At 71.3% G+C, this 55,469-nt stretch carries 58 protein-coding genes and 2 riboswitches (2 of these 60 cut by a window edge); of the genes, 32 read left to right on the plus strand and 26 right to left on the minus strand.

Going from position 1 to position 55,469, the window contains the following annotated elements:
• Together OG494_RS41095 and OG494_RS41100 are read left to right on the plus strand one after the other, a co-directional pair.
• Window positions 1–496, plus strand: the 3' portion of a protein-coding gene (locus tag OG494_RS41095) for a benzoate-CoA ligase family protein (RefSeq protein WP_328448087.1). 1,049 nt of this gene lie to the left of the window's left edge; only the last 496 of its 1,545 coding nucleotides appear in the window; its start codon lies beyond the left edge, outside the window; its stop codon occupies window positions 494–496.
• Window positions 493–1,347, plus strand: a complete 855-nt coding sequence (locus tag OG494_RS41100; RefSeq protein WP_328448089.1) for an amidohydrolase family protein — start codon at window positions 493–495, stop codon at window positions 1,345–1,347. Before OG494_RS41095 ends, OG494_RS41100 begins: the two co-directional genes overlap by 4 nt.
• Before the next feature lie 71 nt (window positions 1,348–1,418).
• On the opposite strand, the gene OG494_RS41105 is transcribed toward OG494_RS41100, so the two are convergent.
• From OG494_RS41105 to OG494_RS41115, 3 genes are all read right to left on the minus strand, one after another.
• Window positions 1,419–1,799, minus strand: a complete 381-nt coding sequence (locus tag OG494_RS41105) for a VOC family protein (protein ID WP_328448091.1) — start codon at window positions 1,797–1,799, stop codon at window positions 1,419–1,421.
• 179 nt (window positions 1,800–1,978) lie between these two features.
• A complete protein-coding gene (locus OG494_RS41110; RefSeq protein ID WP_328448093.1) occupies window positions 1,979–2,155 on the minus strand; it encodes a hypothetical protein in 177 nt (58 codons plus the stop codon).
• A gap of 118 nt (window positions 2,156–2,273) precedes the next feature.
• Entirely contained in the window at window positions 2,274–2,729 is a 456-nt protein-coding gene (locus OG494_RS41115) for a MarR family winged helix-turn-helix transcriptional regulator (RefSeq protein ID WP_328448095.1), read from the minus strand.
• An 84-nt stretch (window positions 2,730–2,813) separates the two neighbouring features.
• Between OG494_RS41115 and OG494_RS41120 the strand changes: the two genes are divergently transcribed.
• From OG494_RS41120 to OG494_RS41135, 4 genes are read left to right on the plus strand one after another with little or no spacing between them, the layout of a single operon-like run.
• On the plus strand, window positions 2,814–3,779 hold the full coding sequence (locus OG494_RS41120; RefSeq protein WP_328448096.1) for a ring-cleaving dioxygenase: 966 nt from the start codon (window positions 2,814–2,816) through the stop codon (window positions 3,777–3,779).
• Window positions 3,776–4,378, plus strand: a complete 603-nt coding sequence (locus OG494_RS41125; protein ID WP_328448098.1) for an alpha/beta hydrolase — start codon at window positions 3,776–3,778, stop codon at window positions 4,376–4,378. The genes OG494_RS41120 and OG494_RS41125 overlap by 4 nt, the downstream gene beginning before the upstream one ends.
• A 42-nt stretch (window positions 4,379–4,420) precedes the next feature.
• Window positions 4,421–5,560 (plus strand): dipeptidase, encoded by a 1,140-nt coding sequence (locus OG494_RS41130; protein ID WP_328448100.1) that lies wholly within the window; start codon window positions 4,421–4,423, stop codon window positions 5,558–5,560.
• A gap of 46 nt (window positions 5,561–5,606) precedes the next feature.
• Window positions 5,607–6,074 carry a LapA family protein gene (locus OG494_RS41135; protein ID WP_328448102.1) on the plus strand — a complete coding sequence of 156 codons (468 nt, stop codon included), beginning with the start codon at window positions 5,607–5,609 and terminating at the stop codon, window positions 6,072–6,074.
• 71 nt (window positions 6,075–6,145) lie between these two features.
• Here the strand turns inward: OG494_RS41135 and OG494_RS41140 are convergent, their stop codons facing one another.
• Window positions 6,146–6,967 carry a maleylpyruvate isomerase family mycothiol-dependent enzyme gene (locus OG494_RS41140; RefSeq protein WP_328448104.1) on the minus strand — a complete coding sequence of 274 codons (822 nt, stop codon included), beginning with the start codon at window positions 6,965–6,967 and terminating at the stop codon, window positions 6,146–6,148.
• A 143-nt stretch (window positions 6,968–7,110) separates the two neighbouring features.
• On the opposite strand from OG494_RS41140, the gene OG494_RS41145 reads away from it, so the two are divergent.
• From OG494_RS41145 to OG494_RS41185, 9 genes are all read left to right on the plus strand, one after another.
• Window positions 7,111–7,908, plus strand: a complete 798-nt coding sequence (locus OG494_RS41145; RefSeq protein WP_328448106.1) for an Abi-alpha family protein — start codon at window positions 7,111–7,113, stop codon at window positions 7,906–7,908.
• Between the two features lie 3 nt (window positions 7,909–7,911).
• Window positions 7,912–9,147, plus strand: coding sequence for a DUF445 domain-containing protein (locus OG494_RS41150; RefSeq protein WP_328448108.1), 1,236 nt, complete (start codon window positions 7,912–7,914; stop codon window positions 9,145–9,147).
• 90 nt (window positions 9,148–9,237) lie between these two features.
• Window positions 9,238–9,762, plus strand: a complete 525-nt coding sequence (locus OG494_RS41155) for a zinc-binding dehydrogenase (protein WP_328448110.1) — start codon at window positions 9,238–9,240, stop codon at window positions 9,760–9,762.
• Window positions 9,763–9,871: 109 nt separating this feature from the next.
• Window positions 9,872–12,907, plus strand: a complete 3,036-nt coding sequence (locus OG494_RS41160) for a patatin-like protein (RefSeq protein WP_328448112.1) — start codon at window positions 9,872–9,874, stop codon at window positions 12,905–12,907.
• A 233-nt stretch (window positions 12,908–13,140) separates the two neighbouring features.
• Window positions 13,141–13,650 carry a diaminobutyrate acetyltransferase gene (gene ectA, locus OG494_RS41165; protein ID WP_328448114.1) on the plus strand — a complete coding sequence of 170 codons (510 nt, stop codon included), beginning with the start codon at window positions 13,141–13,143 and terminating at the stop codon, window positions 13,648–13,650.
• 15 nt (window positions 13,651–13,665) lie between these two features.
• Window positions 13,666–14,919, plus strand: coding sequence for a diaminobutyrate--2-oxoglutarate transaminase (ectB, locus tag OG494_RS41170; protein ID WP_328448116.1), 1,254 nt, complete (start codon window positions 13,666–13,668; stop codon window positions 14,917–14,919).
• Window positions 14,920–14,930: 11 nt separating this feature from the next.
• Entirely contained in the window at window positions 14,931–15,323 is a 393-nt protein-coding gene (locus OG494_RS41175) for an ectoine synthase (protein ID WP_328448118.1), read from the plus strand.
• A 34-nt stretch (window positions 15,324–15,357) separates the two neighbouring features.
• Window positions 15,358–16,260, plus strand: a complete 903-nt coding sequence (thpD, locus tag OG494_RS41180; RefSeq protein WP_328448120.1) for an ectoine hydroxylase — start codon at window positions 15,358–15,360, stop codon at window positions 16,258–16,260.
• 509 nt (window positions 16,261–16,769) lie between these two features.
• Window positions 16,770–19,496, plus strand: coding sequence for an AfsR/SARP family transcriptional regulator (locus OG494_RS41185; RefSeq protein ID WP_328448122.1), 2,727 nt, complete (start codon window positions 16,770–16,772; stop codon window positions 19,494–19,496).
• A 315-nt stretch (window positions 19,497–19,811) separates the two neighbouring features.
• Here the strand turns inward: OG494_RS41185 and OG494_RS41190 are convergent, their stop codons facing one another.
• The 6 genes from OG494_RS41190 to OG494_RS41215 form a co-directional block, all read right to left on the minus strand.
• Window positions 19,812–20,480 carry a DUF4190 domain-containing protein gene (locus OG494_RS41190; RefSeq protein ID WP_328448123.1) on the minus strand — a complete coding sequence of 223 codons (669 nt, stop codon included), beginning with the start codon at window positions 20,478–20,480 and terminating at the stop codon, window positions 19,812–19,814.
• 369 nt (window positions 20,481–20,849) lie between these two features.
• Entirely contained in the window at window positions 20,850–21,734 is an 885-nt protein-coding gene (locus OG494_RS41195; protein ID WP_247058625.1) for a hypothetical protein, read from the minus strand.
• Window positions 21,731–22,207 carry a DUF6932 family protein gene (locus OG494_RS41200; protein ID WP_328448127.1) on the minus strand — a complete coding sequence of 159 codons (477 nt, stop codon included), beginning with the start codon at window positions 22,205–22,207 and terminating at the stop codon, window positions 21,731–21,733. The genes OG494_RS41195 and OG494_RS41200 overlap by 4 nt, the downstream gene beginning before the upstream one ends.
• Window positions 22,208–22,263: 56 nt before the next feature.
• On the minus strand, window positions 22,264–22,659 hold the full coding sequence (locus tag OG494_RS41205; RefSeq protein ID WP_328448129.1) for a hypothetical protein: 396 nt from the start codon (window positions 22,657–22,659) through the stop codon (window positions 22,264–22,266).
• 13 nt (window positions 22,660–22,672) lie between these two features.
• A complete protein-coding gene (locus OG494_RS41210; RefSeq protein WP_328448130.1) occupies window positions 22,673–23,410 on the minus strand; it encodes an OmpA family protein in 738 nt (245 codons plus the stop codon).
• 857 nt (window positions 23,411–24,267) lie between these two features.
• Window positions 24,268–25,083, minus strand: coding sequence for an SGNH/GDSL hydrolase family protein (locus tag OG494_RS41215; RefSeq protein WP_328448131.1), 816 nt, complete (start codon window positions 25,081–25,083; stop codon window positions 24,268–24,270).
• 279 nt (window positions 25,084–25,362) lie between these two features.
• Here OG494_RS41215 and OG494_RS41220 point away from each other — a divergent pair, with 279 nt between their 5' ends.
• Window positions 25,363–26,040, plus strand: a complete 678-nt coding sequence (locus OG494_RS41220) for a DUF3159 domain-containing protein (RefSeq protein ID WP_328448132.1) — start codon at window positions 25,363–25,365, stop codon at window positions 26,038–26,040.
• A 101-nt stretch (window positions 26,041–26,141) separates the two neighbouring features.
• Here the strand turns inward: OG494_RS41220 and OG494_RS41225 are convergent, their stop codons facing one another.
• Window positions 26,142–27,104: an N-acetylglucosamine kinase gene (locus tag OG494_RS41225; RefSeq protein ID WP_328448133.1), complete on the minus strand. Its 963-nt coding sequence runs from the start codon at window positions 27,102–27,104 to the stop codon at window positions 26,142–26,144.
• Window positions 27,101–28,147 carry an SIS domain-containing protein gene (locus OG494_RS41230; RefSeq protein ID WP_328448134.1) on the minus strand — a complete coding sequence of 349 codons (1,047 nt, stop codon included), beginning with the start codon at window positions 28,145–28,147 and terminating at the stop codon, window positions 27,101–27,103. The genes OG494_RS41225 and OG494_RS41230 overlap by 4 nt, the downstream gene beginning before the upstream one ends.
• Window positions 28,148–28,295: 148 nt before the next feature.
• Between OG494_RS41230 and OG494_RS41235 the strand changes: the two genes are divergently transcribed.
• Complete coding sequence (locus OG494_RS41235; RefSeq protein ID WP_247058618.1) at window positions 28,296–29,051, plus strand: GntR family transcriptional regulator; 756 nt, start codon at window positions 28,296–28,298, stop codon at window positions 29,049–29,051.
• Between the two features lie 42 nt (window positions 29,052–29,093).
• Window positions 29,094–30,608: an MFS transporter gene (locus tag OG494_RS41240; RefSeq protein WP_328448136.1), complete on the plus strand. Its 1,515-nt coding sequence runs from the start codon at window positions 29,094–29,096 to the stop codon at window positions 30,606–30,608.
• 10 nt (window positions 30,609–30,618) lie between these two features.
• Here the strand turns inward: OG494_RS41240 and OG494_RS41245 are convergent, their stop codons facing one another.
• Entirely contained in the window at window positions 30,619–31,566 is a 948-nt protein-coding gene (locus OG494_RS41245; protein ID WP_328448138.1) for a threonine ammonia-lyase, read from the minus strand.
• A gap of 146 nt (window positions 31,567–31,712) precedes the next feature.
• Between OG494_RS41245 and OG494_RS41250 the strand changes: the two genes are divergently transcribed.
• Complete coding sequence (locus OG494_RS41250) at window positions 31,713–32,444, plus strand: hypothetical protein (RefSeq protein WP_328448140.1); 732 nt, start codon at window positions 31,713–31,715, stop codon at window positions 32,442–32,444.
• Window positions 32,445–32,506: 62 nt separating this feature from the next.
• Here OG494_RS41250 and thiE read toward each other — a convergent pair whose 3' ends face one another.
• Window positions 32,507–33,166 carry a thiamine phosphate synthase gene (gene thiE, locus OG494_RS41255; protein WP_328448142.1) on the minus strand — a complete coding sequence of 220 codons (660 nt, stop codon included), beginning with the start codon at window positions 33,164–33,166 and terminating at the stop codon, window positions 32,507–32,509.
• A gap of 110 nt (window positions 33,167–33,276) precedes the next feature.
• Window positions 33,277–33,382, plus strand: a riboswitch (TPP riboswitch).
• Between thiE and thiO the strand changes: the two genes are divergently transcribed.
• The 4 genes from thiO (at window position 33,376) to OG494_RS41275 (ending at window position 35,949) form a co-directional block, all read left to right on the plus strand.
• Window positions 33,376–34,452, plus strand: a complete 1,077-nt coding sequence (gene thiO / locus OG494_RS41260; protein WP_328448143.1) for a glycine oxidase ThiO — start codon at window positions 33,376–33,378, stop codon at window positions 34,450–34,452. It overlaps the preceding riboswitch by 7 nt.
• A complete protein-coding gene (gene thiS / locus OG494_RS41265) occupies window positions 34,452–34,652 on the plus strand; it encodes a sulfur carrier protein ThiS (protein WP_328448145.1) in 201 nt (66 codons plus the stop codon). The genes thiO and thiS overlap by 1 nt, the downstream gene beginning before the upstream one ends.
• Before the next feature lie 10 nt (window positions 34,653–34,662).
• Window positions 34,663–35,421: a thiazole synthase gene (locus tag OG494_RS41270; protein ID WP_328459178.1), complete on the plus strand. Its 759-nt coding sequence runs from the start codon at window positions 34,663–34,665 to the stop codon at window positions 35,419–35,421.
• A gap of 96 nt (window positions 35,422–35,517) precedes the next feature.
• The gene (locus tag OG494_RS41275; protein WP_328448147.1) at window positions 35,518–35,949 is read left to right on the plus strand and encodes a MarR family winged helix-turn-helix transcriptional regulator; all 432 of its coding nucleotides are present in this window, start codon (window positions 35,518–35,520) and stop codon (window positions 35,947–35,949) included.
• Here OG494_RS41275 and OG494_RS41280 read toward each other — a convergent pair.
• On the minus strand, window positions 35,946–36,311 hold the full coding sequence (locus OG494_RS41280) for a winged helix-turn-helix transcriptional regulator (RefSeq protein ID WP_328448149.1): 366 nt from the start codon (window positions 36,309–36,311) through the stop codon (window positions 35,946–35,948). The genes OG494_RS41275 and OG494_RS41280 overlap by 4 nt on opposite strands.
• Before the next feature lie 92 nt (window positions 36,312–36,403).
• Here OG494_RS41280 and OG494_RS41285 point away from each other — a divergent pair, with 92 nt between their 5' ends.
• Window positions 36,404–37,243, plus strand: a complete 840-nt coding sequence (locus tag OG494_RS41285) for an NAD(P)H-binding protein (protein ID WP_328448150.1) — start codon at window positions 36,404–36,406, stop codon at window positions 37,241–37,243.
• Here OG494_RS41285 and OG494_RS41290 read toward each other — a convergent pair.
• A complete protein-coding gene (locus OG494_RS41290) occupies window positions 37,240–38,046 on the minus strand; it encodes an ion transporter (protein WP_328448152.1) in 807 nt (268 codons plus the stop codon). The genes OG494_RS41285 and OG494_RS41290 overlap by 4 nt on opposite strands.
• 59 nt (window positions 38,047–38,105) lie before the next feature.
• The gene (thiD, locus tag OG494_RS41295) at window positions 38,106–38,933 is read right to left on the minus strand and encodes a bifunctional hydroxymethylpyrimidine kinase/phosphomethylpyrimidine kinase (protein ID WP_328448154.1); all 828 of its coding nucleotides are present in this window, start codon (window positions 38,931–38,933) and stop codon (window positions 38,106–38,108) included.
• A gap of 211 nt (window positions 38,934–39,144) precedes the next feature.
• Between thiD (OG494_RS41295) and OG494_RS41300 the strand changes: the two genes are divergently transcribed.
• On the plus strand, window positions 39,145–40,155 hold the full coding sequence (locus tag OG494_RS41300; RefSeq protein ID WP_328448156.1) for a phosphatidylinositol-specific phospholipase C domain-containing protein: 1,011 nt from the start codon (window positions 39,145–39,147) through the stop codon (window positions 40,153–40,155).
• On the opposite strand, the gene OG494_RS41305 is transcribed toward OG494_RS41300, so the two are convergent.
• Entirely contained in the window at window positions 40,152–41,075 is a 924-nt protein-coding gene (locus OG494_RS41305) for an NADP-dependent oxidoreductase (protein ID WP_328448158.1), read from the minus strand. The genes OG494_RS41300 and OG494_RS41305 overlap by 4 nt on opposite strands.
• Window positions 41,076–41,166: 91 nt before the next feature.
• Between OG494_RS41305 and OG494_RS41310 the strand changes: the two genes are divergently transcribed.
• Window positions 41,167–41,562: a winged helix-turn-helix transcriptional regulator gene (locus OG494_RS41310; RefSeq protein WP_328448160.1), complete on the plus strand. Its 396-nt coding sequence runs from the start codon at window positions 41,167–41,169 to the stop codon at window positions 41,560–41,562.
• Window positions 41,563–41,616: 54 nt separating this feature from the next.
• Here OG494_RS41310 and thiD (OG494_RS41315) read toward each other — a convergent pair whose 3' ends face one another.
• The 3 genes from thiD (OG494_RS41315) to OG494_RS41325 form a co-directional block, all read right to left on the minus strand.
• On the minus strand, window positions 41,617–42,417 hold the full coding sequence (gene thiD / locus OG494_RS41315; protein ID WP_328448162.1) for a bifunctional hydroxymethylpyrimidine kinase/phosphomethylpyrimidine kinase: 801 nt from the start codon (window positions 42,415–42,417) through the stop codon (window positions 41,617–41,619).
• On the minus strand, window positions 42,414–44,048 hold the full coding sequence (gene thiC, locus OG494_RS41320; protein WP_328448163.1) for a phosphomethylpyrimidine synthase ThiC: 1,635 nt from the start codon (window positions 44,046–44,048) through the stop codon (window positions 42,414–42,416). Before thiC ends, thiD (OG494_RS41315) begins: the two co-directional genes overlap by 4 nt.
• Window positions 44,042–44,166, minus strand: a riboswitch (TPP riboswitch). It overlaps the preceding gene by 7 nt.
• 50 nt (window positions 44,167–44,216) lie before the next feature.
• Window positions 44,217–45,128 (minus strand): S1C family serine protease, encoded by a 912-nt coding sequence (locus OG494_RS41325; RefSeq protein WP_328448165.1) that lies wholly within the window; start codon window positions 45,126–45,128, stop codon window positions 44,217–44,219.
• A gap of 205 nt (window positions 45,129–45,333) precedes the next feature.
• Here OG494_RS41325 and OG494_RS41330 point away from each other — a divergent pair, with 205 nt between their 5' ends.
• On the plus strand, window positions 45,334–47,499 hold the full coding sequence (locus OG494_RS41330; protein ID WP_328448167.1) for a glycoside hydrolase family 15 protein: 2,166 nt from the start codon (window positions 45,334–45,336) through the stop codon (window positions 47,497–47,499).
• An 83-nt stretch (window positions 47,500–47,582) separates the two neighbouring features.
• Here the strand turns inward: OG494_RS41330 and OG494_RS41335 are convergent, their stop codons facing one another.
• Window positions 47,583–48,161, minus strand: coding sequence for a peptide deformylase (locus OG494_RS41335; protein ID WP_328448169.1), 579 nt, complete (start codon window positions 48,159–48,161; stop codon window positions 47,583–47,585).
• A gap of 155 nt (window positions 48,162–48,316) precedes the next feature.
• Between OG494_RS41335 and OG494_RS41340 the strand changes: the two genes are divergently transcribed.
• Entirely contained in the window at window positions 48,317–48,625 is a 309-nt protein-coding gene (locus OG494_RS41340) for a DUF3263 domain-containing protein (RefSeq protein ID WP_247058599.1), read from the plus strand.
• Window positions 48,622–49,248 (plus strand): LytR C-terminal domain-containing protein, encoded by a 627-nt coding sequence (locus OG494_RS41345; RefSeq protein ID WP_328448172.1) that lies wholly within the window; start codon window positions 48,622–48,624, stop codon window positions 49,246–49,248. The genes OG494_RS41340 and OG494_RS41345 overlap by 4 nt, the downstream gene beginning before the upstream one ends.
• Window positions 49,249–49,299: 51 nt before the next feature.
• Here OG494_RS41345 and OG494_RS41350 read toward each other — a convergent pair whose 3' ends face one another.
• From OG494_RS41350 to OG494_RS41360, 3 genes are all read right to left on the minus strand, one after another.
• Window positions 49,300–51,567 (minus strand): AAA family ATPase, encoded by a 2,268-nt coding sequence (locus OG494_RS41350; protein ID WP_328448174.1) that lies wholly within the window; start codon window positions 51,565–51,567, stop codon window positions 49,300–49,302.
• A gap of 207 nt (window positions 51,568–51,774) precedes the next feature.
• Window positions 51,775–52,743 (minus strand): CDP-diacylglycerol--serine O-phosphatidyltransferase, encoded by a 969-nt coding sequence (gene pssA / locus OG494_RS41355; protein ID WP_328448176.1) that lies wholly within the window; start codon window positions 52,741–52,743, stop codon window positions 51,775–51,777.
• Between the two features lie 4 nt (window positions 52,744–52,747).
• On the minus strand, window positions 52,748–53,473 hold the full coding sequence (locus OG494_RS41360; protein ID WP_328448178.1) for a phosphatidylserine decarboxylase: 726 nt from the start codon (window positions 53,471–53,473) through the stop codon (window positions 52,748–52,750).
• 229 nt (window positions 53,474–53,702) lie between these two features.
• Between OG494_RS41360 and OG494_RS41365 the strand changes: the two genes are divergently transcribed.
• Entirely contained in the window at window positions 53,703–53,927 is a 225-nt protein-coding gene (locus OG494_RS41365; protein ID WP_328448180.1) for a hypothetical protein, read from the plus strand.
• A gap of 39 nt (window positions 53,928–53,966) precedes the next feature.
• On the opposite strand, the gene OG494_RS41370 is transcribed toward OG494_RS41365, so the two are convergent.
• Window positions 53,967–54,251 (minus strand): GlsB/YeaQ/YmgE family stress response membrane protein, encoded by a 285-nt coding sequence (locus OG494_RS41370; RefSeq protein ID WP_328448182.1) that lies wholly within the window; start codon window positions 54,249–54,251, stop codon window positions 53,967–53,969.
• Window positions 54,252–54,333: 82 nt separating this feature from the next.
• On the opposite strand from OG494_RS41370, the gene OG494_RS41375 reads away from it, so the two are divergent.
• Together OG494_RS41375 and OG494_RS41380 are read left to right on the plus strand one after the other, a co-directional pair.
• A complete protein-coding gene (locus OG494_RS41375; RefSeq protein ID WP_328448184.1) occupies window positions 54,334–54,894 on the plus strand; it encodes an ArsR/SmtB family transcription factor in 561 nt (186 codons plus the stop codon).
• On the plus strand, window positions 54,891–55,469 hold the beginning of the coding sequence (locus tag OG494_RS41380) for an MFS transporter (RefSeq protein ID WP_328448186.1). It continues 675 nt past the right edge of the window; the window shows 579 of its 1,254 coding nt (coding positions 1–579); its start codon is at window positions 54,891–54,893; its stop codon lies off the right edge, out of view. Before OG494_RS41375 ends, OG494_RS41380 begins: the two co-directional genes overlap by 4 nt.

Here is a 55,469-nt window from a genome sequence, read left to right on the forward strand (position 1 = left end):
CGTCGGCAAGCCCGGTGAGCTGTTCGTGTCGGGGCCCTCGACGGCGACCGGGTACTGGGCGCGTTACGACGCGACGAAGCTCGTGTTCCAGGGCGAGTGGCTGCGCACCGGGGACAGTTACGTGCTCAACGAGGACGGCACCTACAGCTGTCTCGGCCGCTTCGGCGACATGCTCAAGGCGGGCGGGATCTGGGTGTCACCGTCCGAAGTGGAGGAACGGCTGCGCCAGCACCCGGCGGTGGCCGAGGTCGCGGTCGTCGCCGCGCCGGACGCCGACGGCCTCGACAAGCCCGTGGCGTGCGTGGTGGCCGCTCCCGGGGTTACGGTGGACGCGCAAGAGCTGATCGAGTTCTGCCGCGAAGGACTCGCGGCGTTCAAGCGTCCCCGAGGGGTGGTCGAGCTGGCCGAGCTGCCGAAGACGGCGACCGGGAAGATCCGCCGCAACGTGATCCGCGAGCAGGTCCGCGACGCGCTGCTGGTGGTGCCCAGCACGTGATCGACGGGCACTTCGTGGTCGACGCGCACGTGCACACCCCGCGTCTGCCGACACTCAAACCCGCGTGGCTGCAGTGGGCGCACGACTTCGCCGGTTCTTATCCGTGGCGTTCGGTGTACGCCGATGACGGCTCGGTCGTGCCGTCCGCGATGGACGAGCTGATGGAGGCGGAAGGTGTCGACCGGGTCCTGCTGTTCTGCGAGTACAGCCCGCGGGCGACCGGGATCCAGTCCATCGAGGACAACCTGCCGCTCGTCGAGTACAACCCGGAGCGGTTCCGGTTGGTGGCGAACGTCAACCCGTACCTGCACCACCCGGCGGCGGCCGAAGTCGAACGGCAGCTGGACCTGGGCGCGGTGGCGTTGAAGATCCACCCGGTGCACGGCGCGTTCTCGCCGGCGGACAAGGAGCTGTACCCGGTCTACCAGCTGTGCCTCGAGCGTGGCGTGCCGGTGATCCTCCATTCGGGAACGTCGAGTTTTCCCGGTTCCCGCACCAGTTTCGGGAATCCCGAGCTGCTGTCCGATGTGGTCGAAGACTTCCCGGCGCTGCAGTTCGTGTTCGCCCACGGCGGCCGCGGCTGGTGGTACGACGTCGCGGCGTTCCTGGCTTTGGCGCGGGACAACGTCTGGCTCGACCTGGCGGGCTTGCCGCCGAAGAAGCTGCCGGAGTACTACCAGCGGTTCGACCTGGCCCGGCTGGCGGGGAAGTTCGTGTTCGGCACGGACTGGCCGGGGGTGCCGTCGGTCGCGAAGAACGTCCGGTCGCTGGCGGGGCTGGGGTGGCCCGAAGACGTGCTGACCGGAGTGCTGTCGGGCAACGCCATCAAGCTGATGCCCTCGCTCGCCTGACCACGGGGAGTGCCGGTGCGGCCACTTCGGCCCCGACGTGGCCGCACCGGCGTCCCCATGGCCCCCAGAAGTCAGCCGAGCACTTGGTGCATGCAGAGCACGTTGCCCTCGGAATCGGTGAACCACGCGGCCCGCTCCGCGCCCAGGTCCGCGATGTGGCCGACCGTTTTCAGGCCGTCGACGTCGAAGTCCTGGAACCGCACGCCACGGCTTTCCAGCGCGGCGACCTCGGCGGGCAGGTCGGTGACCTCGAAGCTCAACGCCGTGCTCTCGCTCTGCGCGTCGGCCGGTGCCGGGCGCAGACCGATGATGCCCGCGCCCGCCGCGAAGTAGCGCGTTCCGTCTTCGCCCGCACCCGTCGGTTTCAGGCCGAGCGCGTCGGCGTAGAAGTGGCCGGCCCGCTCGCTGTCGGTCACCGGGAGCATCGTCGTGATGGTCGAATCGGTCAGCATCGCCCCATCGTCCGCTCGCCGAAGGGCCCTGACCAGCACCGATTTTTCAACGGTACCGCTCGATGAACACGAGCGTCCGGCTCCACGCGTCGGCGCAAGGGTTGCGTGGCGAGGCTCCGGTGAGCGTTCTGCCGCGGCTGGTCGTGAGTGTTTAGGGCGGTTCTAACCGCCCTAAACACTCACGACCGCTGGCGAAGCAGAAGCAGGGCGGCACCCGCCGTCGGGTCGCCGGGCTGCGGCGGGAGGAGGTCGCCGCACTCGCCGGGATCAGCGTCGAGTACTACGTCCGGCTCGAGCAGGGGAGCAAGTGCTTCCGGTACCCCGTCGTCGGCGAGCTGACCCTGCGGTTCGAGCACTTCGACCTGCCCGGCGAGACCAGGCAAGCGGCTGGTGGCGTTCAGCCCGGAACCGGCGAGCCCGGCGGCGCCGGAGCTGCTGGCGATGTGGACGGCGCCGGCGGCTTCCTGAACCGGCTCACCCGCCGTTGTACGTCCGCAGCGTCCGCATCGCCTCGGCGAGGCCCGCCGCGTCGTCGCCCAGGGGCGCCAGGACGATGCGGCGCAGGATCTCCGCGGCGGCCGTGCGGGCCTTGTTCGCCACCTCCAGACCGTGGTCGGTCAGCGACGCGAACGTGACGCGGCGATCGTCCGGGCTCGGGACGCGGCAGATCAGGTCGGCCGCCACCAGGCGGTCCGCGACCTTCGTGAAGCCGCCGCTGGAGAGCGCGGCCTCGGTCGCCAGGCGGGTCATCGGCATCCGGTGCTCGGGCGAGCGGACCAGCCGCATCAGGATGTCGAACGACGCGGGCGCGAGGCCGAAGCGCTCGGCGATCTCGCCCATCAGCTTGTCCTGGGTGGCCAGGTAACCCTCGATGACCAGGCCCCACCAGGTGACGATCTCGTCGTCGTCGGTCTTCGGATCGGGTGTCACGCGGTCAGCCTAGCGGAGAGTCTGCCCGGAATATATCTTGCGCGCGAGAGGTTCTGCGGTTACCTTGGCCTGAGGAGGCACTCCATGTCGATCAAGACGTCCGGCCTGCACCACGTCACCGCCATCGGCGGCGACCCGCAGCGCAACGCCGACTTCTACCTCCGGACCCTCGGACTGCGGCTGGTGAAGACCACCGTGAACTTCGACGATCCGGGCACCTACCACCTCTACTACGGCGACAGCTCCGGCCAGCCGGGCTCGCTGATGACGTTCTTCCCGTGGCCCGACGCGCCGAGCGGCCGCCACGGCACCGGCCAGGCGACGACCACGTCGTTCTCCGTGCCCGAGGCGTCAATCGGCTGGTGGAAGCAGCACCTGAACGCGCAGCGGATCGAGACCGGCGAGATCCGCAACGCCGACGACGAGGACACGCTGACCTTCCACGACCCGGACGGCCTGAAGCTCGCGCTCGTCGCGCACCCGCAGGGCGACCCGCGTGACCCGTGGGACACCGAGCTGGTGCCCGCCGAGCACGCCGTCCGCGGCCTGCACTCGGTGACGCTGTCGGTCAGCAAGGAGGACGCCACCGCGGGCATGCTCACCGACGGCCTCGGCCTCGGCTTCACCGGTCAGGACGGCAACCGCCTGCGGTTCGCCGCCGGGGACGGCGGTCCGGGCGCGCTGGTCGACGTCCTCGTGACGCCGGACGCGCCGCGCGGGCTGGTCGCCGCGGGCACCGTGCACCACGTGGCCTGGCGCGCGCCCGACGAGGCGACGCAGAAGACGTGGCGCGAGGAGCTCGTCGACAAGGGCGTGAACGTGACGTCCATTTTGGACCGGCAGTACTTCCGCTCGATCTACTTCCGCGAGCCGGGCGGCACGCTGCTGGAGGTCGCGACCGACGAGCCCGGCTTCGCCATCGACGAGCCGCTGCTGGAGCTGGGCCGCGCGCTCAAGCTGCCGCCGTGGCTGGAGCCGCGCCGCGACGAGATCCAGCACATGCTGCCCAAGCTGAACCTCCCGGCCGAGAACAACCCGGAGCTGTCATGACGCTGGTGCACAAGTACGTCGAGGGCGCGCCGGACGCGCCGGTGCTGCTCCTGCTGCACGGCACCGGCGGCAGCCCGGACGACCTGCTCGGCCTGGCGCGAGAGCTGGCTCCGGGCGCCGCGACCCTGGCACCCGCCGGGCCGGTGTCGGAGCACGGCGCCGCGCGCTGGTTCCGCCGGCTCGAAGAGGGCGTGTTCGACCACGAAGACGTCGTCAAGCGAGCCCATGAGCTGGCGGACTTCGTCGTCGAGGCTCGGACGAAGTACGGCTTCGGCGACCGCAGGCTGGTCGCCGTGGGCTTCTCGAACGGTGCCAACATCGCGGCCGCCGTCGCGCTGCTGCGGCCCGAGGTCGTGCGCGAAGCCGCGCTGTTCGCGGCAATGTCGCCGGTGCCGGACCCGCCGTCACACGACTTGAGCGCGTCGCGGATCTTCCTGGCCAACGGCGAACACGACCCGATGGCGCCGCTCGCGTCGACCGGGGAACTGATCCGGCTGCTGCGCGAGCGCGGTGCCGACGTCGTCACGGATCGTCACCCCGGCGGGCATCAGGTCACTGTGGACGGTGTTCGCGCGGCGGCGAAGTGGCTTGCGCCGTAGCGATTGTACGGAGCGTATACGGCGTCACCCTAGGATCGGGTGATGACTAACGAGGCACTACAGCGTGCTACCGAACTGCTGGACGGGGTCATCCTCGCCGACGGGCACAACGACCTGCCGTGGGAGCTGCGGCAGCACGGTGGCGCGAACCCGGTCGAGGCGGTCGCCTCGCTCGACCTGACCGTCCGGCAGCCCGCGTTGCACACCGACTTCCCGAAGCTCGCCGACGGGAAGCTGGGCATGCAGTTCTGGTCGGTGTACGTGCCGTGTGAGTTCGAAGGCCACAGCGCGGTAACCGCCGTGCTGGAGCAGATCGAGGTCGTCCACCAGCTCGCCGAGCGCTACCCCGACCGGCTCCGGCTGGTCGACACCGCCGACGAGGCCGAGGCCGCGTTCGCCGACGGCCGGATCGCGTCGCTGCTCGGCGCCGAAGGCGGGCACAGCATCGCCGAGTCGCTCGGGGTGCTGCGGATCCTGCGCCGCCTCGGCGTCCGGTACATGACGCTGACGCACAACTTCAACACCACCTGGGCCGACTCGGGCACCGACGAGCCGGTCCACGGCGGGCTCACCGAGTTCGGCCGCGACGTCGTGCGCGAGATGAACAAGATCGGGATGATGGTCGACCTCTCGCACGTCGCGCCGTCGACGATGCGGGCGGCGATCGAGGTCAGCACGGTGCCGGTGATCTTCAGCCACTCGTCGTGCGTCGCGGTCAACGACCACCCGCGCAACATCCCCGACGACGTCCTCGCGAAGCTGCCCGCCAACGGCGGCGTCGCGATGGTCACCTTCGTGCCCGCGTTCATCTCGCCGAAGGTCGCGGCCTGGGACGAGCGGCTCAAGGCGGCCATGGCCGAGGCCGGGCAGGACTACCGCAACCTCACCCAGCGCGGGAAGTTCGTCGCGGAGTGGGACGCGCCGGCCAAGCCGAAGGCGACCGTCGACGACGTTGTCGCGCACGTCGAGCACGCCCGCGAGGTGGCCGGGGTCGACCACATCGGCCTCGGCGGCGACTACGACGGCGTCGGCACGCTGCCGGAGGGGCTGGAGGACACGTCCAAGTACCCGGTGTTGTTCGCCGCGCTGCTCGACCGGGGGTGGAGTGACGACGACTGCGCGAAACTGGCCGGGAAGAACACGCTCCGCGTGCTCCGGGACGTCGACGCGTACACCCGTTAGAGGGTTTGACGCAGCGGTCCCCGCGTGCTGGACGGACACTGGACACATGACGCACGCGCGCGGGGACGCGGCCGGCCACCCCACCGGCTCCGCAGACCACGACCTGCCCGGGAATCTCCCCGGAACCGAGGTGCCGGAAGGCGCGCTGGAGCCCGCCGAGCTGCGCGCCGGCGACGTCCGGCCGGGCACGGAAGAGGTGACCCCGGTGCGGCCGGCGCCAGCCCGGGTCGGCACGGCGTCGACGACGAGCCGGGGCAAGGGCAAGGCCCGGCCGACGCGGATCAGCGGCACCTGGGTCGCGGTGATCGCCGGCTTGCTCGTGCTGACCGTGCTGCTGGTGTTCATCCTGCAGAACCTCGACCCGGCGACGGTCCACTTCTTCGGCGCCGAAGGCAGCCTGCCGCTGGCCATCGCGATGCTGTTCTCGGCCCTGGGCGGCGCGGCGCTGGTCGCCCTGATCGGCGGCGCCCGCATCCTGCAGCTGCGGAAGCAGGCTCGCCGCCCGCGCCGCTGACAGCTCACTTTCCCTAGGAAAGATGCGTCCGAAGGCCCCCTCGACGCATCTTTCCTAGGGAAAGTGACGTCTCAGACGATGATCGACGTCATCCCGAGGATCGTCGCGCAAACGTTTTCGTCGCCTGAGGTCTTCACTCGGCTCAGGTCGGGGGCGTTGTGGGTGCAGAGGCGCCAGAACGTGTCCAGGTCCGTCGTCACCGTGGCCAGTGGGGTGCGGGACGGCGGGGCGCCGCGGTCCAGGACCCAGCCGTCACGCTCGAGGCGCGCGTGCCACTTGCCGCCGCCCGGACCGGTCACCGTGTAGCCGACCTGCTTGCCGACGCGGGCCTCGACGTCGCGCAGGGTGTGCGGCAGCGCCCGGACGAACGTGTCGGCGATCGGCTCGGCGTGCTCGGCCTCCAGCGGCGTGTGCTCCAGGGCCTCGCGCAGCTGCACGTGGTGCACCCAGAACTCCGAATAGTCCCGGGCCGCGTCCAGCCAGCGTGGCGCCGGCGCGTCGCCCGCCCAGCTCACCGGCTCGCCCAGGACGTCGAGGTCGAGCTTCGCCCAGTACTCGGTGGTCTGGCCCATGAACTCGTACAGCATCGTCAGCAGGACGTCCGTCGAGAGGCGGCGGCAGGCGACGACCCACTCCTCGTTGAGCCGGTCGATGAACCGCGGGAACGCCTCGCCGGGGCGCGGGCCGTCGGCGGAGTGGCCGTCGCGGCCGCGGGACAGGCGGCCGACCTTGTCGCCCAGCAGGTGGGCCGCGATGTCCTTGACCGACCAGCCGTCGCACATCGTCGGCCGCGTCCAGTCTTCCTCGGTCAACGCGCCGAGCAGCGTCATCAAGGACTGCTCCTCCTTCGCGAAGTACGGGAGGACGTCGATCGGCGGACCCCAAGGATTCATGTCGCACATCATGCGCTGCTGTCCGGGGCTTCGCCCCGAGCCGGGGGCTCCGCCACCCGGGCCCCCGAAGGATGCTGGTCGTCACACCACCATTCGGCCTACTCGCAGGTAGCATCACCGCGTAAGCAGAGGGGAGTCCGCCCGTGAACGCAGAGCGACCGAACGGCCGGGGCACCGGCGACGAGGTGGCCGACCTGGCGCGCCGCGCCGGTCAGCTGGCCGGCTGGGCCGCGCGCACCGGCTTCGCGTTCACCCGCCGGCTGCCCGGCGTGGAGACCGCCGAACGCGGGGTGCGGCAGGTCGAGCGCCAGCTGCTGGGCGAGCTGCGGCGACGGCTCGACGAGGTCGACGACCCGTACCACGCGGCGCTCACCGCGGCGTCCGCGATGAACCGCCCGGCGGTGTCGGGCTCCCGGCCGATCGAAGCCACCGTCACGCTCGTGCCCGCGCGCGACAACCAGGCCGAGCCGCTGCGCGCCGCGATGGCCGAGCTGCTCAACCACTCCATCGGCTTCGGCCGCGCCCGGGCCCGCGAGTACTTCTACGCGATCATCCTGCGCCAGCTGACGCCGGACGAGGCCCGCATCCTGTCGGCGCTGTCGGACGGCTCGCCGTTCCCCGCGATCGACGTCGCCGAGCGCACCGGCCTCGGCGGCGCGGGCCGGCTGGTGCTGCGCAACGCGTCGACCGTCGGCAAGGTCGCCGGCGTCTCGCTGCCCGACCAGGTGCCCGGCTACGTCACGCGGCTGATCGGGCTCGGCCTGGTCGACCTCGACGAAGAGGTGCCGTCGCTGGAGACGCAGTACGAGATCCTGATGACGGACGAGACCGTGCGCGACGCCGAGAAGCACGTCAAGCGCGCGAAGTTCGTCAAACGGACGATCCACGTCTCGCGCCTCGGCGCGGAGTTCTGGCAGGCCTGCGACCCGAGTCTCGGCTGACCCGTGGGGTCGTTCCTCGCCGGCATCGTCGCCGACTTCGCGCAGCACTGGCCCCTGTACGTCTCGATCCCGATCGTCGCGGCCCTGATCGGGTACGGCACCAAGCTCGTCGCGATCCGGATGATGTTCCAGCCGGTCGAGTTCATCGGCATCAAGCCGTTCTTCGGCTGGCAGGGCATCGTGCCGAAGCGTGCCGCGCGGATGGCGAGCATCGCCTGCGACACGATGACGGAGCAGCTGATCAAGCCGGCCGAGGTCGTCGCCCGGCTCGACGCCGGCCGGATCGCCAAGGAGATCGAGAAACCGCTGCTCGCGGGCGTCGAGGACATCGTGCGCGAGGTCGCCGGCCACTACCAGCCGGGGCTGTGGGAGTCGCTGCCGGTGCGGGTGCAGCAGCTGGTGATCGAGCGCGTCCAGCACGAGTCGCCGCGGATGGTCGCCGCCGTCCTCGATCTGATCAAGTCCGATGTGGACAGTGTGTTCGACCTCAAGGGCATGGTGGTCACCAGTCTGGTCAAGGACAAGCGGCTGCTCAACCGCATCTTCCAGGAAGCCGGCGCCCAGGAGTTCAAGTTCATCGCGCGCTCGGGCCTGGTGTTCGGCGGCGCGATCGGCGTGATCCAGATGATCGCCTGGGTGCTGTTCAAGTTCCCGCTGATCATGCCGGTGTTCGGCCTGTTCACCGGCTGGTTCACCGACTGGCTCGCGCTGCGGATGATCTTCTTCCCGATCGAGCCCAAGAAGTACTTCGGCGTCGAGTGGCAAGGGCTGTTCCTGAAGCGGCGCAAGGAGGTCGCGGAGGCGTACGGCGAGCTGATCGCGAAGGAGATCATCACGCCGCACAACGTCATCGAGGCGATCCTGCACGGCCCGCTGTCCGACCGCGTCCTCGCGCTGATCCAGCGCCAGCTGGACGCGGAACTCGGCCGGGTCGCGCGGCCGCTGGTGGTGTTCGCCGTGGGCAGCCGCAAGTACCAGGACATGAAGCTCTCGATCGCCGAGCAGATCATGAACCGCCTGCCGGAGACGATGCGCTACATCGAGGACTACGCCACGGACGCGATGGACATCCGCAACGTCCTGGTGTCGAAGATGAAGGAGCTGTCCCCGCACGAGTTCGAGCGCCTGCTGCGCCCGGCCTTCGAGCAGGACGAATGGATCCTCATCGCGACCGGCGCGGTCCTGGGCTTCGCGGTCGGTGAGGCGCAGGTGCTGCTGCTGGAGCACCTCGCGGCTTAGGCGAAGTCGTACGCCTTCCGCGCGTCGGCGACCTTCGAGCGGTGCTTGGCCGTCGCCCGTCTCGCTACTGGGGAGGCATACCGAACGGTCGTGGGCGAACTACGGCGAAGCGGCGGTCATGTCCGCAGCCGCAGTGATCCACCGGAGCCCACGACCGAGACCGTCGCGCTGTGGGGGCCGTTCCTCACCGCGTACGGCGACGTCGTCAACCACGTCGGCGCGATCCCGCTCGCCGCTTCGCGCACCGCGGCGAAGAAGCAGCGGCTGCTGGACACGGGCGCGGCGCAGGTGATCGTGACCGACGACGAGGACGTCGTCACCCGCACCCGCGAGATCACCGCGGGCCACGGCGCGGACTTCGTGTTCGACGCGGTCGCCGGCCCGGGCGTGCGCGCCCTGTCCGACGCGACGGCGAGGGGCGGCACGCTCGTCGTCCCCGAGACACCGTTCCCGCTGTGGACGCTGCCGACCATGCGGATGTTCAACGCGTTCGAGCTGACCATGAACCCGCAGCGGCTGGACCGGACGTTCGACTTCTTCGACATCGCCGAGTCGCACCGGTACCTCGAAGCGAACGGCCAGTTCGGCAAGGTGGTGGTCACGGTCGGCGGCTGAGAAGGCGATCAACTCCACCCGAACGGCCGTACACCCGCGTGTATCCCGCGCCTAACCTTCCGCCTCTAGTCTGCGTCGGGCACCGACGACAAACCGGCTTGGGGAGCTCATGGCGGAGCAAGCGGAACCGTGGCGGCAGGAGATCCGCCTGGCCATGACGATGGTCGGCGGCGCCAGCCTCGCCATCTGGATGGGCGGCGTCGCCACCGAGACCTCCCAGCTGCTGCGGGAGTCCCGGGGCGACGCCGAGGCGGGGCTCTACCGGGGGCTGCTCGACCTGCTGCGCGCCACGGTGTCGATCGACGTCCTGACCGGCACCAGCGCCGGCGGGATCAACGCGGCCTGCCTCGGGCTGGCGGAGGCGTTCGGCTCGACGCCGCAGGTGCTGCGTGACACCTGGCTCCGGATCGGCTCGCTGGAGAACCTCCTGCGCGACCCCGCGGAGGCGCAGCCGCGGTCGGTGCTGGACGGCGACCGCGTGCTGCTCGGCGACCTGGCGCAGGCGCTGCACGAGATCACCGGGCCGGGCACCCCGCCCGCCGAGCCGCCGGACATCACCGTGCTGCTCACCGGCACGATGATCGACGGCGAGACGACCCGGTTCGACGACGCGCTGGGGAACCTGGTGCGCGACACCGAACACCGGATGCTCTTCCGCTTCGAAGGTCCACTGTGGACGGAAGGCGTGCAGGGGCCGCTCGCGCTCGCCGCGCGCTCGACCGCGTCGTTCCCCGGCGCGTTCGAGCTGGCCCGGCTGCCGATCGGCGCCGAGGGCGCCGACGAGCTGCACCCCGACATGACGGCTTACACCGACCTGACCCGCTCGCACTGGCTGACCGACGGCGGGGTGCTGCTCAACAAGCCGCTGCGCCCGGCCCTGCGGGAGATCTTCGAACGCCCGTCCCACGCCGACGTCCGGCGGCTGCTGCTCTACGTCGTGCCGACCGGGGAAAAGGAGGCGACCGGACTCGCCTGCGACCCGGCGGCCCCGCCGCTGCTGGCGAACGCGATGAGCAAGGTCGTCTCGACGGTGATGAGCCAGTCGATCAGCGCCGAGCTGGAGGAGCTGACCCGGCACAACGACGCCGTCGTCCGCACCCGCGACACCCGCGTCTCGCTGGCCGCGCTCGGGCTGCGCGGCGGGCCGGAGTCGCTGATCGACAAGCGCGTGGCCACCGCGTACCTGGACCGGCGCACGGCCGAGGACGCCGCGGAACTGGTCCAGGTGGCCAGCCGCCGGTACGCACTGTCCGATGTGGACACCGAGGACCGCGAGTGGGCGTCCGGGATGTCGCAGCAGCTGCGCGCCGTCGCCGTCACCGGGCTCAGCGCCGGCATCCCGCTGGCCCCGCCGTCGGCGAGCATGTCCGTGCCCGAACTGGTCGGCTACCGCACGAGCGCGCTCGACGACGCCGTGGCGACCGGGCTGCAGCTGATCAACGCCGGGTTCCGGCTCGGGCCGGCCGCCGGGGAAGCCAAGGTGCTCAACGACACGCGGGCCGGGCTGCACGCGGCGCGGAAGACGTCGGCCCGCGGGGTGCGGCTGGCGCAGTGGATCGCCGCGCACGACGGGCCCGGCGCGAGCAGCACCCTCGAGGTGTGGATCCGCGAGCTGGCGCAGGAGTGGGCCGGGCTCGGCCGCTCGGACGCGGTCGCGCAGGCCTGGCCGCTGGTCGTCGCGGCCCTGCGGGAGGCGGCGCCGACGCTGCGGGCGCTGGCGAACGCGGCCCTGCGGGACGCGACGGCGCCGACGTCGCGGGCGCTCGCCGACGGCGCCCTCGAGTCCGCCAACGCGGCCCTCGAGACCGCCGACACCGTCTCGGTCCTGCTGGACTGGCTGGCCCTCGAGAACGGGGCCGACAACATCGTCCAAGGGCGGCTGCTCGGCCTCCACGTCGCGACGCGCGGGCTGCTCGCCCAGGCGCCGTCGGTCGACCAGCGCGTCGAGCTCGTGCAGGTCAGCGCCGATTCCCGGACCCTGCTGGACCTGAAGCGGCGCCGGTCGTGGGACAAACTGACCGGGATGCAGGCCGACTACTTCGGGGCCTTCTACAAAGGGTCCTGGCGGGCCAGTGACTGGATGTGGGGGCGCGTCGACGGCGCCGGCTGGCTGGTCCAGTGCCTGCTCGACCCGGCCCGGCTGAAGACCCTGCGCGACCTCATCGGGCCCGAGGCGTTCCGCGACGAGGTCGTCGCGGCGCTGGGCCCGCTCTGGCGCGAGCCGGACCCCGCCGACAACGGCGAGCCGGCCGAACTGCGGCAGCTCAAGGAGCAGCTGACCGCCGAGCTGGCGTTCCTCGGGCTGGACTGCGCGCTGAAACCGGTCGCGGAGTTCTCGGACGACCCGCCGATCAGCATGCCGGTGACGGCCATGGTGCTCGCGCGGACCCGGCAGGCGCAGATCGCCGCGGAGGAGCTGCCGGTGGTCGCCGAGCAGGCCCAGGCCGACGTCGAGGTCGGCGGGTGCAGCGGCGCGGCGTCGGCGGCGTTCCGGGCGCGGAGCGCGCGGCCGATCGGCGACGCGGACACCGCTCAGCGCGTCTTCCAGGTCTGCCAGGTCTCGGCGGAGAAGCTGGCCGGCGAGCAGGGCACCGCGCAGCTGACGCGGACGCTGGTCAAGCTCGGCGCGGCCGTCGTCAACGCCGGCGTGGTCGCGTTCCGGCTGCCCGGCGGCTGGCCGCAGACCGTCGCGGGCATCCTGCGGACGGTGGCCCGGAGCACGGCGAAGGTCACGCAGAGCGCGTCGAAGCTGGGCACGCTCGGCTCGCTGGCGGCGGGTGTGCTGGCGCTGCTGGCCGGCCTGGTCATCGGCGACAGCAGTGGCGCGATCCTGCAGTGGATCGGCCTCCCGGTGCTGGCCGGCGCGGTCGTGTACCTGGCCACGGCCCTGCTCACGATGGGCCGCACCCCACGGCGGCTGTTCGCGGTGCTCGGGGCCCTGGTGGTGGCGGCCTTGCTGCTGGCCGCGTTCCTGCCCCCGCTCGCCCGGCCGTTCTTCGGCTGGCTCGGCAACGTGGTGGCCGGCTGGCGCCGCGGCGACGGCGCGGTGTGGTGGCTGGTCGTCTCGGGCCTGCTGATCCTCCCGGCGGTGGTGATGCCGGTGAGCGGCGCCTGGCGACGTCTCCGCCACCGCCGTCGCCCCTGAGAAGACCCGGGCGGATTCGGCCCGGCGCCTTGCGATCTTCGCGCCGGAGGTTCATGGTGCGGGTAGGTCACGGACAACGAGGACGCGACCTGAGCCGCCGTGTGCCCCGGAACTTCTTCGGTCAAACACGTTTGTGGGACTCCTCACCGGGTACTCCACGTCGCCCCAGGTCATCGCGGGGTCGTGAGCTGCGTCGCTGGCGAGCGGAAAATTCTCTGTTACGTTTCCTGAGTATGTCCGTAACGCACTTGATCGAATCGCCGACCAAGGCGGACGGCGCGGCGCTGTGGCGAATCGCGCGTGATTCCGCCAAGCTCGATCTCAACTCGCCGTACGCATACATGCTGTGGTGCCGCGATTTCGCCGGGACATCGGTGGTCGCGCGCGAGGACGGCAAGGCGGTCGGATTCGTCATCGCCTACCGCCGGCCCGACGAGCCCGAGGCCGCGCTCGTCTGGCAGGTCGCGGTCGACGCGTCGCAACGAGGGAAGGGCCTGGCCGGGGCCCTGCTCGACGCGTTGTACACGCGCCTGGTCGGCGCGGGGGTGCGTTACCTCGAGACCACCATCACCCCGGACAACGAAGCGTCCATCCGGCTGTTCACGTCGTTCGCGAAGCGCTGGAACACCGCGATGGAAACCAGCGTGCTGTTCGGCGGGGACGAATTCCCCGAAGCCGGGCACCTGGCCGAAGAGCTTTACCGCATCGGTCCGCTATCGGTACGCACAGATCCGGGCGAGTAGGAGAAAAGAAACGTCATGAGCATCTTCGAAGAGCTCGAATCCGAAGTACGCAGCTACAGCCGCGGCTGGCCCGTCGTGTTCGACCGCGCGCAGGGGAGCTGGCTCCACGACGAGAGCGGCAAGGGCTACCTGGACTTCTTCGCCGGCGCGGGCGCGCTCAACTACGGGCACAACAACCCGGCGCTGAAGCAGGCCCTGATCGACTACATCCAGCGTGACGGCGTCACGCACGCGCTGGACATGTACACCGTGGCCAAGCGCGACTTCCTGCAGACCTTCCGCGACAAGATCCTCGACCCGCGCAACCTGAACTACAAGGTCGTGTTCCCGGGTCCGGGTGGCGCGAACGCCGTCGAGGCCGCGCTGAAGCTGGCGCGGAAGGTGACCGGCAAGGAGTCGGTCATCAACTTCACCAACGCCTTCCACGGCATGACGCTCGGCGCGCTGTCGGTCACCGGCAACTCGATGAAGCGCGGCGCCGCGGGCATCCCGCTGGTGCACGCCACGCCGATGCCGTACGACCGGTACTTCGACGGCGCCATGCCGGACTTCCTCTACTTCGAGAAGCTCCTCGAAGACTCCGGCAGCGGGCTCAACGAGCCGGCCGCCGTGATCGTCGAGGGCGTCCAGGGCGAGGGCGGCATCAACGCCGCGCGCCTGGAGTGGCTGAAGGGTCTCGACGACCTCTGCAAGCGCCACAACATCCTGCTGATCCTCGACGACGTCCAGATGGGCTGCGGCCGCACCGGGCCGTTCTTCAGCTTCGAGGACGCCGGGATCTCCCCGGACATCGTCTGCCTGTCGAAGTCCATCAGCGGGTACGGCCTGCCGATGGCGCTGACGCTGATCAAGCCGGAGCTCGACGTCTGGGAGCCCGGCGAGCACAACGGCACGTTCCGCGGCATCAGCCCGGCGTTCGTCACCGCCACCGAGGCGATCAACACCTACTGGAGCGACGACGAGCTGGAGAAGTCGACCAAGGCCATGGGGGAGCGCATCGCCACCGCGTTCACCGGGCTCGTCGAGGCCTACCCGGAGGCGAAGCTGTTCGCCAAGGGCCGCGGTCTCGCCCGCGGTCTGGAGTTCGAAAACGGCGAGCTGGCCGGGCGCGTCTGCGCCGAAGCCTTCGCCCGCGGCCTGCTCATGGAGACGTCCGGTCCGGACGGCGAAGTCATGAAGCTGCTGCCGCCCCTGACCCTGACCGACGACGAGCTGACGCAGGGTCTGTCCATCATCGACGAGTCCGTCAAGGCCGTCCTGAGCAAGTAGAGGAGTACGACGTGCTCGTTCGCACGCTCGACGAGGTGACCGACACCGACGCCGACATCAAGACCCCCAACTGGCGCAGCAAGCGCATCATCCTGGCGAAGGAGGGTGTCGGCTTCTCGGTGCACGAGACCACGCTCTACGCCGGGACCGTCAACGACTTCTGGTACGCGAACCACATCGAGGCCGTGTTCATCACCTCGGGCGAGGGTGAGATCGAGGACCTCGCCACCGGCAAGGTGCACGAGCTCAAGCCCGGCACGCTGTACCTGCTGAACGACCACGACAAGCACCAGGTCCGGCCGCGGACCGAGATCAAGTGCGTGTGCGTGTTCAACCCCCCGGTGACCGGCCGCGAGGTGCACGACGAGAACGGCGTGTACCCGCTGATCACCGAGGAATCGTAAGAGCACCGGAGAGGCCACACAGGAGGCGAAGCCCGTGACGCTGACGGACACCCGGGTCGACGACGGTTACCCGACCCGGATCACCGGTACGCCGGAGCACCTGCCGCGCGTGCACCCCACCGTGTGGGGTACCGAAGCCGATGGTCCGATCGACGCCGCGACCCTGGCGAACCACGAAGCCCGCGGCTACACGGTGGACGACGACCTGCTCTCGGTCGGCGAGGTCCAGACGTACTGGCAGGAGCTGGTGCGGCTGTCCTCGAACCGCGAGCTGGCGCAGGACGAGCGCGTGATCACCGAGGCGCGGACCGGCGAGGTCCGGTCGATCTTCGCCGTCCACGACATCTCGGACCTGATTTCGGAGCTGGTGCGCGACCCGCGCGTGCTGGACCGGGCGCGTCAGCTGCTCGGCTCCGACGTCTACCTCCACCAGAGCCGGGTGAACTACATGCCCGGGTTCAAGGGCACCGGGTTCTACTGGCACTCGGACTTCGAAACCTGGCACGCGGAGGACGGCATGCCGGCCCCGCGGGCGGTCAGCTGCTCCATCGCGCTGACCGACAACTACCCGTTCAACGGCGGGCTGATGATCATGCCGGGCTCGCACCGGACGTTCGTCCAGTGCGCCGGCGAGACGCCGGCCGAGAACTACAAGGCGTCGCTCAAGGACCAGCGGGTGGGCGTGCCGACCGAGCACGACATCACCGAGATGGCGGCCGAGCACGGCATCGACCAGTTCACCGGCCAGGCCGGGTCGGCCCTGTGGTTCGACGCGAACGTCATGCACGGCTCGGGGAACAACATCACGCCGTACCCGCGCTCGAACATCTTCCTGGTGTTCAACAGCGTGGAGAACGCCTTGACCGAGCCGTACGCGGCGAGCCGGCCGCGCCCGGCGTTCATCGCCGGGCGCGACACGACGCCGATCTCGCGCTGACGCGCACCCAAAAGCGGCCGACACGCGTGCGTGTCGGCCGCTTTCGGCGCTTCTGTCGGCTTTTCGGGGCCGGCGCGGAGAATTCGCGTCAACCCGGCGGTGACTGATCCGGTGCGCTTTGTTACCGTGTCGCCACCGCGAGGGCGTGTGGCCCGCGCGAGAAACGTCTTCGCGGACGACCGGCGGGTGCTTCGCTCGGGGTGAGCACACCCCGCCCGGTCGTTCACGGCGACGGCGGGCGGACCGCGCCCCCTGGCGGCCCGGCCGGGAGTAGTGCGCACGACCCCGCACCAGCGGATCGGGACCGATGGTGCGGGGTCGTGTTGCGTCCGGAGGAAGTCGTAGCCGCTCGCGCTGCCACCGCGGAATCCGCAGAGTGACGAAGTTCCTGGTGAACGGTCTGCCGTCGTCCCGGCTGGGTGGTACAGGTCCGCCCGACGTCACGGTAAGTTGACTTTTCTGACGAGGGAGACGTCAGGAACGTGAACCCCGGGGAGGTGGGCGCGAGCATGGCCGAAATCCGTTTCCAGCTGCTCGGGCCCGTCCAGCTCTTCGCCGACGACGTCCCCGTCCCGATCGGCGGGCCCGGCGTCCGCGGCCTGGTCGCGCTCCTCGCGCTGCAGCCCGGCAAGGTCGTCGCGCTCGACGACATCATCGACGCGCTCTGGGGCCACGACCCGCCCGCGACCGCCCGGACCATCGTCCACGGCAACGTCTCCCACCTGCGCCGGGTGCTGCGCGAACTCCGGGGCGACGCGAACATCCTGACCACGCCGCCGGGGTACCGGCTGGTGGTCGAGCCCGGCCGGATCGACGTCCACCGGGCGCGGAGCCTGCTGGAGCGCGCGTCCGTGGCCACGCCCGAGACCGCGGCCGCGCTGCTCGCCGAGGCGCTCGCGTTGTGGCAAGGGCCGGTGCTGGGCGGGGTGCCCGAGTCCGTCCGGGCGCCCGAGCTGGCGGAGCTGCGCCGGGCCGTGCACGGCGCCCGCGTCGACGCGGACCTGAACCTCGGCCGGCACGCCGAGCTGATCGTCGAGCTCAGCCCGATCGCCGATCCGCTGGAAGAGCGCACCGCGGGCCAGCTCATGCGGGCGCTCCACCACGCCGGGCGCCGCGGGGACGCGCTCGAGCTGTACCGGACCGTTTCCCGCGCCACCCTCAGCACCTTGGGTGTCGAACCCGGCGCCGAACTCCGCTGGCTCCACGAACGGATCCTCCACGACGACCTCGCGGCGCCGGTCGAAGAGCCGGCGAAGGCGATCTCCCAGCTGCCCGCCGCGGTGCCGAGCCTGGCCGGGCGCACCGACGAGCTGGCCTGGCTCGACGCCCTGGTCACCCGGGCCGAAGCCGGCGAGACCACGATCGCCGTGGTCACCGGCACCGCCGGCGTCGGCAAGAGCACGTTGGTCGTCTGGTGGGCGCACCGCGTCGCGCGGCGGTTCCCGGACGGCGTCCTGTTCGCCTCGCTGCGCGGCTTCGACCCGCACCACCCGCCGCTGGAACCCGCCGAGCTGCTCACGCAGTTCCTGCTCGGCCTGGGCGTCGAAACCGCGCAGGTCCCGGAGCTGCTGCACGAGCGCGTCGCGCTGTACCGGTCGCTGATCGCCGGGCGCCGGATGCTCGTGCTGCTCGACGACGCCCGCACCGCCGAACAGGTGCGCCCGCTGCTGCCGCCGAGCGCCCGCACGATGACGGTGGTGACCAGCCGCTCGCGCCTCGACGGGCTCGCCGTGTCGAACGCGGCCAAGCAGCGCGTGCTCGGCACGCTCGCCCCCGACGACGCCGTCCGGCTGATCGAGGAGCTGGCCGGTCCGGCCGGCCACAGCCACACGCTCGCGCGGCTCTGCGGTTACCTCCCGCTCGCGCTGCGGATCGCCGGCGCCCGGCTGTCGGCGAGCCCGCAGCGCACCGCGGAAGAGCTCGTCGACGAGCTCGGCAACGAGCGCACCCGGCTGGAAGGGCTGCAGGTCGACGGCGCCGACGACGGCGTGCGCGCCGCCTTCGACGTCTCCTTCCGCGGCCTGCCCGGCGAGATCGCCGAGACGTTCCTGCAGCTCGGCGGGGTGCCCGGGGTGATGGTCGGGCCGCACCTGATGGCCGCCGTCGCGCAGATCCCGGTGACCGAGGCCCGCCGCCGGCTGCGGGCCCTGGCCGCGCACAACCTCATCGCCGAGACCGCGCGCGACGTCTTCGTCCCGCACGACCTCGTCTGGCTCTACCTGCGCGAACTGGCGGAGCAGGAGCTCGACGAGAAGGAGCGGGACGAGACGCTCGGCTGGACCGTCCGCTATTACCAGGCGGTGGCCGACCGGGCGCGTCGCCGGCTCGCCCGCGTCGCCGACCCGCTCGACTTCTCCGGCGTGCTCGCCGATGACGTCCTGCCGTCGCTGCCGGGTTTCGCCGAGGCGCAGGACTGGTTCGCGGCCGAGTGGCCGAACCTGCTGGCGGTGCTCGACGCCGCGTACTCCGCGGGCCGCTACGACGACGTCTGGCGGCTGGCCCTGCTCGGGCACACCTACCGCGTCGCGTGCCCGCTGCTCGACGAGTGGACGCGGATGGCCGACCTCGGCGTCGCGGCCGCCGAAGCCACCGGCGACGTCGCCGGGCAGTGCTGGCTGCGGCTGACGCGCTGCGAGATCGCGCTGACCTTCGAGCTGCCGGGCGCCGGTCTCGCCGACGCCGAGCGGGCGCGGGAGCTGTCCGCCGGGCTCACCGACGACCGGCTCGCCACCGCGGCCGACCTGCAGCTCGGCCGCGCGCTGAGCCGGCTCGGCGACCACGACCGCGCCGTCGAGCTGCTGCGCGAAGCGATCACGGAGGCCGAGGGCGACGCCGTGCTGCTGGGGCAGGCGCTCGGCAGCTGCGCGGAGGCGGAGGCGCGGGCGGGCCGCTTCCCCGACGCGATCGCCCACCGGCTCGCCGCGCTGCGGATCGACCGCGAGCTGGGCGACGACGACCGGGTCGTCCGCGCGCTCGACGACCTGGCCGAGCTGAGCCTGCGCGCCGGTGATCAGCCGGCGGCCGAGCGCTACGTCCGGGAGGCGATCGACGTCGCGATCAGCCATGGTTTCGTCGCGCGCGAAGGCGCGTCGCGGGTGACCTTGGGCCGGGTCCTGCGGGCGAAAGGCGATCTGGACGGCGCCCGGGAGCAGCTCGTGTTGTCCGTGCGCATTTACGAGCGGGTGCACCCGAAGCTCGTCGGGGAAGTCCGCGCGGAACTCGCTGAACTGCGGTGACGAATGCGTCCCGGGTGCCATTCGGCCGCCCGGCGCCGGCGCTCCACGTCAGTGGCGAATCGGTCTGTTGCGAATGGGTCACGGCTCGTGGCGAACCGGAGAATCCTTAGTGGATTCTTAGTGCCCGGCTCCGCCGTCCGCGTAGGTTCGGCGGTGCCGGCGGAGCCTCGGGGAGGGGCAGGCTGTGAAGCCGGTGCCAGGCCCCGCGCGAGGAGTGAAACCCCGGCGGGGCCGGGAGCCGCCAGGAGCGGCTCGTGGCGGCCCGGCCGGCCGAGATGGGGGTAGGCCGGCCGGTCGCCAGGCGGGTGCCGCCGATCAGCCGACGTTGGCCGTGCAGAGCGCGATGCTCGTGCCGCTGTTTTCCGCGACCTTCTTGCCGTCGACCAGAATGGCGCACCCGATGTCGTTGTAGGAATTCGAATTGCGGGTGTCCGCGGTGAGCGTCAAAAGATAGGAACCATTGTTGTACGACGCCTGGCCCTGCCACGCGTCGGTGCTCGCGGGCGCGTTTTCGGTGCGCTGGTCGCCGAGGCTGCCGTAGCGCACGGTCGCGCCGCCGGCGGAGGTCACCTGGAAGACCACGGCGTGCTTGTCGCCGGCCACGGCGGGCAGGTGCAGTCCGGAGGAGCCACCGCCGAGGAAGGTCGAGTAGACCAGCATCCCGCCGGTCGAGAGCAGTGCCGCGATCGAGACGACGACCGCCGTGATCGCCAGCCCGCGGCCACCCACGGTGCCCTTCTTGACCTGGATCAATCCGGCGACCGCCAGGACCAGCCCGATCGCTCCGAGGGGCCACGCGACAAAGCCGATGTCCGGGACGAAGGTGACGATCAGGGCGGCGACGCCGAGCAGCAGGCTGACGATCGCCAGGATGTTCCGGCTGGGCTTCGCGTTCGCTTGACGACGCTCAGTGGCCGTCACCGGCGGCGCCGGCCTGCTGCCGTGGCGCGCGGTGGTCGGCGGGTACTGCGGGTCGGTCATCATGCCTGCCCCTTCGGATGGGAGTGCGACGACGTTAACCCATAAGTGTGGCCCAGAACGAAATTGTTACATTCTGGAAAAAGTCATTGTCCCACCATTTCAGGCCGGGTATCGGTATTTCCTGACCTCGCGCGCAGGCTGTGGCCCGGTGATCAATGGGATGAATATCGGAGCTCCCACTGTCCGGCGCGGAACATCGCGACGTCACGGCCGGAATCCTAAATACGGTACGGCCATCCCGATACCGCCGGGAGGCCTACGACGAGTGGCGGGTCGTGCGCGCTGTGACATGCGGGGCTTCGCCTCGCGCCCGGGGGCTTCGCCACCCGAAGCCCCCAAAAAAGCGACGGCGAATGCCGTACATCGGACTTCTCAGTCGAAAAGACTCACTTCGGGAGTGATCTCGAGGAGCTCGAACACCGGCCGGCCGCGGCGGCCGTCGATGGTGGTGGTGCGCACGACCCGCAGCCGGGCGGTCACCGGGTGGTCGAGGTTCTCCTTGATCTCGTCGAGCAGGTCCTCGGCCACCGCGCCCTGGATGGTCCCGCCCGACTCGCGGTCGAGGTAGAAGATCCGCCGCCGGGTGCGGACGCCGTCGAGCCGCCCGCGCACCGTCTCGTAGCCGACCGCCTCGCGGGACTCCCGGAGGCTGCCCTGCAGGATCCGCGCCTGCTCGGTTGTCATGCTGCGGGTGACCTGCTCGCCGGCGGTCGGGGTCAGCGCCATCCCGATACCGGCGTTCTTCGCGACGGCGTTGACGATGTCGCTCACGGCGTTGCGGACGGTGTCGCGCTGCAGCAGCACGGCGTCGAGCGCGCCGTCGTCCGAGCCGTTGGCCGGCAGGAAGTCGCACAGCTCCTTCACGGCCCGCTCGGACAGCGTCTCGATGCCGTCCACGATCAGCGCGTCGTCGGCGACGTCGAGCTCCGGGAAGCCGAAGAAGATCGCGTTGCCGGCCTGGCCGCGCTGGATCAGCGGCGCCTTGTCCCGGTCCGCCTGCTGGACGATGGTGACCTCGCCCGAGGGGTTCCGGATGATGTGCCCGATCTTCGCCGTCGCGTCCTGCAGCGCCCGGCTGATGTCGGAGAAGGTGTAGGCGTCGATGTGCTGCTCGCCGATCACCGAGACGTGCAGCAGCGGCGAGCGGGACGTCCGCTCGAACTTGGCGTTCGCGGCCATCGCCGACGCGCGCGCCAGGTCGTCCAGCCAGGTGCCGCCCGGGATCTCGTCCGCGATGCGCCGGAACTCGTTCCTCACCAGATCATCTCCGGGTAGCCCTTGCCGCCTGCGGCCCAGACCTCGGCCCAGGTGTCCTCGTCGCCGGGGCGGCACAGGAAGCCGTCCAGCATGCCCCCGACCGGCTGCACCTGGTCCAGGTACATCGCGGGCTGCCCGACGATCACGCCGCGCAGGGTGAGCAGGCCGTACAGCGCCGACCGGCCCTCGTCGTCGAGCCGCTTCAGCGCGCCCCACTCGTCCGGGACCAGGACGACGTCGAGGCCGCGCGGCGGGTGCGCGGTGCGCGTGACGAGCTCGCCGCCGATCCACGCGCGCCCGGACGGCATGATCCGGCGGGCGACACCGAGGTAGCTGTTGAGCGCGCTGAACAGGATCTCGCGCTCGTTCTGGTGCGGGGCGTCGAAGACCAGGCGCTCGTAGACGTCGGCGAGGTCACAGGCATGGCGGCCCGGCGGCAGAACCTGCTGGGGCGTCCAATGGGGGAGCGCCACGCCACCCCCTTCTCCGCCTCGCTCACAGTGCGTAGCCGAATTTACCAGGATGGGTGTCAGGCGCCGCGCCCAGGCTGGTGCGGGGCCTGCGGCCACTGGTGGGTGGCGTCGGGCAGGTCGTCCGCCCCGGGCCAGGCCGGTTCCTCCTCAGCGGGCCAGTCGTCGGCCTCCGCCCCGCGTTGCGGCGGCAGCGGGAGGTGCCCTTCACGGTGTCCCACGGGCTCGGGGGTGTCCTCGTCGTAGCGGGACTCCTCCGTCGGCTGGAAGCTCGCGGCGGGGATGAACTGGGTCTGCTCGGCCGCTGTGGGCTCGTAGTACGGCTCGGGTTCGTACTCATGCCGGGGTTCCGGCTCGGGGCGCCGGGTCGTCCGCAGGACCAGCCACGCGGAGAGCGCGCCGAGGGCGAAGGCGACGATCAGCCACAGCCAGATCTGCCCGAACAGCCACACCATCTGCTCACACCCTTCAGACGACCGTGATCTCGACGCGCCGGTCCTCGTCGCCACCGGCCGCGGGCCGGGTGTCGCCCAGCCCGCGCGACGTCACGCGCCCGGCCGTCAGCCCGTTCGACGTGAGGATCCGCGCGACGGCCCGGGCGCGGTCCCGGGAGAGCTTCAAAGCGGCGTTCTCGCCGCCGGGGCCACGGGCGACGTGGCCGGTGACGCGGTACCGGAAAGTGGACGGCGACTTGGCGAGCGCGATCCCGACGCCCCGCGCGGCCTGCTCGCCTTCCGGGGTGAGCCGCGCGGTGTCGGGCACGAAGGTGATCGGCGCCTCGGCGAGCAGCCGATCGATCTCGGCCTGCACCCCGGCCTTGTCGGTGGGCGGCGGCGCGGTCGTGGTGGTGGTCGGAGGCGGGCTCGGAGTGGTCGGCGTCGCCGGCTTCGTGGTCGGCGGCGGTTGACTAGGAGCCACGGGGGTCACGTCACCGGAGATCTGCGCGGCCCGGACACCGTCGACGTTCTGGACGACCTCGAGGGCGCGGAGGGCCTTGTCGGGCGGGAAGCCGCTGAGGGTGGCGTCCCGGCCGTCGAAGCTGACCTGACCTTTCGGAAGCCCCGCGGCGACGAGCGCGTCCTGGGCCCTGGAGGTGAGGTCCCGCTGGATGCTCCCGGCCTGCGCCCAGGTCACGACCCCCGCCAGCAGTGCCGTGACCAGCACCGCGATCGGGACCAACCGGATCCAGCGACGCCCACCGGACATGAAGCGACTGTAAGCCGGGCGACGCGGCTTGGCGACCCGGGAGAGCCACCCGTCCACAGTTTGTCCCCAGCCGGGTCGACATGTGGACAACTCGCGCGCCGGTGATCGTTCGAGCACTCTCCGTCGGACCTGGCCGTTACGCTGGAGACGGGCGGCCCCCCTTGGGAGTGGCGGGGTATGTCTGTTGGGTCACCAGGGGGCCGGTGCTCGCAGCTCAGGTGGGTTGGCGGCGACGTGAGCGGGGACGTCGGTGGCCCGCGCGAAGATCTGCGGCTCGCGCGAAGATCTGTGGCTCGCGGAACCCTGGCTGATCTGGTGGCCCACGGACCGACTTCGAATGCCGTGAAGGGCACCTTCAGGGACTTAGAGTCCCTGAAGGTGCCCTTCACGGCATTACCGCATGGCGCCCGGACAACCGTGGACCTCGAACTACTGGCGTTGCAGTCGGGCGGGGGTGGTTGGCTCGGGGTCACGTGGGTGGCGCTGCTCGGCTGGGTTGCAACTTGGGTGGGTCGGTGGCCGCGGGGGGCGGCGTGGCGGTGTTGCCGCGGGCTGGGTTCGCGGGTGTGCGCAGGTGGCCGACGTGCGGGATCTCCTGGGATTCGCGACTCGCGTAGGTGTGGCTCGGCTCCGGCTGGTGTGCGCGGGCCGGCTGCCCGGGTTCGGTGGCCCGAGCCGAGCCGAGCCGAGCCGAGCCGAGCCGAGCCGAGCGCCGGAGGCGCGAGTGCCACGCCAAGCGCGTCACAGAGACCGAAGGCAGCCCCCGTTGAAGTGCCGTTAGGGCCACCTTGCGGGCGTCAGACGCCCGCAAGGTGGCCCTAACGGCACTCCGGAGTCAGAGGGCGAGCCGAAAAGCCTCAGCTGGCCTGCTGTTGCTGGGTGTTCTCCGCGGCCTCGAGGACCTCCAGCGGCACCAGCGGTGAAAGCTGCGGCCGCTTCGGGGACAGGCCGTCGCCCATCGACTCGCCGCGCAGCTGGCGGCGGATCCAGGGGAGCAGGTGCACCTTCGTCCACGCCAGGTCCGATCGGCGCGAGTCGATCCAGCGGCTCGGGGTGTCCTCCGACGGCCACGGCTCGCGCCAGTCGCCGTCCACCGGGATGCCCAGGACTTCGGCCGACTTCATGGCGATGCGGCGGTGGGCCTCCGGGGAGAAGTGGAGGCGGTCGTCGCTCCAGGCTCGGCGGTCGTGCAGCGGGCCCATCGTCCAGAGGTCGACCATGCGCGCGCCGTAGCGCTCGGCGATCGCCCACAGGTGCGTGTTGTAGATCGCCACCTTGCCGCGCAGCACCGACATCACCGACAGGACCTTGGTGTCGGGGCCGTTGAAGATCAGCACGGGGATGCCGGCCTCGCGCAGCTTCGCGACGCCTTCCTCGAAGCGTTCGACGACCGCCTCGACGTCGGCGCCCGGGACGATGATGTCGTTGCCGCCGGCGCAGAGCGTGACCAGGTCGGGCCTCAGTTCGAGCGCGATCGGCAGCTGCTCGTCCATGATCTCGTCGAGCATCTTGCCCCGCAGGGACAGGTTCGCGTACCGGAAGTCGGACCGCCCGGCCGCCAGGATCTCGGCGAGCCGATCGGCCCAGCCCCGGAACGAACCGTCCGGCAGCGCGTCGTTGAGCCCCTCGGTGAAGCTGTCACCGAGCGCCACATAGCTGTCGAATCCGTACACGTTGGGTCCCCTTCCCGTCCTGCGACCGACCCACCCCGACATGTAGTTGTACACCCCAACTAACGAATCGGGCCGCACCCCCACGATGCGTCCACCGCCACCGCGGGTTCAGCCGGCGGTAACAGTGTCTTATCTTGTCGGCCTTCCGCGCTCCTGTATTACGCAGTCTTCACCTTCGGTATGCCGTGAAACAGCACACTCGGAGTTAAATCCGGCACCCGATGTGGCGAAGATCTCCCCGGCCAGGGCGTTCCGGGCGCGATCCGGCAGGCTGGACACGTGTCCGAACAACCCCGCGAGTCGCTCGCGCAGATCCTCGGCGGCCGTCGAGGGGCGCTCGACGCCAGCATCCCGCCGGTCGGTTTCGTCGTGGGCTGGCTCGCGGCCGGTCAGTCCATCGCCTGGGGGGCCGGCGCCGCCATCGCGGTCGCCCTCGCGCTCGGGATCTTCCGGTACGTCCGCGGCGGCCGGATCCGCGCTATCGTGGTCAGCCTCGCCGCCGTCGTCGCGGCCGCGCTGATCGCCCTGCACACGGGCCGCGCCCAGGACTTCTTCCTGCTGCAGCTGATGTCCAATGTGGCCAGCGCGCTGCTCTGGGCGGCCAGCATCGTGGTCCGCTGGCCGCTGCTCGGCGTCGTCGTGGGCCTGGTGCTCGGCCAGAAGACGCGCTGGCGCCGCGACCCGGTGCTGCTCAAGGCGTACTCGCGGGCGAGCTGGGTGTGGGTGTTCGGCCAGTACGTGCTGCGCGTCGTCGTCTACGGCCTGCTGTGGTGGTCCGGCCAGGTGATCGCGCTCGGCGTGGCCCGCACGGTGCTGTCGTGGCCGCTGGTCGCGTTGACCGTCGCGGTGAGTGGCTGGGTGCTCTACCGCGCGTTGCCCCCGGAGCATCCCGGCCTGCGCCTGGCCCCGGAAAGCCTGACCCCCGAAACCCGGTCGGACGACGTACCCGGGACATAAGGCGGCCCCCGGCGAGGGGGGAGGGTCCGGGGGCCACTGCCTACGGTACCCGGACTACCCGGGTTCAGTCGACGTTTTGACGCGTTCACGACGCGTTTTGCTCATTTTCGCAGGGGCGCGGGTCTCGCGGCCCCTTCGCCGAAGGCGTCCACCGCGGCCAGCCAGGCCGCCCCGAGCACCCCATCGGAGCTGGTCAGCACCTCGAGACCGGTCAATCCACGCCGGACGAGCGCCCCGATCGGGCTGTTCCCGGTGAGCACGGAACCGACGAGGACGACCGGGGTCGACTCGCCGGGCTCGCGCGCGGCGAGGGCGTTCGCGACCAGGAGCCCGGCCCCGCGGGCCACTATTTCGCCCGCCGCGGGCTCGCCGGCGTCGTGCGCCGCGCTCACCAAGGGGGCGAACCGGGCCAGCCGCACCGGCGCTTCCGCGTTGGCGTTGGTGATCAGCGCCCGGGACGCGGCGAGTCGTCCGGCGTCGGTCCGGACGTCCACACCGGACGGTCCGAGCGCTTCGGTGAGCACCGCGCTGGGGAGGCCGTCGAGTGACAGGCCGCGCCCGAGTGCCTCCAAAGTGGATCGGACGGCCTCGCGGCCGAGCCAGAACGCCGATCCCTCGTCACCGAGAAGCCAGCCGTAGCCGCCCGCCGTGCCGGCCAGCCGCCGTTTCCGGATCCGGCCCGCGATCGAACCCGTGCCGGCGACGAGCACGGTGCCGTCCGGCGCGGCGGTCGCGGACGCGTACGCCACTTCGGCGTCGGCGACCGCGCGGACGCCGGTGAGCCCGATCCGGGCCCACGCCGCGTCGAAGACCGCCGCGATCGCCGGGTCGCTCAGCTTGCTGACCCCGGCCATGCCGACGACGCACGCGCGCACCTCGCCGGGGTCGCGCCCGCCGAGGGCCGCGGTGATCGCGTCGGCGATCCGGCCGGCGGCGACGTCGGGCGCGTGCGCGTTGGGGTTGGCGCCGCCGCCGCGCCCGGTACCCAGCACGACGCCGGCGGCGTCGACCAGGGCGGCCCTGGTCGACGTGCCGCCGGCGTCCACACCGACCGCGAAGGTCACCGGGTCTTGGTCACCTTCAGCAGGCCGCGCGGGCTGTCCGGGTCGCCGCCGCGGGCCAGCGACAGACCGAGGGCGATCCGCTGGAGCGGGAGGATCTCCAGGATCGGCGCCAGGTCCTCGACGGTCGGCGCGACGTCGATGCGCAGCGCCGCGGGCACCTCCGAGGCGGCCGAACCGACGGCGAGGACGTCCGCGCCGCGCTTGCCGACGGCCTCGAGGACCTCGTGCATCGCCTGGCCGCCGTGCCCGGCGCTGGTCACCGCGAGCACGGCGGTTTCGCCGTTCACCGCCGCGACCGGGCCGTGCAGCAGGTCCGCGCCGCTGTACGCGCGGGCGGCGAGGTAGCTGGTCTCGGCGAGCTTGAGCGCGCCTTCGAGCGCGGACGCGTAGGAGTAACCGCGGCCGGTGGTGAGGACGCGGTCCACGAAGCGGTACCGGTCGACCGCGCGCTGGACGCCCTCGACGGAGCCGTCGAGGGTCTGCTGGGCCAGCTCGCCGATCTTCTCGGCGTCGGCCGCCTTGCCCCCGCGCACCGCGTCGATCAGCAGGTACAGCGCCATCAGCGTGGCGGAGTACGTCTTGGTCGCGGCGACGGCCTTCTCGACCCCGGCGCCGATGTCGATGCCGAGCTCCGACGCCGCGCGCAGCGGCGAGTCGGGCGTGTTGGTGACCGACACCGTCAGCGCGCCCTGGCGCCGCGCCGTCTCGGTCACCTCGATCAGGTCAGGCGAGCCACCGCTCTGGCTGACCGTGACGAACAGCACGTCCCGCAAATCGGGCCGCGCGCCGTACAGCGTGGCTGTGGACGGGGAGACAAGACCAGCCGGAAGGCCGAGCATTACCTCGATCAGGTACTTCGCATACAACGCTGCGTGGTCACTCGATCCACGCGCGGCGAGCAAAGCGAAGCGCGGGGGGCGTTGTGAGATCTTTTCCGCCACCCCGGCGATTTCCACCTGACGCTCGACCAGTCCGGCCAAGACGTCCGGCTGCTGGGCGATCTCCGCGGCCATGTGCTCGCCGGGCCGTTGTTCGGTCATCATTTTCCTCTCCACCTCCGGCATTATGTACCGGACTCAGGCGGCGTCGGTCAGGTCTAGACCAATCTTAGTGGGGCGGCGCGTTTGGGGAAAAGGGTACGTTTCTTACGGGGACGTGGCGTGTTATGAGGGAAGACATAGGGAGTCGGGCATGTTGGACACCACCACCGCGGGCGAGGCGGGTGCCGTCGCCGGGATGCGCGGTCAGCGAGAGCCCAAGTACTGGGCACTGAAACAGCACCTGCTGGACCTGCTCGACGTGCTGCCGCCCGGGTCGCCGATCCCGACGGAACGCGCGCTCGCCGGGGAGTTCACGGTCTCCCGCACCACCGTGCGCCAGGCGCTGGCCGACCTCACCGCCGAGGGTCGCCTGCACCGTGTGCAGGGAAAAGGCACCTTCGCGGCCGAGCCGAAGCTCGCGCAGCGGCTGCAGTTGTCCTCCTACACCGAGGACATGCGCAAGCAGGGCCTGAAGCCGTCGTCCAAGCTCCTGGAAGTCGAGGAGCTGCCGGTCGAAGGCGATCTGGCGAAACTGCTCGGAATCCGGACGGGTGCGAAAATTCTTCGCCTTCGACGGCTTCGACTGGCGGACTCGCAGCCGATGGCGCTCGAGACGACCCACCTGCCGCTGGGCCGCTTCCGCGGGTTGCGCAAGCACGTCTCGGCGGGCGCGTCGTTGTACGCCGTTCTGCGTGAGCACTACGGCGTCGAGCTGGAACGCGCGGAGGAGACGATCGAGACGTCGCTCGCCGGGCCGCAGGAGGCGGAGATGCTCGGGGCTGACGTCGGCATGCCGGTGCTGATGCTGACGCGGCACTCGTTCGCCACCGACGGCAAGCCGGTGGAGTTCGCCCGCGCGATCTACCGGGGGGACCGCTACAAGTTCGTCACGACGCTGATGCCGTAGGGCCAGGTTGACGGGGGTCTTCGGGCACGGTGGAGTGTGCTGGTGACAGCCACCGAAGACACCGGGATCCGGTGGGGGACGCACGCCGCGCGCGGCGTGCTCGCCACGACCATCCTCGGCTCCGGCATGGCGATGCTCGACGGCACGATCGTCAACGTCGCCCTGCCCCGCATCGGCACCGAGCTGGGGGCGTCCGTCGCCGGGCTCCAGTGGATCCTCGACGGCTACATGCTGGCGCTCGCCGCGCTCATCCTGGTCGCCGGCTCGCTCGGCGACCGGTACGGCCGGCGCCGCATGTACCTCATCGGCGTCGTCTGGTTCGGCGTCGCGTCCGGGCTGTGCGCCGCCGCGACGTCGACCGAGATGCTCGTCGCGACGCGCATCCTGCAGGGCATCGGCGGCGCGCTCCTGACGCCCGGGTCGCTGGCGATCCTCCAGTCGTCCTTCGCGCACGACGCGCGCGCCCGCGCGATCGGCGCGTGGTCCGGCCTCGGCGGCATCGCGGCCGCCGCCGGCCCGCTGCTCGGCGGGCTGCTGGTCCAGCTGTGGTCGTGGCGGCTGGCCTTCCTGATCAACGTGCCGATCGCGGTCGCCGTCGTCTTCATGGCGCGCAAGTTCGTGCCCGAGTCGCGGGACGAGGAAGCGACCGGGCACCCGGACTTCGGCGCCGCCGCGCTCGGCGCGATCGGCCTCGCCGGGATCACCGGCGCGCTGGTGGAGGCGCCGGGACGCGGCATCGGCGACCCGATCGTGCTGGTCGCGGGCGTGCTGGGGATCGCGGGACTGGCGGCGTTCGTGTTCGTCCAGCACCGCTCGCGGGAGCCGCTGGTGCCGCCGTCGCTGTTCCGCGACCGGACGTTCACCCTGTCCAACGCGCTGACCTTCGCCATGTACGCGGCGCTCGGCGGCGTGCTGATGCTGCTGGTCATGCAGCTGCAGGTCTCGCTCGGCTACTCGCCGACCGCGGCCGGCCTGGCCGGGCTGCCGCTCACGGTCATCATGCTGCTGCTCTCGGGCCGCTCGGGCGCGCTCGCGCAGCGCATCGGCCCGCGGACGCAGCTGGTGGTCGGGCCGATCGTCGTCGGCATCGGGATGCTGCTGATGCTGCGCATCGCGCCCGGCGCGTCCTACCTCGGCGCCGTGCTGCCCGCGGTCGTCGTGTTCGGGCTGGGCCTGGCGACGGTCGTGGCCCCGGTGACCGCGACGGTGCTCGCCGCGGCCCCGGACCGCTACGCCGGCGTCGCGTCGGGCGTCAACAACGCGATCGCCCGCTCCGGCGGTCTGCTGGCGGTGGCGGTGCTGCCCGCCGCGGCCGGGCTGACCGGCGAGGCGTACACCGACCCGGTCGCGCTGACCGCGGGCTGGCGGACGGCGCTGATCATCTGCGCGGTCCTGGCCATCGCGGGCGGGCTGATCGCGCTCGGCATCCACAACGGCGTGCTGGCGCCGCCGACTCCCGCGCCTCCGGCCGCGGACGAGTCGCCCCACCTGGGCGAATGCTTCCACTGCGGCGTCGAGGGCCCGCCGACGCACGTCCGCGGCGGCGTCTCCACCTGACCGGGCCCGGTCAGGCCAGGATCTCCGCGAACAGCGCCGGGTCGACATTGCCGCCGGAGACGATCGCCACCGTGCGGCCGGTGGGCAGCTCGGCCGCGTGGTGCAGGTACGCCGCCGTCGTCACCGCGCCGCTGGGCTCGGCGACCAGGCGGGCCTTGTGCGCAAGCGTCCGGACGGCGTCGCGGATCTCGTCCTCGGTGACCGTCACCATGGCGTCGACGACCTTCGTGAGGTGCGCGAAGGTCAGCTCGGACGGCTGCGCGCGCAGGCCGTCGGCGATCGTGCGGGCGCGGTCGGCCATCGGCCAGTCGACCTGACGGCCCAGCCGCAGCCCCTCGGTGGCGTCGCCGGCCAGCGCCGGCTCGACGCCGATGACCTTCGCCCGCGGGCAGCGGGCCTTGAGCGCCGTGCCGACACCGGACGCAAGCCCGCCGCCGCTCACCGGCACCAGCACGACGTCGACGTCCGGCAGGTCTTCGGCGATCTCCAGGCCCGCGGTGCCCTGTCCGGCGATGATCGCCGCGTCGTCGTAGGGCGGGACGAGGGTCAGCCCGCGTTCGGCGGCCAGTTCGTGCGCTTTGGCCTCGTGTTCGCCGATGGGCACCTCGATCACCTCGGCGCCGTACGAGCGGGTCGCCTCGACCTTGATCCGCGGCGCGACGTCCGGCACCACGATCACCGCGGGCACGCCGTACCGCCGCGCGGCGTACGCGACGGCTTGCGCGTGGTTTCCGCTCGAGTAGGCGATGACACCGCGGGCGCGCGTCGCGTCGTCGAGGGTGCCGATCGCGTTGAACGCGCCGCGCACCTTGAACGCGCCGATCGGTTGCAGGCTCTCGGGTTTGAGCCACAGGGACCCGCGCGGGTCCCACGTTTGGAGCAACAGCGGCGTGCGTACGGCGACACCTTCGACGCGCTTCGCGGCGGCCTCGATGTCAGAGATCGTCACCAGTTCCATCTGCCGAGTATGTCAAGAAACCGTTCGATTTACACTGTCCATAATGGACAGTCAACGTGGCGCTCCTCACGCCGTGGCAACGCGGGGAGTTTCCCGCGCGCCTTACACGTTGGACAGGGGAGAAGACTTACTACCGGATCGGGATCATGAGCAAGGAGAACGCAGCGACTTCCGAAACGAAGGAAGCAAAGTCCGGCCTGCGCATCGCGCAGGTGATGGCGGCGGCGCTCGCGGCGGTGACCGCGGCGCTGCTGGGCTCGACGCTCGGCGTGGCGGGCACGGTGGCCGGCGCGGGCGTGGCGAGCGTGATCACCACGGTCGGCGGCGAGGTGTACCTGCGCTCGCTGCAGCGCACCCGCGCGGCCGCGGTGAAGGCCCGGCAGCTGGCGACGTCGGGGATCCGCCGTCGCGGCGGTGCCGAGGTCCCGCTGGCCGAGCAGCCCACGGTTCAGTTGAAACGGCCGGACGACCTGCCCGCGGAGGACGAACCGGGCCGCCTGCGCAAGCTGCGCTGGCCGCTGATCATCGGCACGAGCGTGGTGGCGTTCGCGGTGGCAATCCTGGCGATGGTCAGCGTGGACGCGGCCACGGGCGGCAAGGTAGCGGGCGGCACGGGAGCGGGCATCGGCAAGATCTTCGGCAGCGGCTCGGGCCCCTCGACCCCGGCCCCGTCGACGACGCCCTCGACCTCGACGAACGACACCCAGGACTCACCGACGGACACGTCGTCGACGACGACGCAGTCGAACACCCCGCCGACGACCTCGTCGGACACACCGACCACAACCCCGACAACGCCGAGCACGACCTCCCAGAAGCCGACCACCTCGGCGGCACCCCCGACCAGCCAGGGCGCAGCGGCCACCCCGACCCCGTAAAGCCGTGAAGGACTCCTTACCGGCCATAAGAGCCGGTAAGGAGTCCTTCACGGACTTCGGTGTCAGACCAGGTGGGACCGCAGCTCGCGGGCCGCTGCCGCCGGGTCCTCCGCCTCCGTGATCGCCCGGACCACCACGATCCGGGAAGCCCCGGCCGCCAGGACCTCCGGCAGCCGCGGGACGTCGATGCCGCCGATGGCGAACCACAGCCGTGAAGGCGCGGCGGCCGACGTCGAACGGACCAGGTCCAGGCCTGGTGCCGAGCGGCCCGGCTTGGTCGGGGTGGGCCAGCACGGGCCCGTGCAGAAGTAGTCCACCCCCGGTTCGGAAGCCGCGGCGGAAGCCTGGTCAACAGAGTGCGTCGAACGGCCGATCACCACGTCGTCGCCGAGGATGCGGCGGGCCAGGGGGACCGGGATGTCGTCCTGGCCCAGGTGCAGCACGTCCGCGCCGACCGCCAGGGCGACGTCCGCCCGGTCGTTCACCGACAGCAGCGCGCCGTGGCGGGCGCACGCCTCCGCCAGCACCTCCAGCGCCGCGATCTCGCCCGCGGCTTCCAGGGCGCCCGTCTTGTCGCGCAGCTGGATGATGTCGACGCCGCCGGACAGCGCCGCGTCCGCGAAGGACGCCAGGTCGCCACGGGCCGTTCGGGCGTCCGTGCACAGGTACAGGCGCGCGGCGTCGAGCCGGGCGCGGATCTTGTCACCGGAGAGGGCGGGCATAGCGGCGACCGTACCCGGCGGGCCGGCCCCCGAGCGGTGCGTGCCGTTGTCCCGGAAGCCATCCGGCCGTGACTGTGGTTGGACTGGTAACGACCGGCGCAGTAGGGTGAACGAGTCCGCACGGGAGCCCGAGGCACGGGCTGAGAGGGAGCTGCCGCTCCGACCGTGGAACCTGATCCGGGTCATGCCGGCGCAGGGAGCGTGATCCCATGACGAACACCTTGGCCGTGGTCGGCGCCGGCGTGATCGGCCTGTCCGCGGCGTGGCGCGCGGCCGCGAACGGCCACGCGGTCACCGTTTACGACCCCGAACCCGTGCGCGGCGGCGCGTCCTGGCTGGCCGGCGGGATGCTCGCCCCGGTCACCGAGGCCTGGCCGGGCGAGGAAGACGTCCTCGCCCTCGGCGAAGAGTCCCTCCGCCGCTGGCCCGGCTTCGCCCACGACCTCGGCCGAGAGGGCGTCGATCCCGGTTTGGCCGAGCACGGGACGCTGGTCGTCGCCTTCGACAGCGCCGACGCCGGCCACCTCGACATCCTCGCCGGCTACCTGCACTCCCTCGGCCGCGCGGCCGAACGCCTGACCGGGCGCGAGGCCAAGCGGCTCGAACCCGGCGTCGGGTCCGTCCGAAGTGGACTCCACGTACCCGGTGACCTGGCTGTGGACAACCGGAAACTGCTCAACGCGCTCTACGCGGCTTGCGTCAACCACCACGTCCGGTTCGTCCGCGAACGCGTCGAAACGACCCCGGACGCCGACGCCGTCGTGCTCGCCGCCGGCGCCTGGACCGGGCGGCTGCACCCCCAGCTCGCCGACGCCGTCCGCCCGCTCAAGGGCGAGATCCTCCGCCTGAAACCCCGCCGCGGCTGCCTGCCGCCGCCGACGCGCACCGTCCGGGCCGTCGTCGAAGGCCGGCCGATCTACCTCGTTCCGCGCGGTGACCAGGAGCTCGTCCTCGGCGCGACGCAGTACGAAGCGGGCTTCGACCGGGCCGTCACCGCGCGCGGCGTCCGGGAGCTGATCGAGGGCGCCGAGCGCGTCTTCCCCGCGATCACCGAGTACGAGCTGGCCGAGACGGCCGCGGGCCTGCGCGCCGGCAGCCGCGACGCGCTGCCGTACCTCGGTGTCCTGGACGACGGCGTCTACGCCGCGACCGGGCACCACCGCAACGGCCTGCTGCTGGCCCCCGTGACCGCGGACGCCGTGGTCGCCTGGCTCGAAGGCGCGAAGCCGCCCGAAGGCGTCGAAGCGGCTTCGCCCGCTCGCCTGCACCAGAAGGAGCACGTGTGATGGAGATCAAGCTCAACGGCCGGTGGACGGAGTTCCCGGACGACGCGACCGTCGCCGACGTCCTCGACGCCGCCGGCGGGCAACGGCCCGGGATCGCCGTCGCGGTCGACGGTGTCGTCGTCCGGCGGGGTGACTGGGCCACCACCACCGTGCCGAAGGGCGCGGCGCTCGACGTGCTCACCGCCGTCCAGGGAGGCTGAAGTGGACGAAGTGGACGAAGAACCGCTGGTCATCGGCACGCACAAACTGTCGTCACGGCTGATCATCGGCACCGGCGGCGCGGCGAACCTCGCCGTGCTCGAACGCGCGCTGGTCGCGTCCGGCACCGAGCTGACCACCGTCGCGATGCGCCGCGCCGACGCCGAAGGCGGCTCCGGCGTGCTGGAACTGCTCCGGCGCCTCGGGATCGAGCTGCTGCCGAACACCGCGGGCTGCCGCACGGCCGCCGAAGCCGTGCTCACCGCGCGGCTGGCGCGCGAGGCCCTCGGTACCGATCTGATCAAGCTCGAAGTCCACGCGGACGACCGGACGCTGCTCCCGGACCCCGTGGAAACCCTCGACGCGGCCGGGCAGCTGGCCGCCGACGGGTTCACCGTGTTCGTCTACACGAACGACGACCCGGTGCTCGCGCTGCGCCTGGAGGAGGCCGGCTGCGCGGCCGTGATGCCGCTGGGCGCGCCGATCGGCACCGGCCTCGGGATCCGGAATCCGCACAACATCGAGCTGATCGTTTCGCGGGCGGGCGTGCCGGTGATCCTCGACGCCGGAATCGGCACCGCGTCGGACGCCACGCTGGCGATGGAGCTCGGCTGTGACGCCGTCCTGCTGTCCACCGCGGTCACCCGGGCCAGTGATCCCGAGCGGATGGCCGCGGCGATGCGGTCGGCCGTCGTCGCCGGGCGGCTGGCCCGGGGCGCCGGGCGGGTGCCGCAGCGCTTCTGGGCGCAGGCGTCGAGCCCGCCGCGCTGAATCCCGGTCGCAACACCGGACCTTCACCGCGAACCCGTAAGGTAGACGGAACTTTCCGGCGCACCCGCGCCCGGGTGAGGGCAGAAGGAGCCAGCCGTGACCACATCGGTTCAGGACACCTCGGGCAGGTTGTACCTCGCCGTGGGCCGGCTGTCCCGGTCACTGCGCCAGGCCGGTGTGCCGGGCCCCGGGCACGGCGCGATCTCGGCGCTCGCGACGCTGGTCCACGCCGGCCAGCTGCGGCTCGGTGACCTCGCGGCCAAGGAGGGTGTCGCGGCGGCGACCATGTCGCGGATCATCGCGTCGCTGGTCGAGGCCGGGTACGTCGTGCGCGAGTCCGACCCGGTCGACCGGCGGGCGTGGCTGGCGAAGGCCACCGAAGAGGGCGAGCGGCTCGTGTCCGGCGTCCGGTCGACGCGCGTCCAGGAGCTGAACCGGCGGCTGGACAGGTTGTCGCCCGAGCACCGTGAGGCGCTGACGACGGCGCTCCCGGCGCTCGAAGCGCTGATCGCCGACGAAGACCGCTAAGCGGGCGGTGGCAGCCGCCGGGTGATCCGGTCGAAGAGCTCTTCCAGCGGCTCGCCGACCTCCCGGCCGAACTCGGTCAGCCCGTAGGTGACCTGGGGCGGCGTGGTCGGCTCGACCCGCCGCCAGATCAGGCCGTCCCGGACCAGTGCCCGCAGGGACTGGGCGAGCATCTTCTCGCTGATGCCTTCGATGCTTTCGCGCAGCTCGAAGAACCTGAGGTCGTTGCTCTGCAAGGAGATCAGCACCCAGATGCCCCACCGGCTGGTGACGTGGTCGACCACCTCGCGCGCGGCGCAGCCGGTGTGAAACACCTCATACCGCGGCTTGGCCTCGCCCTGGGTGATCTGCGCGCCTCCGGTCACGTAAGGAGCTTACCCGCAGGTATGTCCTTACCAAAAGTTAGCCCGGCTCCTAGCGTCCTGAGCACAGAGGACATCGGACGAAGGAGCAGAGCATGATCGTGGTGACCGGGGCTACCGGGAACATCGGCCGGCCGTTGACGGAGGCGCTGGCCGCGGCGGGTCAGCAGGTGACGGCGGTGTCACGGCACGCCGCGGTGGTGCCGGACGGCGTCCGCCACGTGGTGGCCGACCTGGCCGAGCCCGCCGGCCTGGAACCGGCGCTGGCCGGGGCGAAGGCGTTGTTCCTGCTGCTGTCCGGCGACCTGCACGCCGCCGGCGCCCACCCGGCCGACGTCCTCGCCCAGGCCGCAGCCGCCGGAGTCCGCCGGGTCGTGCTGCTGTCCACGCTGGGCGTGGCGACCAGGCCCTTCGGCACGACGCGGGTCGCGATGCGCGCCCTGGAGGACGCGCTGCGGGAGTCCGGTCTGGACTGGACCATCCTGCGGCCGGGCGGTTTCGCCTCCAACGCCTTGTGGTGGGCCGAATCCGTCCGCGCGCGGCAGGTCGTCGCCGCGCCCTTCGGCGACATCGGGGTGCCGGTCGTCGACCCGGCGGACATCGCCGAGGTCGCCGCGGCCGGCCTGCTGGACGACCGGCACACCGGCGCGGTGTACGAGCTGACCGGGCCGGCGGTGATCACGCCGCGCGGGCAGACGGCGGCCATCGCCGACGCGCTGGGCTCGCCGGTGCGGTTCCACGAGCTCACCCGCGCCGAAGCCAAGGCCGGCATGGCCCGGAGCATGCCGGGCGAGCTCGCCGACGACACCCTGGACATCCTCGGCTCCCCGAGCCCGGCCGAGCTGCGCGTCAGCCCGGACGTCGAGCGGGTGCTCGGCCGGGCCCCGCGCTCGTTCGCCGACTGGGTGGCCCGCAACATGGCCGCGTTCCGCTAAGCGGCGTTCTCCCGCCGCAGCTCGGCGAGCTCCGCGCGCACGGCGCGGAGCTCTTCGAGGATCTCGCGGTTCGCTTCGGCCTGGGTGGCGGCCTGTTTGGCCTCTTCCTCGCGGATGTCCTGCCGCAGCTCGTCTTCCATGCCGCTGACCACGACGGCGATGAAGAGGTTCAGCACCGCGAAGCTGGAGACGAGGATGTAGACGACGAAGAAGATCCAGGCCATCGGCGCCTGCCGCATGATCTCCTTCGCGATGTCCGGCCACGCCTCGCCGGTCATCACCTGGAACAACGTGAACAACGACGTCCCGAGGTCGCCGAAGTTCTCCGGCGAGATGACGCCGAACAGCTTGGTGGCCATCACGCCCGCGACGAAGATGATCAGCCCGAGCAGCGCGGCGATCGACGCCATGCCGGGGATCGCCGCGAGCAGCCCGGAGACGACCTTCCGCATCGACGGCACGACGGAGATCAGCCGCAGCACCCGGAGCACGCGCAACGACCGCAGCACGGCGAACGGCCCGGTCGCCGGGATCACCGCGATGCCGACGACCAGCAGGTCGAAGACGTTCCAGTTGTCGCGGAAGAACGCACCGCGGTAGGCGTAGAACTTCGCCAGCAGCTCGGCGACGAAGATGCCGAGCGCGATGTGGTCGAGGGTGTGCAGGAGGCCGCCGTAGCCGTCGATCAGCGACGTCGACGTCTCCATGCCGAGGGTGACCGCGTTGAACACGATCACCGCGATGATGAAGTTCTGGAAGCGGCGGTCCTCGAGGAACCTCGCCACCCGTTCACGCCCGGTCAAGGCCGTCCCCCGTTGTGGTCAAGGATCAGTAAACGAGGAAAGGGTAACCGGGCGGGTACTCAGCGCTGTTCGGGTGCCAGCCGCCAGAAGGCCGAGACCGGGCCGACCTTGGCGCCCATCGGGTAGGCGTGCTCGACCGCCTGGGACACGAACCACTTGCCGTAGCGCGCCGCCTCGACCACCGACATGCCCTTCGCCAGGCCCGCGGTCAGCGCCGACGCCATCGTGTCGCCCGCGCCGTGCGTGTGCTGGGTCGGGTAGCGCTCGCCCGGCAGCTCGACGAACGTCGAGCCGTCGAAGAGCAGGTCGACGCACTCCGGGTCGGCCTGCAGGTGACCGCTCTTCACCAGGACGTAGCGCGGGCCCATCCGGTGGAGCACCACCGCCGCGGTGTGCATGCCCTCGCGGTCCTTCACGGTCATCCCGGTCAGCAGGCGGACCTCGTCGAGGTTCGGGGTGAGCACCGTCGCGCGCGGCAGCAGCTCGTCGCGCAGGGCGTGCAGGCCGGCGTCGTCGAACAGCGGGTGGCCGTGCATGGACGCCGCGACCGGGTCGACGACGAACGGGATCTTCTCGTCGCGGCCGATCTCCGCCTTGTCGCACGCGGCCGCGACGGCGTTGATGATCTCCGCGGACGCCAGCATGCCCGTCTTGGCCGCGCCGACCCCCATGTCCGCCGCGACGGCCTCGATCTGCCCGGCCACGATGTGCGGCGGCAGGTCCGCGCGGTCGTGCACGCCGAGGGTGTTCTGCACCGTCACGGCGGTGACCGCGACCAGGCCGTGGACGCCGCAGGTCAGGAACGTGCGCAGATCCGCCTGCAGGCCGGCGGCGCCGCCGGAGTCCGAACCGGCGATGGTCAACGCGGTGGGCGGGCTCGTGGTCATTCTCTTCCCGACTTCTGGTCTAGGCCAATCGGCCGCTTTTGCTTCATCAACAGGCCACCACGGTGGCACATTGTGTGGGCTACTCACCAGTTACCAATCCGGCAGGAAGTAGGCGGATACGGTCCGCAGCCGGTCTGCACGAGGCGCCGGTTTCCGCCGTGGCTGCTGTCGGATTGGTAACTATCGGCACTGTACGGGCGAAGGAGCCTGGATGAAGCTCTTCTCGGTGGTACTCCTCACGGCCGCTCTCACGTTCTCCGGGGCGACCGCCGCCAACGCGGACGGCCCGAAGCTCTCCCACGTCACGACGGTCGGCGTGCACAACACGTACGACCCGGCGGCCTACGACTACCTGGCCAGGGCGCTCGACGCCGGCTCGTCGCTGATCGAGCTCGACGTCTGGCCGGACTTCTTCACCCACGAGTGGAAGGTCAGCCACTCGAACCCGTTGGGGAACAGCAACAACTGCGTCGCGGCGACGTCGGCGGCGCAGCTGTACACCGGCGGGAAGAACAAGAACCTGGAGTACTGCCTCGACGACATCCGGATCTGGCTCGCGGCCCACCCGGGCCACACGCCGCTCACGCTCAAGCTCGAGATGAAGACCGGCTTCTCGGACAACACCGGCATGGGCCCGGACGAGCTGGACGCCACGTTCCGCGCGCACCTCGGCAGCGTCGCGTTCCGCCCGGGTGAGCTGCTCGGCGGCTACGGCACGCTGGACGACGCGGCCAAGGCGGACAACTGGCCGTCCGTGGACGCGCTGCGGGGCCGGGTGATCACCGAGATCATCCCGGGCACGGTGGAGGAGCAGAACCCGACCGACACGCTGAAGACCGACGTCGAGTACGGCCGCTACCTGGTCGGGCTCAAGAACGCCGGCCGGATCGGCGACGCCTACATCTTCCCGACCGTGCACGGCGCGGCCGGCGGTGACCCGCGGGACAAGTACACCGCCGACCTCAAGCCGTGGTTCGTGGTCTTCGACGGCGACGCGAACGCGTGGGTCACCCAGACCGGGCCGGGGTGGTACGACACCAACCACTACTACGTCGTGATGACCGACGGCCAGAACGTCGCGCCGGCCATCGACGCCCACAACCCGACGGTCGAGCAGGCCAACCAGCGCGTCGCCGACCTGGCGAAGCAGCACGCGTCGGTGATCACGTCGGACTGGACCGGGCTCACGACGGTGCTGCCCCAGGTGCTCGCCAGGGGTTAGACGGTCAGCACGAGCTTCCCGGACACCCGGCCGGACTCACCCAGCTCGTGCGCCTTCGCCACGTCTTCCAGCGGGAAGGTCTGCTCGACGCGGACCTTCAGCTGACCGGCCTCGATCAGCTCGACGAGGCCGGTCAGCCCGCCGCCGTCGGGTTCCACGAGAATCCCTTCCGTTCGCACTTTCCGTTCGGCGGCCGCCTTTTCGACCCGGTCGCCGACGCCGCTGGGCACGCCGATCAGCAGTCCGCCTTCCTTGATCGCCGGCAGCCAGCGCAGGTCGCTCTCCTCGCCGACCAGTCCGAAGTAGACGTCCACATCGGACGCCGTCGCACCGGCGTCGTGGTAGTCGATCGGCTCGTCGACGCCGAGTTCGCGCAGCAGTTCGTGCTTGCCCGCGCTGGCCGTGCCGATGACGTACGCGCCACGCGCCTTGGCGATCTGGACGGCGAGGTGCCCGACCCCGCCCGCGGCGGCGTCGACGAACACCCGCTGTCCGCTGTGGACGTTCGCGACGTCGACCAGGCCCTGCCAGGCGGTCAGCCCGGCCAGCGGCAGCGCGGCGGCCTCGGCGAACGAGAGCCCGGCGGGCTTGCGCACGAAGTGGCGCGAGGGCGCGGTGACGTACTCCGCGTAGGCGCTGGCCGAGCGGGGGAACCAGGGCATGCCGAGGACTTCGTCACCCTGCCGGACGCCGGTGGCGCCGAAGCCGGTCTCCTCGACGACGCCGGCGACGTCCCAGCCGACGGTGAACGGCGGTTCGCCGAGGAACCCGCCGCCGGCGCGCACCTTCCAGTCGACCGGGTTGATCCCGGCGGCGTGCACGCGCACCAGGACCTCCGTGGGCCCGGGTACCGGCCGAGCCGCTTCGGTGACGGTCAGCACCTCCGGCCCGCCGAGTGCCTGCTGGGTCACGATGCGCATCTGTTCGCTCCTTCGTTCCGGGGTCGGCTCCTATACTCGGACGGGTAGGCACTTTTCGCCAGAAGGCACTTCTTCGTAAAGTAGGTACCCGATGGAAACCACCTGCGACCAGGACGGACCCTGGGACGTCTACCTCCGCAGCTGTCCCTGCCGCGACGTACTGGACCTGCTGGCCAACAAGTGGACGGCGCTGGTCCTGGGCGCACTGGCCCGCGGCCCGCACCGCTTCGGCGAGCTGCGCCGCGCGGTCGACGGCATCAGCCAGAAGATGCTGACCCAGAACCTCCGCCAGCTGGAACGCGACGGCTTCCTGACGCGCACGGTCTACCCGACGACCCCGCCGACGGTGGAGTACGCGCTCACGGAGATGGGCGCCGAGGTCGGCGCGCACCTGGTGGCGCTGAGCGCCTGGTCCCAGGCCAACTTCGGCCGCATCCGCTCGGCCCGCGAGTCCTACGACGGCCGGGAGCTGCAGCCGGTCAGGTGAGGTTGCCGCAGCTTGGTCGTGAGTGTTCAGGGCGGTTAGAACCGCCCTGAACACTCACGAGGACCCGAGCACCCAGAACGGCGACACCGGGCCCACGCCCGCGCCGAGCGGGTAGGACTCCGCCACGCACCTCTCGATGAACTTCTTCCCCGCCGCCACCGCGTCCGGCACCGAGGCGCCCTTCGCCAGCGACGCCGTGATCGCCGACGCCATCGTGTCGCCGCCGCCGTGGGTGTTCTCCGTGTCGTAGCGGGGGCCGCTCAGCGAGACGTACGTGCTGCCGTCGGTCAGCAGGTCCACGCAGGTGCGGCCCGTCATGTGGCCGCCCTTGACCAGGACCCACCGGGAACCGAAGGCCAGCAACGCCTCGGCCGCGTCTCGCTGGGACGCCGCGTCCGTGACGGAGATGCCCGTCAGCAGGCGGACCTCGTCCAGGTTCGGGGTGATCAGCGTCGCGCGCGGGAACAGTTCCGTGCGGATCGCCTCCAGGGCGTCCTCGCGCAGCAGCGCGTGGCCCGTCATCGACGCCGCCACCGGGTCGACCACGAGGGGGATGTCCCCGCCGACCTCGTCCAGGGTCTTGGCCACCGCGCGGATGATCTCCGCCGTGGCCAGCATGCCCGTCTTGGCCGCGTTGACGCCCATGTCGGACGCCACCGCCTTGATCTGCGCGGCGACGACGTCGGCCGGGATCTCGGTGAAACCCTGAACGCCCAACGAGTTCTGCACGGTGACGGCCGTCAGCGCGACCAGGCCGTGCACGCCGTGGGCGAAGAACGTGCGCAGGTCCGCCTGGATGCCCGCACCACCGCCGGAGTCGGATCCGGCGATGGTGAGGGCGGTGGGCGGAGTCACGGTTGCACCACGGGCAGGTAGACCTGGCCGCCGGACTCGGTGAACTCCGCCGACTTCGAAGCCATGCCGGCCTCGATGGCCTCCACAGTGGACAGACCGTGCTCCTCGGCGTACTTGCGGACGTCCTGCGTGATCCGCATCGAGCAGAACTTCGGGCCGCACATCGAGCAGAAGTGCGCGGTCTTGGCCGGTTCGGCGGGCAGCGTCTCGTCGTGGAACGCGCGTGCGGTGTCCGGGTCGAGGGACAGGTTGAACTGGTCGTTCCAGCGGAACTCGAAGCGGGCCTTGGACAGCTCGTCGTCCCACTCCTGCGCGTACTGGTGCCCCTTGGCCAGGTCGGCGGCGTGCGCGGCGATCTTGTACGTGATCACGCCGGTCTTGACGTCGTCGCGGTTCGGCAGGCCGAGGTGCTCCTTCGGCGTGACGTAACACAGCATCGCCGTGCCGTACCAGCCGATCTGCGCCGCGCCGATGGCCGAGGTGATGTGGTCGTACGCCGGCGCGATGTCCGTCGTGAGTGGACCGAGGGTGTAGAACGGCGCCTCGCCGCAGAGCCGTTCCTCCAGCTCGACGTTCTCCTTGATCTTGTGCATCGGCACGTGGCCGGGGCCCTCGATCATCACCTGGACGTCGTGCGAGCGCGCGAGGTGCGTCAGCTCGCCGAGGGTTTCCAGCTCGGCGAACTGCGCGCGGTCGTTGGCGTCGGCGATCGAGCCGGGGCGCAGGCCGTCGCCGAGGGAGAACGTGACGTCGTACTGGCGCAGCAGCTCGCAGAGTTCCTCGAAGTGCGTGTACAGGAAGGACTCCTGGTGGTGCGCGAGGCACCACGCGGCCATGATCGAGCCACCCCGGCTGACGATGCCGGTGACGCGCCGCGCGGTCAGCGGGATGTAGCGCAGCAGCACGCCGGCGTGCACCGTGACGTAGTCGACACCCTGCTCGCACTGCTCGACGATGGTGTCGCGGTAGACCTCCCACGACAGCTTTTCCGGTTCCCCGTCGACCTTTTCCAGCGCCTGGTAGATCGGCACGGTACCGACGGGCACCGGCGAGTTGCGGATGATCCACTCGCGCGTCTCGTGGATCCGCTTGCCGGTGGACAGGTCCATGATCGTGTCGGCACCCCAGCGGGTGGCCCACACCATCTTGTCGACCTCTTCCTCGACCGAGGACCAGACGGCCGAGTTGCCCATGTTGGCGTTGATCTTCACCAGGAAGTTCTTGCCGATGATCATCGGTTCGGACTCGGGGTGGCGCCGGTTGACCGGGATCACCGCGCGGCCGCTCGCGACCTCGTCGCGCACGAACTCCGGCGAAACCCGTTCCCGCGCGGCGATGTACTCCATTTCCCTGGTGACGACGCCTTGTTTGGCCCAGCCGAGCTGCGTGTTGTGCTCACGGCCGTCGGCCCAGTCGGCGCGAAGCCGGTGGAGTCCACTATGGACGTCGATCTTCGCTTCAGGGTCGGTGTACGGCCCGGAAGTGTCGTAGACGTCGAAGTGTTCGCCGTTCGAGAGGTCGATCCGGCGGGCCGGAACGCGGAGTCCGGATTCGGTCTGGTGGTAGACCTTGTGCGAACCGGTGATCGGACCGGTCGTGACGGAGACGTCCTTGTTCTCCAAGGTGGTCAACGACTTTCACTCCCTACGCCGGCATTACCCGGTCAGGTTCATGCGGTCGGTGACACCCGGGACAAATCCCCAGTCACCCTCTCAGCCCGCCATGGCGCGAGCTCCCGCGTTGTGGTGTTGTGCCACCGACCATGCCACGCCGGGGCGCCAGACTCAAGTCCGCTCACCTCACCCGACCAGTTCGGCCGGTGTGGCGTAGACGTCGACCATGGCTCCGTTGCGCAGCACGGTGATCGGCAGTGCGGTGCCGATCACTTCGGCGAACAGCTGCCGCTGGATGCCCTGCGCGTCCGACACCCGGGCGCGCCCGACGGTCAACACGAGATCACCCGTTCGCAGCCCGGCGCGCTCGGCGGGCCCGCCGGAGACGACTTCGCGCACCCGCAGCCCGGCCTCCTGGCCGGTGCGCTCGGCGACGTCGTCGGGCAGCGGCGCGGGCACGCCGACAACGCCGAGGTACGCGCGCCGCACCCGGCCTTCGACGACGAGGGTGTTGATGATCCGGCGCGTGGTCGAGTTGATCGGCACGGCCAGGCCGAGCCCGACGCCGGCGACCGCGGTGTTGATCCCGACGACGCGGCCGGCGGAGTCGGCGAGCGCGCCGCCGGAGTTGCCCGGGTTGAGCGCGGCGTCGGTCTGGATGACGTCCTCGATCACCCGGCCGGCGCGGCCGTGGCGCACCGGGAGCGCCCGGCCGAGCGCGCTGACGACCCCCGCGGTGACCGAGCCGGAGAAGCCGAGCGGGCTCCCGATCGCCACCACGAGCTGCCCGACGACGAGCTTGTCGGCGTCGCCGAGCACGGCGGCGGAGGGCGTCTCGCCGTGCGCCCGCAGCACGGCGAGATCGGACAGCGGATCGGCGCCGACGACGTCGAAGCGTGCTTCGCTGCCGTCGGCGAAGGTCGCGACGCCGCTCCGGTCCTGGTCGACGACGTGCGCGTTGGTCAGCAGGTAGCCGTCGTCGGCGAAGACCACCGCGGAGCCGCTGCCGCGCGCGAGCTGAACCCCGGCGACGTGCGGGGTGACGGTCTTGGCGACCGTGCTGACCGCGCGTGAGTAGGCGTCCATCGCCTCGTCCATGAGTACCTCGATTACACCGTTGCAGGTCCTTCAATAGTGCGCCGCGAACAGCCGGAAGTCCGTTCGCTGCTGGTGAACCGGCGGCGTGACCGGACCAGTGACGGTCAGTGGTTCACCGATTCGGACCATGCGCCGGTGAAGAATCGGCGAGACACTGCCTGTCGCTTCTGTAACGGTGCAGAAGCGACATCACTGTGGGGTTGATATGCGCAAACTCATGGTCTCGGCCCTCGCCGGGCTGCTGGTCACCGGGCTGATACCGGCGACCGCGGCGGCCCAGGGGACGGCTCCCGGGGCGCCCGGCGCCCATCCCAGCTGGCTGCCCGCGAACAAGACCGGCTTCGGCACGGCTCACGACCGGTCGAGCAACGTCTGGTTCACGCTCCAGGGCGGTCAGCTGTCCGAGGTCTACTACCCGGACCTGTCGACGCCGAGCGTCCGCTCGATGGACTTCGTCGTCACCGACGGGCGCAGTTTCGCCGTCGCCGACAACACGGCCAGGTCGCAGCAGGTCCGGCGGACCGACGACGACAGCTTGGTTTACGAGCAGACCATCACCGACGACCAGCACCGGTGGCGGCTGCGCAAGACCTACGTCACCGATCCGGCCGCGACGACCGTGCTGGTGGACGTCGACTTCCAGTCGCTCACCGGGCGGCCGTACCAGCTCTACGCGGTCGCCGACCCGGACCTGACCAACGACGGCTCCGACGATTCGGCCGCCCGCAAGGGGGACGCCGTCACCGCGTCGGACGCCACCAACGCCGCCGCCCTCACCGCGAAGCCCGCCTTCACGAAGACCAGCGTCGGCTACGCGGGCGCGTCCGACGGCGGCACTCAGCTCGCGAAGACGTTCAAGCTCGCGACGTACGACAGCGCCACGAAGGGCAACGTCGTCCTGACCGGGCAGACCGCGGCCGACGGCGTGCGCACCCGGCACGTCACCCTCGCGCTCGGCATGGGCGCGAAGGCGTCCGACGCGCTCGGCAACGCGCAGGCGTCGCAGCGGCGCGGTTTCGGGGACATCACCCGTTCTTACGACCGCGGCTGGGAGCAGTACCTGCGCGGGGTGAGCAAACCGCCGTCGTCGCTGAAGACCGACAGCGAGCGCGACCTCTACAAGGCGTCGATGCTGACGCTGGCCGCGAGCGAGGACAAGCACCACCCGGGCGCGTTCATCGCGTCGCCGAGCATGCCCTGGCGGTTCGGGAACAACGACCCGGAGTGGTCGCCGTCCGGCACCTACCACCTGGTCTGGCCGCGCGACCTCTACCAGATCGCGACCGGCCTGGCCGCAGGCGGCGACACCGCGGCCGCGAGCCGCGCGGTGACCTACATGTTCGGCACGCAGCAGCAGGCCGACGGCCATATGCCGCAGAACAGCCGGGTCGACGGCGTGCCGTACTGGACGTCGGTCCAGCTCGACGAAACCGCGTTCCCGATCGTGCTGGCCCAGCAGCTGGGGCGCAACGACGTGTGGCCCGGCGTGCGCAAGGCGGCCGACTTCCTGTTGTCCTACAAGGGTCCTGACGGCCAGGCCGCGCCGTGGACGCAGCAGGAGCGCTGGGAGGAGCAGGACGGCTGGTCCCCGTCGACCATCGCGTCGGTGATCGCCGGGCTGGTCTGCGCCGCGGACATCGCGTCGCACAACGGCGCGCCGGCGGACGCGGCTCGCTACCTGGCCGCGGCGGACAAGTTCAAGGCCGACCTGCCGAAGCAGACGATCACCACGAACGGGCCGCTGTCGAAGGACCCGTACTTCGTGCGGCTCACCAAGGACGGCAACGCGAACGCTCCGACGACGTACAACCTCGGCAACTCGAGCGTGACCATGGACCAGCGTGCGGTCACCGACGCCGGCTTCCTCGACCTGGTGCGCCTCGGCGTCTACCGCGCCGACGACCCGGTGATCGTGAACAGCGTTCGCGTCACGGACAAGGAGATCTCGTACACGACGCCGACCGGGCAGTTCTGGCACCGGTACACAAAGGACGGCTACGGCGAGCAGGCCGACGGTTCGCCGTGGGACTACACCTTTCCGGCCGAGAGCCGCACGACGTTCGGCCGGCTGTGGCCGCTGCTCGCCGGCGAGCGCGGCGAGTACGAACTGACGCTGGGCCAGCCGTCGTCGGCCGCGCGGCGGCTGCGTGACCTCGGCCGGGTGAGCAGCTCGGCGGAGACCATGCCGGAGCAGGTGTGGGACGAGAACCCGCCGTCGGGTCAGACGGGGTTCCCGGCCGGCACGCCGAACACCTCGGCGACGCCCCTGGCCTGGACGCACGCGCAGTACGTCCGCCTGGCCTGGGACGTCAATGCGGGCGCGACCCTCGAAACCCCGCGCGTGGTCCGCTGCCACTTCCTCGGCTGCTGAGGTTCGCCAAAAGCCGTGAAGGCCTCCTTACCGGCCATAAGAGCCGGTAAGGAGGCCTTCACGGCTTTACGGAGTACGGGAGGTCAGATGACGGCGCCGTCGTCTTCGGGGGTGCGTGGGGGGAGCCAGGAGAGGCCGGGGACGCCCCACTTGTTGGACTTCAGCATCTTCTTCGCGGCGCGGGCGTGGCGCCCGACGAGCCGGTCGAGGTAGATGTAGCCGTCGAGGTGGTCGGTCTCGTGCTGCAGGCAGCGCGCGAAGTAGCCGGTGCCCTCGACCTCGATCGGGTTGCCCTCGATGTCGGAGCCGGTCACCTTCGCCCACGACGCGCGGCCCGTCGGGTACGACTCGCCGGGCGCCGAGAGGCAGCCCTCCCAGTCGTCGTCCGGATCCGGCATGGTCTCCGGGATCTCCGACGTCTCGAGCTTCGGGTTCACCACGACGCCCTTGTGGCGGACGCCCTCGTCGTCCGGGCAGTCGTAGACGAACACCCGCAGGTCGAGGCCGATCTGGTTGGCGGCTAGGCCGACACCCTCGGCGGCGTACATCGTCTCGAACATGTCGTCGGTGAGGATGCGCAGCTGCTCGTCGAACTCGGTGATCTCCCGAGTCGGGTTGTGCAGCACGGGGTCGCCGGCGATCCGGATGGCGTGGACGGTCACGAGCGGGCAGTTTAGTCGGACCCTTCTGGTAGACCTGCATCAGACCGTGACGCGCCGATGTCGATGCCCACGTCGGCGTGCTGATCCGTGGTTGAATGACGCCCGCGGAAGAGGTAGGTCTGGATCACCATGTCGCCTGATTGAGAGGGACTCGGATGGACGCCGCGGAGTCGATGGCTGAGCCGCAGCCGTCGCCGCCGAAGCCCGTACCCGGCCTGACCGAACGCGAGGTCGAGATCCTCGCTTTCGAGCGCCAGTGGTGGCGACATGCCGGTGCGAAGGAGAACGCCATCCGTGAGCGCTTCGAAGTCTCCAGCACGCGCTACTACCAGCTGCTGAACAAGCTGCTGGAGAAGCCGGAGGCGATCGAAGCCGACCCGATGCTGGTGAAGCGGCTGCGCAAGACGCGTGCCGCCCGCCAGCGCAAGCGTGGGGCCAGGCGACTGGGGATCGAGCTGAAATGAGCGTGTTTTCGGGAATGTCCCGGCCGATGAAGGCCGCGGGCGTCGTGCTGATCGGTGTGGCGATCGTCGCCGCCGTGATCGGCGGGATCTCCGCGTTGAGTGGTGGCGGTTCGAACGAAGCCGGGCCGAGCGGTACGCCCAGCACCCAGCCCGGCACGCCGCCGGGCGGGACGTCGCCGACGGTGACACCACCGTCGACACCGCCGCCGTCCACGACCAGTCCGACGTCGCCCACGCCGTCGTCACCTACCCCCGGCCAGCCGACACCGGGACAGCCGACGTCCGGGCAGCCGGGTCAGCCCGGTGACCAGCAGACGGGCAACAAGTGGGTGACCGTCCGGGTGTTCAACAACTCCCTGATCAAGGACCTCGCCGAGCGGGCCGCGAACGACTTCCGGGGTGACGGCTGGACCGTCAACGAGGTCGGCAACTACTCGCAGGGCACGATTCCGGTGACCACGGCGTTCTACCGCCCGGGCACCGACGAGGAAGCCGCGGCGAAGCAGCTCGCGCAGGAGTTCCAGATCAAGGCCGAGCCCCGCTTCCCGGGGATCGAGAGTGCCAGCCCGGGCGTGATCATCATCGTGACGAAGGAATACGAGTCGGGCCACAAGGGCAGCTGACGAGCTTGTGCCGAAGGGGCGCCACCCGCGGGTGGCGCCCCTTCGCGCGTTTCAGTCGCCGGCCTGGACCTGGGCGTAGGCCTCCAGGGCCGCGAGCTGGGCCGGGTCCAGGCTCGGCCGGACCTTCTTGCGGGCCGCGTCCAGGTGGGCCGCCGTGACCTCGTGGGCTTCGAGGGACTCGCGCATCGCCGTCAACGCCGCTTCGCGGATCAGCGCCGCGCAGTCGGCCGCCGAGTAACCGTCCAGAGTGGACGCCACCGCGGCCAGGTCCACATCGGCAGCCAGCGGCGTGTTCTTCGAGGTCGCGGTCAAGATCGCGGTGCGGGCCTCGGCGTCCGGCGGCGGCACGTAGACGCGGCGCTCCAGCCGTCCCGGCCGCAGCAGGGCCGGGTCGACCAGCTCGGGCCGGTTCGTCGCGCCGAGGACGACGACCTCGCGCATCGGCTCGACGCCGTCGAGCTCGGTCAGCAGCGCCGCGACCACCCGATCGGCGACACCGGAGTCCGACGACTGGCCGCGGCGCGGGGCCAGCGCGTCGATCTCGTCCAGGAAGATCAGCGACGGCGCGGCCTCGGCGGCGCGGCGGAACAGCTCCCGCACCGCGCGCTCCGACTCGCCGACCCACTTGTCCATCAGCTCGGCGCCCTTGACGGCGAACACGTTGAGCGCGCCGGTGCCGGCCAGCGCCCGCACCAGGAACGTCTTGCCGCCACCGGGCGGCCCGTAGAGCAGCACGCCACGCGGCGGTGCGACGCCGAGCCGCGCGAACGAGTCCGGGTACCGCAGCGGCCACAGCACCGTTTCGGTGAGGGACTGCTTGACGTCGACCATGTTGCCGACGTCGTCCAAGGTCAGCCCGCCGGTGGCCAGGTTGTCCGAAGTGGACAGCGACACCGGCCGGACGGTGGCCAGCGCGTCCAGCAGGTCCTGCTGCGAGACACGCGGCTCGGCCTCGTCACGCTGGCGCAGCGCCGCCCGCAGCGCCGCGTCCCGTCGCAGCGCGATGAGGTCCGCCGCGACGAACCCCGGGGTCCGCTCGGCGAGCGCGCCGCAGTCGAGGCCCGGCTCCAGGGGGACGTCGCGCAGCAGGACGTTCAGCAGCTCACGGCGGGTTTTCGCGTCCGGCAGGGCCAGGCCCAGCTCGCGGTCCAGCAGGTCCGCGGCGCGCAGCCGCGGGTCGGCGGACTCGGCCCGGGCCGTCGTCGCGACCACGGCGAGGCGGTCGCGGCGCAGGGCCGTGCGCAGCTCTTCGAGCACGATCGTGGCCACCGGCGGGGGCGTGGTCGCGGGCAGCAGCGCGTCGACGTCGGTGATCAGCAGCACAGCCGGGCCCGCGGCGGCGCGGATCGCCTCACGCAGCCGCGACACCGCGACGTTCGGGTCCAGCACCGCGAGGTTGGGCGCGGCGACCGGGACGACCTTGACGTTCTCGGCCTGCGCCACCGACCGCACGAGCGTCGCCTTGCCGACGCCTTCGGGGCCGGACAGCAGCACGCCGAGGTGGGCGGGCGCGCCCAGCTTCGCGAGCAGCTCGGGCCGGTGGAAGGCCAGGTCGAACCACTCGGAGAGCTTGCGCGCGGCCGCTTCGCCGCCGATCAGGTCGGCCACCGGCACGGCCGGCTCGGTGATCTCCACGAGCGTGACTTCGTCTTCGACGATTTCGGCGTCGATCCACTCCTCGGCCGCGGTGACGGCGGTGGTGCGGACGAGCGCGGTCGCCGTCCGCGGCGCGGCGGATTCGGCGGCGGGCCGGGCGCCGTCGCGCCAGACGACCACTGTGGACGGTCCTACCGCGACGGTCCCGGCGGGCTCGGTCGCGGTGACGGTCAGCAGTTCGTTCGTCCAGGTCGCGCCGATGGCCCGCGACAGCTGGCCGCGCAGGCCGGCCGGGTCGGACCCCGGCTGCGGCGCGAGGTCCTGCGGCAGCAGGGAAACGGCGTCGCCGATGGTCAGGACCTTGCCGATCAGCGCCAGCCGCAGCATGTGCGGGCTGACCGACGAGCTGGCCAGCCGTGACCCCGCGACGGTCACCGTCCGGGCGGCCGACACCTCGGCCGGCGCGACCACGACCTCGGCGCCTTCGGTGACGCCGAGGTTCGACATCGTGACGTCGTCGGTGAGCAGCACCCCCGGCACGCCGGTCTCGTCGGCGGGCGCCGCGAGCGCGGCGCTGACGCGCGCGCCGGTCAGGTGCACCGCGTCCCAGGCCCGCAGGCCCAGCGCGTCGAGGACTTCGGGGTGCAGCCGCACGACGCCGCGGCGGGTGTCCAGCGCGGACGGCGTGTGCCGGACGGTCAGCGTGATCTGGGGGTGGCTCACGCCGTTCACCCTAGCGATGCGGAGAGCCCCCACGCGTCGAAGCCGGGGTGATATCCCGGACCGCCGACACCCCGTGTCGTCCACCTGAGTACGCGTGTCGTCCCGTCAGGTACGCGTGTCGTCCATTCCGATCGAGCCCGGGCGTACCCGGACGGACGACACGCGTACCCAGGTGGACGACACGCGCACCTGGATGGACGACACGATTTACTTGCGGCGCAGGCCGATCTGGCGCCAGGAGCGGCGGCGCTGGCCGTTGCCGTTGCCGTTGGAGGAGGTGTCGCGGGGGGTGCGGACGTACTCGCCGTTGCGGGGGAGGCGGACCGCACGCATCGCCGCGCCCGCGACACGCCGGCGCAGCGGTGGGCGCAGGCCGAGACGGCGCTGGGAGCGGGCCCGGCGGATCGCGCGGCGCTCGCGCGGCGGGACCGTCCAGGCCTCGGGGTGGTCGGCCAGCCAGCGGCTGCGGTAGACCGAGTACGGGATGTGCGCCAGGTACAGCACCATCGCGACGAGCAGCGCGACCAGCGGGAACTGGATGATCGCGGCCGCCAGCAGGGCGACGCCGATCAGCAGCGGCGCGATCGCCTTCGCCGGGGCCTTGACCGTCTTCAGCGACAGCGTCGGGATCCGGCTGATCAGCAGGGCCGCGATGGCGATCGTCCACGCCCACACGACCCACTGCGAAGACCACCAGCCCTCGCCCCACTGCAGCCAGGCGACCAGCGGCAGCATGGCGAGCAGACCGCCCGCGGGCGCCGGGACGCCGACGAAGAACTCGCTCGCGTACGCCGGCTGCTCGGTGTCGTCGAGCAGCGTGTTGAACCGGGCCAGCCGCAGGATCATGCAGACGGCGAAGATCAGCGACGCCACCCAGCCGATCCGGTCCGCGCCCGTCTGCCACACGTAGATGACCAGCGCCGGCGCGACGCCGAACGAGATGCCGTCGGACAGCGAGTCCAGCTCCGCGCCCATCTTCGACGTCGCGTCGAGCAGGCGGGCGATCCGGCCGTCCAGGCTGTCGAGCACCGCGGCGATGCCGATCGAGGCGATCGCCATCGAGTAGTTCTTCGTCAGCGCGAACTGCACCGCCGACAGCCCGGCGCACAGCGCCAGCACGGTGATGGCGTTCGGCAGCAGCCGGACACCGGGGGTGGTCGTGGTCACGCGGACCATGGGGTCAGCCTTCCGAGCGCGAGGCGGGGAGTTCGGCGATCACCGTCTCGCCGCCGACCGTCCGCTGGCCCTTCGCGACCAGTACGCGCGAGCCCGGCGGGAGGTAGAGGTCGACCCGGGAGCCGAAGCGGATGATGCCGTACGTCGCAGCGGCGCCGACCTTGTCGCCCTCGCGGATCTCGCAGAGGATGCGGCGCGCGACCAGCCCGGCGATCTGCACGACGACGAGCTCGTGGCCGTCTTCGGTGCGCATCAGCACGGAGTTGCGTTCGTTGTCCTTGCTCGCCTTGTCCAGGTCCGCGGAGAGGAACTTGCCCGGCCGGTAGGCGACGCGCTCGATCACGCCGTTCGCCGGCACGCGCTGGACGTGCACGTCGAACACCGAGAGGAACACCGACACGCGCAGCCGCGGCTCGGCGGGCAGGCCGAGCTCGGCGGGCGGGACGGCTTCCTCGATCAGCGAGACGAGACCGTCGGCCGAGGCCAGCGCGACGCCATCACGCGGGGGCGGGACCCGCTTCGGCTCGCGGAAGAACGCGGCCATCGCCACGGTCGTGAGCGCGCCGAGGACGCCGAGGCGCTTGGAGAACCGGCGGGCGACCAGCGTCGCGACCGCGCCACCCGCCACGAACGGCCGGCCGGCCGGGTGCATCGGCGGCAGCGTCTCGCGGGCCAGCTGGAGGGCGTGGGCGACGGGATTGCCGGCGGATTCCGGCCGGGTGCCGCTCATGGTCGGGTCCCCTGGTTTCGTGTCGTGAGGGCGGGTGACGCCGGGGTTCCGGCGGCCGCGTACGGGCGCCACCACGCTACCGCTGCCCCAGGTGGGGGTCTGGTCGGGTCTGTCCGGGTCCTCCGCGAGGGTGTCCCCGTGACGGGTGGGAGGGACCACATCCCGGTAACGGATGGTCGAAGTCTGCGATAACTCTGGGTAGTTGACGCCGTCTGACCTGTGAGGACCGATGACCGACCGCCGCGATTCCGCCGACGCCCGGCTCGCCGAGCTGCTCGGCGCGTGGCGCCAGGACATCGCCGACGCGCCGATGCCGTCACTCGTGGATCCGGACCGCGCGGTGGACGTCGTCATCGAAGCGATGAGACGAAGCCGGGTGCATGCACCCCCCGACGGCGCATGCACCCGGCCGCGGAATCAGGGCCTGAAAGAAGCGCCGAACGACCTACTTTAGTGGCGGAAGCCGTGTTGACCACGGTTCGTCCGGCAAATGTTACGAACGGTCACCCGAGCGCCGGCCGATCCCGCTCGCGAGCCGCAGGATCGCCAGCAGCACGACGGCGCCCAGGATGGCCACGCCGAAGCTGGGGAAGTCGAAGTCGAACGACTTCGCCTGGCCGGTCGCGAGCCGGTAGATCAGCCCGCCCAGGGCCGCGCCGACCACGCCCACCAGCACGCTGACCAGGCAACCCTGCCGGCGCCGGTCCCGGCCGCCGACGACCAGGTTGGCCGCCCAGCCGACGAGCGCGCCGAAGATGACCCATGCGACGAAACCCATGTCGTGGAGCTTACGCGGGCCGATCACGCGGACGCACAAGAGTCATTGCACAAGAGCTGTTGTACAACTACTCTTGTGCGTCATGAGCGAGGACGTCCGGGAGATCCGGGATTCGAAGGTGCTGGCCGCCATGTCGCACCCGCTGCGCCGCCGGCTGCTGGACCTGCTGCACCTCGACGGGCCCGCGACCGCGTCGATGCTCGCCGCGAAGACCGGCCAGGCGGTCGGGAACATCAGCCACCACATCAAGGTGCTGGCCGCGGCGAAGCTCGTCGAGCAAGCCCCAGAACTGGCTCGTGACCAGCGGGAACGCTGGTGGCGGCGGGTCTCGAAGACGCTGAAGTGGGCAGCCGCCGACTTCCCCGACGACCCGGTCGCCGAGGCCGCCGAGGTGCTCGTCCTCGACCGCCAGACGGCCGTCGCCCGGCAGTGGATCGCCGAGCGCGAGAGCTATCCCGAGCCGTGGCGGGGCGCGCCGTTCGCGATGGACACCTGGCTCCGGCTCTCGACCGACGAGCTCGACGAGCTGAACGAGCGGGTCCTGCTGCTGATCAGCGAGTTCGAAGACCGCGTCGAACCCGGCGACGGCATCGAGCGCCGCCCGGTCTTCTTCGCCGCGCGGGCGTCGCTGGGCCGGCCGTGACCGGGCTCTGGGGGAACCGCGACTTCCGGCTGCTGTGGACCGGCGAGACCGCCAGCATGCTCGGCGGCATGGTCGCGAGCACGGCGTTGCCGCTGGTCGCGGTGCTCACGCTGGGGGCGAGCACGTTCGACGTCGGGCTGCTGACGGCGGTGGCCTGGCTGCCCTGGCTGGTGATCGGCCTGCCCGCCGGCGCCTGGGTGGACCGGCTGCCCAAGCGCCCGGTGATGCTCGCCTGCAACACCGTGTCGATGGCGGTGTTCGGCAGTGTTCCCCTCGCCGCCGCGCTCGGCGCGCTGACCATGCCGTACCTGCTGGTGGCCGCGCTGCTCGGCGGCGTCGCGAAGGTGTTCTTCACCCTCGCCTACCGGGCCTTCCTCCCGGCGCTCGTCGGCCGCGAGGACCTGCTGGGGGCCAACGCCAAGCTGCAGGGCAGCGAATCCGCGACGCAGGTCGCCGGGCCCGGCCTGGCGGGCCTGCTGGCGCAGGCGTTCGGGCCGGTCAGCGGGATCCTCGCGGACGCGGTCAGCTTCGGCGTCTCCGTGCTGTGCGTGCGCACGATCCGCGCCCGCGAAACC

The sequence above is a fragment of the Amycolatopsis sp. NBC_00438 genome (genome assembly GCF_036026695.1).
GTDB lineage: Bacteria > Actinomycetota > Actinomycetes > Mycobacteriales > Pseudonocardiaceae > Amycolatopsis.

Bases quoted from the DNA above. Each gene is read 5' to 3' on its own strand.
- OG494_RS41105 (WP_328448091.1), bottom strand. From the start codon at position 1,799: ATGCTGACCGATTCGACCATCACGACGATGCTCCCGGTGACCGACAGC.
- OG494_RS41120 (WP_328448096.1), top strand. From the start codon at position 2,814: ATGTCGATCAAGACGTCCGGCCTGCACCACGTCACCGCCATCGGCGGC.
- OG494_RS41125 (WP_328448098.1), top strand. From the start codon at position 3,776: ATGACGCTGGTGCACAAGTACGTCGAGGGCGCGCCGGACGCGCCGGTG.
- OG494_RS41130 (WP_328448100.1), top strand. From the start codon at position 4,421: ATGACTAACGAGGCACTACAGCGTGCTACCGAACTGCTGGACGGGGTC.
- OG494_RS41135 (WP_328448102.1), top strand. From the start codon at position 5,607: ATGACGCACGCGCGCGGGGACGCGGCCGGCCACCCCACCGGCTCCGCA.
- OG494_RS41140 (WP_328448104.1), bottom strand. From the start codon at position 6,967: ATGAATCCTTGGGGTCCGCCGATCGACGTCCTCCCGTACTTCGCGAAG.
- OG494_RS41160 (WP_328448112.1), top strand. From the start codon at position 9,872: ATGGCGGAGCAAGCGGAACCGTGGCGGCAGGAGATCCGCCTGGCCATG.
- ectA (WP_328448114.1), top strand. From the start codon at position 13,141: ATGTCCGTAACGCACTTGATCGAATCGCCGACCAAGGCGGACGGCGCG.
- ectB (WP_328448116.1), top strand. From the start codon at position 13,666: ATGAGCATCTTCGAAGAGCTCGAATCCGAAGTACGCAGCTACAGCCGC.
- OG494_RS41185 (WP_328448122.1), top strand. From the start codon at position 16,770: ATGGCCGAAATCCGTTTCCAGCTGCTCGGGCCCGTCCAGCTCTTCGCC.
- OG494_RS41190 (WP_328448123.1), bottom strand. From the start codon at position 20,480: ATGATGACCGACCCGCAGTACCCGCCGACCACCGCGCGCCACGGCAGC.
- OG494_RS41205 (WP_328448129.1), bottom strand. From the start codon at position 22,659: ATGGTGTGGCTGTTCGGGCAGATCTGGCTGTGGCTGATCGTCGCCTTC.
- OG494_RS41210 (WP_328448130.1), bottom strand. From the start codon at position 23,410: ATGTCCGGTGGGCGTCGCTGGATCCGGTTGGTCCCGATCGCGGTGCTG.
- OG494_RS41230 (WP_328448134.1), bottom strand. From the start codon at position 28,147: ATGATGACCGAACAACGGCCCGGCGAGCACATGGCCGCGGAGATCGCC.
- OG494_RS41235 (WP_247058618.1), top strand. From the start codon at position 28,296: ATGTTGGACACCACCACCGCGGGCGAGGCGGGTGCCGTCGCCGGGATG.
- OG494_RS41245 (WP_328448138.1), bottom strand. From the start codon at position 31,566: ATGGAACTGGTGACGATCTCTGACATCGAGGCCGCCGCGAAGCGCGTC.
- OG494_RS41250 (WP_328448140.1), top strand. From the start codon at position 31,713: ATGAGCAAGGAGAACGCAGCGACTTCCGAAACGAAGGAAGCAAAGTCC.
- thiE (WP_328448142.1), bottom strand. From the start codon at position 33,166: ATGCCCGCCCTCTCCGGTGACAAGATCCGCGCCCGGCTCGACGCCGCG.
- thiO (WP_328448143.1), top strand. From the start codon at position 33,376: ATGACGAACACCTTGGCCGTGGTCGGCGCCGGCGTGATCGGCCTGTCC.
- thiS (WP_328448145.1), top strand. From the start codon at position 34,452: ATGGAGATCAAGCTCAACGGCCGGTGGACGGAGTTCCCGGACGACGCG.
- OG494_RS41285 (WP_328448150.1), top strand. From the start codon at position 36,404: ATGATCGTGGTGACCGGGGCTACCGGGAACATCGGCCGGCCGTTGACG.
- thiD (WP_328448154.1), bottom strand. From the start codon at position 38,933: ATGACCACGAGCCCGCCCACCGCGTTGACCATCGCCGGTTCGGACTCC.
- OG494_RS41300 (WP_328448156.1), top strand. From the start codon at position 39,145: ATGAAGCTCTTCTCGGTGGTACTCCTCACGGCCGCTCTCACGTTCTCC.
- OG494_RS41305 (WP_328448158.1), bottom strand. From the start codon at position 41,075: ATGCGCATCGTGACCCAGCAGGCACTCGGCGGGCCGGAGGTGCTGACC.
- OG494_RS41310 (WP_328448160.1), top strand. From the start codon at position 41,167: ATGGAAACCACCTGCGACCAGGACGGACCCTGGGACGTCTACCTCCGC.
- OG494_RS41325 (WP_328448165.1), bottom strand. From the start codon at position 45,128: ATGGACGAGGCGATGGACGCCTACTCACGCGCGGTCAGCACGGTCGCC.
- OG494_RS41330 (WP_328448167.1), top strand. From the start codon at position 45,334: ATGCGCAAACTCATGGTCTCGGCCCTCGCCGGGCTGCTGGTCACCGGG.
- OG494_RS41340 (WP_247058599.1), top strand. From the start codon at position 48,317: ATGGACGCCGCGGAGTCGATGGCTGAGCCGCAGCCGTCGCCGCCGAAG.
- OG494_RS41345 (WP_328448172.1), top strand. From the start codon at position 48,622: ATGAGCGTGTTTTCGGGAATGTCCCGGCCGATGAAGGCCGCGGGCGTC.
- pssA (WP_328448176.1), bottom strand. From the start codon at position 52,743: ATGGTCCGCGTGACCACGACCACCCCCGGTGTCCGGCTGCTGCCGAAC.
- OG494_RS41360 (WP_328448178.1), bottom strand. From the start codon at position 53,473: ATGAGCGGCACCCGGCCGGAATCCGCCGGCAATCCCGTCGCCCACGCC.
- OG494_RS41365 (WP_328448180.1), top strand. From the start codon at position 53,703: ATGACCGACCGCCGCGATTCCGCCGACGCCCGGCTCGCCGAGCTGCTC.
- OG494_RS41370 (WP_328448182.1), bottom strand. From the start codon at position 54,251: ATGGGTTTCGTCGCATGGGTCATCTTCGGCGCGCTCGTCGGCTGGGCG.
- OG494_RS41375 (WP_328448184.1), top strand. From the start codon at position 54,334: ATGAGCGAGGACGTCCGGGAGATCCGGGATTCGAAGGTGCTGGCCGCC.